47 protein-coding genes and 1 riboswitch (2 of these 48 only partly in view) are annotated in these 57,671 nt (G+C 40.6%); of the genes, 23 read left to right on the top strand and 24 right to left on the bottom strand.

Annotation, left to right across the window (positions count from 1 at the left end; translation table 11 throughout):
• A protein-coding gene (gene mazG / locus ACDG22_RS08055) for a nucleoside triphosphate pyrophosphohydrolase (RefSeq protein ID WP_270668779.1) crosses the window boundary here: on the top strand, window positions 1–619 show its 3' portion. 167 nt of this gene lie to the left of the window's left edge; only the last 619 of its 786 coding nucleotides appear in the window; the start codon falls outside the window, past its left edge; its stop codon occupies window positions 617–619.
• 152 nt (window positions 620–771) lie between these two features.
• On the opposite strand, the gene ACDG22_RS08050 is transcribed toward mazG, so the two are convergent.
• The 4 genes from ACDG22_RS08050 to ACDG22_RS08035 form a co-directional block, all read right to left on the bottom strand.
• The gene (locus ACDG22_RS08050; RefSeq protein WP_007569031.1) at window positions 772–975 is read right to left on the bottom strand and encodes a winged helix-turn-helix domain-containing protein; all 204 of its coding nucleotides are present in this window, start codon (window positions 973–975) and stop codon (window positions 772–774) included.
• Between the two features lie 356 nt (window positions 976–1,331).
• Window positions 1,332–1,799, bottom strand: a complete 468-nt coding sequence (locus ACDG22_RS08045) for a C-GCAxxG-C-C family protein (RefSeq protein WP_022124746.1) — start codon at window positions 1,797–1,799, stop codon at window positions 1,332–1,334.
• Window positions 1,796–2,755, bottom strand: a complete 960-nt coding sequence (locus tag ACDG22_RS08040) for a D-2-hydroxyacid dehydrogenase (protein WP_007569035.1) — start codon at window positions 2,753–2,755, stop codon at window positions 1,796–1,798. Before ACDG22_RS08040 ends, ACDG22_RS08045 begins: the two co-directional genes overlap by 4 nt.
• A gap of 15 nt (window positions 2,756–2,770) precedes the next feature.
• Window positions 2,771–4,045, bottom strand: a complete 1,275-nt coding sequence (locus ACDG22_RS08035) for a replication-associated recombination protein A (RefSeq protein ID WP_007569037.1) — start codon at window positions 4,043–4,045, stop codon at window positions 2,771–2,773.
• 520 nt (window positions 4,046–4,565) lie between these two features.
• Between ACDG22_RS08035 and ACDG22_RS08030 the strand changes: the two genes are divergently transcribed.
• From ACDG22_RS08030 to ACDG22_RS08000, 7 genes are all read left to right on the top strand, one after another.
• Window positions 4,566–6,305, top strand: a complete 1,740-nt coding sequence (locus tag ACDG22_RS08030; protein ID WP_007569038.1) for a glutamine--tRNA ligase/YqeY domain fusion protein — start codon at window positions 4,566–4,568, stop codon at window positions 6,303–6,305.
• A 150-nt stretch (window positions 6,306–6,455) separates the two neighbouring features.
• Window positions 6,456–7,913 carry a tetratricopeptide repeat protein gene (locus tag ACDG22_RS08025; RefSeq protein ID WP_270668780.1) on the top strand — a complete coding sequence of 486 codons (1,458 nt, stop codon included), beginning with the start codon at window positions 6,456–6,458 and terminating at the stop codon, window positions 7,911–7,913.
• 248 nt (window positions 7,914–8,161) lie between these two features.
• Window positions 8,162–9,013: an ATP phosphoribosyltransferase gene (gene hisG / locus ACDG22_RS08020; protein WP_022124744.1), complete on the top strand. Its 852-nt coding sequence runs from the start codon at window positions 8,162–8,164 to the stop codon at window positions 9,011–9,013.
• A 29-nt stretch (window positions 9,014–9,042) separates the two neighbouring features.
• Window positions 9,043–10,326, top strand: coding sequence for a histidinol dehydrogenase (gene hisD / locus ACDG22_RS08015; RefSeq protein ID WP_022124743.1), 1,284 nt, complete (start codon window positions 9,043–9,045; stop codon window positions 10,324–10,326).
• 11 nt (window positions 10,327–10,337) lie between these two features.
• Entirely contained in the window at window positions 10,338–11,378 is a 1,041-nt protein-coding gene (gene hisC, locus ACDG22_RS08010; protein ID WP_022124742.1) for a histidinol-phosphate transaminase, read from the top strand.
• Window positions 11,379–11,385: 7 nt separating this feature from the next.
• Window positions 11,386–12,510, top strand: coding sequence for a bifunctional histidinol-phosphatase/imidazoleglycerol-phosphate dehydratase HisB (gene hisB, locus ACDG22_RS08005; protein WP_022124741.1), 1,125 nt, complete (start codon window positions 11,386–11,388; stop codon window positions 12,508–12,510).
• Window positions 12,511–12,549: 39 nt separating this feature from the next.
• Window positions 12,550–13,077, top strand: coding sequence for a hypothetical protein (locus ACDG22_RS08000; protein WP_022124740.1), 528 nt, complete (start codon window positions 12,550–12,552; stop codon window positions 13,075–13,077).
• A gap of 100 nt (window positions 13,078–13,177) precedes the next feature.
• Here ACDG22_RS08000 and ACDG22_RS07995 read toward each other — a convergent pair whose 3' ends face one another.
• The gene (locus ACDG22_RS07995; RefSeq protein WP_007569053.1) at window positions 13,178–14,698 is read right to left on the bottom strand and encodes a DUF4301 family protein; all 1,521 of its coding nucleotides are present in this window, start codon (window positions 14,696–14,698) and stop codon (window positions 13,178–13,180) included.
• Window positions 14,699–14,905: 207 nt separating this feature from the next.
• Here ACDG22_RS07995 and ACDG22_RS07990 point away from each other — a divergent pair, with 207 nt between their 5' ends.
• The 3 genes from ACDG22_RS07990 (at window position 14,906) to pelA (ending at window position 19,029) form a co-directional block, all read left to right on the top strand.
• Window positions 14,906–17,122 (top strand): RelA/SpoT family protein, encoded by a 2,217-nt coding sequence (locus ACDG22_RS07990; RefSeq protein ID WP_022124739.1) that lies wholly within the window; start codon window positions 14,906–14,908, stop codon window positions 17,120–17,122.
• A gap of 278 nt (window positions 17,123–17,400) precedes the next feature.
• Window positions 17,401–17,808 carry a DUF1573 domain-containing protein gene (locus ACDG22_RS07985; RefSeq protein ID WP_022124738.1) on the top strand — a complete coding sequence of 136 codons (408 nt, stop codon included), beginning with the start codon at window positions 17,401–17,403 and terminating at the stop codon, window positions 17,806–17,808.
• A 153-nt stretch (window positions 17,809–17,961) separates the two neighbouring features.
• Window positions 17,962–19,029 carry a pectate lyase gene (pelA, locus tag ACDG22_RS07980; RefSeq protein WP_270230484.1) on the top strand — a complete coding sequence of 356 codons (1,068 nt, stop codon included), beginning with the start codon at window positions 17,962–17,964 and terminating at the stop codon, window positions 19,027–19,029.
• A gap of 150 nt (window positions 19,030–19,179) precedes the next feature.
• Here the strand turns inward: pelA and ACDG22_RS07975 are convergent, their stop codons facing one another.
• The 4 genes from ACDG22_RS07975 to ACDG22_RS07960 all read right to left on the bottom strand — a co-directional run bounded on the left by ACDG22_RS07975 (window position 19,180) and on the right by ACDG22_RS07960 (window position 22,155).
• A complete protein-coding gene (locus ACDG22_RS07975; RefSeq protein WP_270212551.1) occupies window positions 19,180–19,566 on the bottom strand; it encodes a hypothetical protein in 387 nt (128 codons plus the stop codon).
• A gap of 700 nt (window positions 19,567–20,266) precedes the next feature.
• On the bottom strand, window positions 20,267–20,908 hold the full coding sequence (locus tag ACDG22_RS07970) for an outer membrane beta-barrel protein (RefSeq protein ID WP_270230485.1): 642 nt from the start codon (window positions 20,906–20,908) through the stop codon (window positions 20,267–20,269).
• Between the two features lie 6 nt (window positions 20,909–20,914).
• Window positions 20,915–21,568 carry a DUF4136 domain-containing protein gene (locus ACDG22_RS07965; protein WP_178601350.1) on the bottom strand — a complete coding sequence of 218 codons (654 nt, stop codon included), beginning with the start codon at window positions 21,566–21,568 and terminating at the stop codon, window positions 20,915–20,917.
• 29 nt (window positions 21,569–21,597) lie between these two features.
• Complete coding sequence (locus ACDG22_RS07960; protein ID WP_270230486.1) at window positions 21,598–22,155, bottom strand: DUF4251 domain-containing protein; 558 nt, start codon at window positions 22,153–22,155, stop codon at window positions 21,598–21,600.
• Between the two features lie 183 nt (window positions 22,156–22,338).
• Between ACDG22_RS07960 and ACDG22_RS07955 the strand changes: the two genes are divergently transcribed.
• Genes ACDG22_RS07955 through ACDG22_RS07945 form a run of 3 tightly spaced genes read left to right on the top strand, consistent with a single transcriptional unit; the run spans window position 22,339 to window position 25,372 of the window.
• Entirely contained in the window at window positions 22,339–22,983 is a 645-nt protein-coding gene (locus ACDG22_RS07955) for a YbjN domain-containing protein (RefSeq protein ID WP_270230489.1), read from the top strand.
• 28 nt (window positions 22,984–23,011) lie between these two features.
• Window positions 23,012–24,187 carry an MFS transporter gene (locus ACDG22_RS07950; RefSeq protein ID WP_007569076.1) on the top strand — a complete coding sequence of 392 codons (1,176 nt, stop codon included), beginning with the start codon at window positions 23,012–23,014 and terminating at the stop codon, window positions 24,185–24,187.
• A gap of 15 nt (window positions 24,188–24,202) precedes the next feature.
• A complete protein-coding gene (locus tag ACDG22_RS07945; protein WP_118485015.1) occupies window positions 24,203–25,372 on the top strand; it encodes a DUF3843 family protein in 1,170 nt (389 codons plus the stop codon).
• A 90-nt stretch (window positions 25,373–25,462) separates the two neighbouring features.
• Here ACDG22_RS07945 and ACDG22_RS07940 read toward each other — a convergent pair whose 3' ends face one another.
• From ACDG22_RS07940 to ACDG22_RS07915, 6 genes are all read right to left on the bottom strand, one after another.
• A complete protein-coding gene (locus tag ACDG22_RS07940) occupies window positions 25,463–25,714 on the bottom strand; it encodes a cyclomaltodextrinase C-terminal domain-containing protein (RefSeq protein ID WP_270230487.1) in 252 nt (83 codons plus the stop codon).
• Window positions 25,715–25,800: 86 nt separating this feature from the next.
• Window positions 25,801–27,018, bottom strand: coding sequence for a transposase (locus ACDG22_RS07935; RefSeq protein WP_370858837.1), 1,218 nt, complete (start codon window positions 27,016–27,018; stop codon window positions 25,801–25,803).
• 522 nt (window positions 27,019–27,540) lie between these two features.
• A complete protein-coding gene (locus ACDG22_RS07930) occupies window positions 27,541–29,115 on the bottom strand; it encodes a peptide chain release factor 3 (protein ID WP_178270199.1) in 1,575 nt (524 codons plus the stop codon).
• 20 nt (window positions 29,116–29,135) lie between these two features.
• Window positions 29,136–29,996, bottom strand: coding sequence for a dTDP-4-dehydrorhamnose reductase (gene rfbD / locus ACDG22_RS07925; RefSeq protein ID WP_178270160.1), 861 nt, complete (start codon window positions 29,994–29,996; stop codon window positions 29,136–29,138).
• A gap of 13 nt (window positions 29,997–30,009) precedes the next feature.
• The gene (locus ACDG22_RS07920; RefSeq protein ID WP_007569090.1) at window positions 30,010–30,558 is read right to left on the bottom strand and encodes a DUF4924 family protein; all 549 of its coding nucleotides are present in this window, start codon (window positions 30,556–30,558) and stop codon (window positions 30,010–30,012) included.
• Between the two features lies 1 nt (window position 30,559).
• Complete coding sequence (locus ACDG22_RS07915; RefSeq protein ID WP_022125559.1) at window positions 30,560–31,219, bottom strand: LysE family translocator; 660 nt, start codon at window positions 31,217–31,219, stop codon at window positions 30,560–30,562.
• A gap of 138 nt (window positions 31,220–31,357) precedes the next feature.
• Between ACDG22_RS07915 and purL the strand changes: the two genes are divergently transcribed.
• The 4 genes from purL (at window position 31,358) to ACDG22_RS07895 (ending at window position 40,351) form a co-directional block, all read left to right on the top strand.
• Window positions 31,358–35,062: a phosphoribosylformylglycinamidine synthase gene (purL, locus tag ACDG22_RS07910; protein ID WP_178270161.1), complete on the top strand. Its 3,705-nt coding sequence runs from the start codon at window positions 31,358–31,360 to the stop codon at window positions 35,060–35,062.
• Between the two features lie 140 nt (window positions 35,063–35,202).
• Entirely contained in the window at window positions 35,203–39,186 is a 3,984-nt protein-coding gene (locus ACDG22_RS07905; protein ID WP_178270162.1) for a hybrid sensor histidine kinase/response regulator transcription factor, read from the top strand.
• Between the two features lie 17 nt (window positions 39,187–39,203).
• Complete coding sequence (locus tag ACDG22_RS07900) at window positions 39,204–39,755, top strand: chromate transporter (RefSeq protein ID WP_007569096.1); 552 nt, start codon at window positions 39,204–39,206, stop codon at window positions 39,753–39,755.
• A gap of 11 nt (window positions 39,756–39,766) precedes the next feature.
• The gene (locus tag ACDG22_RS07895) at window positions 39,767–40,351 is read left to right on the top strand and encodes a chromate transporter (RefSeq protein ID WP_007569097.1); all 585 of its coding nucleotides are present in this window, start codon (window positions 39,767–39,769) and stop codon (window positions 40,349–40,351) included.
• 145 nt (window positions 40,352–40,496) lie between these two features.
• Here ACDG22_RS07895 and ACDG22_RS07890 read toward each other — a convergent pair whose 3' ends face one another.
• Genes ACDG22_RS07890 through ACDG22_RS07880 form a run of 3 tightly spaced genes read right to left on the bottom strand, consistent with a single transcriptional unit; the run spans window position 40,497 to window position 43,721 of the window.
• Window positions 40,497–41,528: an ABC transporter ATP-binding protein gene (locus ACDG22_RS07890; protein WP_022125556.1), complete on the bottom strand. Its 1,032-nt coding sequence runs from the start codon at window positions 41,526–41,528 to the stop codon at window positions 40,497–40,499.
• 2 nt (window positions 41,529–41,530) lie between these two features.
• Complete coding sequence (locus ACDG22_RS07885; RefSeq protein ID WP_022125555.1) at window positions 41,531–42,565, bottom strand: iron ABC transporter permease; 1,035 nt, start codon at window positions 42,563–42,565, stop codon at window positions 41,531–41,533.
• A gap of 19 nt (window positions 42,566–42,584) precedes the next feature.
• Window positions 42,585–43,721 (bottom strand): ABC transporter substrate-binding protein, encoded by a 1,137-nt coding sequence (locus ACDG22_RS07880; RefSeq protein WP_040312040.1) that lies wholly within the window; start codon window positions 43,719–43,721, stop codon window positions 42,585–42,587.
• A gap of 134 nt (window positions 43,722–43,855) precedes the next feature.
• Window positions 43,856–44,076: riboswitch (cobalamin riboswitch) on the bottom strand.
• 90 nt (window positions 44,077–44,166) lie between these two features.
• Between ACDG22_RS07880 and ACDG22_RS07875 the strand changes: the two genes are divergently transcribed.
• From ACDG22_RS07875 to ACDG22_RS07860, 4 genes are all read left to right on the top strand, one after another.
• A complete protein-coding gene (locus ACDG22_RS07875) occupies window positions 44,167–45,609 on the top strand; it encodes a potassium/proton antiporter (RefSeq protein ID WP_022125554.1) in 1,443 nt (480 codons plus the stop codon).
• Between the two features lie 71 nt (window positions 45,610–45,680).
• Entirely contained in the window at window positions 45,681–47,885 is a 2,205-nt protein-coding gene (locus ACDG22_RS07870) for a sodium-translocating pyrophosphatase (RefSeq protein WP_370858836.1), read from the top strand.
• A gap of 257 nt (window positions 47,886–48,142) precedes the next feature.
• Window positions 48,143–49,483 (top strand): OmpP1/FadL family transporter, encoded by a 1,341-nt coding sequence (locus ACDG22_RS07865; protein WP_178270163.1) that lies wholly within the window; start codon window positions 48,143–48,145, stop codon window positions 49,481–49,483.
• A 302-nt stretch (window positions 49,484–49,785) separates the two neighbouring features.
• Window positions 49,786–51,042 carry a phosphoglycerate kinase gene (locus ACDG22_RS07860; protein WP_007569105.1) on the top strand — a complete coding sequence of 419 codons (1,257 nt, stop codon included), beginning with the start codon at window positions 49,786–49,788 and terminating at the stop codon, window positions 51,040–51,042.
• A 450-nt stretch (window positions 51,043–51,492) separates the two neighbouring features.
• On the opposite strand, the gene ACDG22_RS07855 is transcribed toward ACDG22_RS07860, so the two are convergent.
• The 5 genes from ACDG22_RS07855 to ACDG22_RS07835 form a co-directional block, all read right to left on the bottom strand.
• Window positions 51,493–52,728, bottom strand: a complete 1,236-nt coding sequence (locus ACDG22_RS07855; protein ID WP_007569107.1) for a sodium ion-translocating decarboxylase subunit beta — start codon at window positions 52,726–52,728, stop codon at window positions 51,493–51,495.
• Window positions 52,728–54,587 (bottom strand): biotin/lipoyl-containing protein, encoded by a 1,860-nt coding sequence (locus ACDG22_RS07850; protein ID WP_118484330.1) that lies wholly within the window; start codon window positions 54,585–54,587, stop codon window positions 52,728–52,730. Before ACDG22_RS07850 ends, ACDG22_RS07855 begins: the two co-directional genes overlap by 1 nt.
• A 31-nt stretch (window positions 54,588–54,618) precedes the next feature.
• The gene (locus ACDG22_RS07845; protein WP_007569111.1) at window positions 54,619–54,876 is read right to left on the bottom strand and encodes an OadG family protein; all 258 of its coding nucleotides are present in this window, start codon (window positions 54,874–54,876) and stop codon (window positions 54,619–54,621) included.
• Between the two features lie 125 nt (window positions 54,877–55,001).
• Window positions 55,002–55,505 (bottom strand): nitroreductase family protein, encoded by a 504-nt coding sequence (locus ACDG22_RS07840; RefSeq protein ID WP_007569113.1) that lies wholly within the window; start codon window positions 55,503–55,505, stop codon window positions 55,002–55,004.
• A gap of 117 nt (window positions 55,506–55,622) precedes the next feature.
• Window positions 55,623–56,282, bottom strand: a complete 660-nt coding sequence (locus tag ACDG22_RS07835) for a DUF2490 domain-containing protein (RefSeq protein WP_270230518.1) — start codon at window positions 56,280–56,282, stop codon at window positions 55,623–55,625.
• A 250-nt stretch (window positions 56,283–56,532) separates the two neighbouring features.
• On the opposite strand from ACDG22_RS07835, the gene ACDG22_RS07830 reads away from it, so the two are divergent.
• Window positions 56,533–57,186, top strand: coding sequence for an HAD family hydrolase (locus tag ACDG22_RS07830; RefSeq protein WP_007569119.1), 654 nt, complete (start codon window positions 56,533–56,535; stop codon window positions 57,184–57,186).
• 55 nt (window positions 57,187–57,241) lie between these two features.
• Here the strand turns inward: ACDG22_RS07830 and pfkA are convergent, their stop codons facing one another.
• On the bottom strand, window positions 57,242–57,671 hold the 3' portion of the coding sequence (gene pfkA / locus ACDG22_RS07825) for a 6-phosphofructokinase (protein ID WP_040312041.1). Its footprint extends 551 nt past the window's final position; 430 of the gene's 981 nt are visible here — the last part of the coding sequence; the start codon falls outside the window, past its right edge; its stop codon occupies window positions 57,242–57,244.

The raw sequence follows: 57,671 nt of genomic DNA, 5'->3' as shown, positions 1-57,671 counted from the left end.
GAAGAATATCTGTAAGGAATTAGGAGATGTACTGTTGCATGTTGTTTTTTATGCGAAGATAGGAAGCGAAACTGGCGCTTTTGATATAAAAGATGTATGTGATAAATTGTGTGAGAAGCTTATTTTCCGTCACCCTCATGTTTTTGGTGAAGTGAAAGCTGATACGGCTGAGCAGGTTTCTGAGAATTGGGAACAGATAAAGATGAAGGAGAAAGATGGTAATAAATCTGTTTTAAGCGGTGTTCCGGATGCTCTACCTTCTCTTATAAAGGCATATCGCATACAGGATAAAGCTCGTAATGTGGGATTCGACTGGGAAGATCGCGAACAGGTATGGGAGAAAGTGAAAGAGGAAATCGATGAATTTGAATCGGAAGTGGCAACCATGGATAAGGAAAAAGCTGAGGCTGAGTTTGGAGATGTCATGTTTAGCTTGATTAATGCTGCACGCCTATATAAGATTAACCCCGATAATGCACTGGAACATACCAATCAGAAATTTATCCGGCGTTTCAACTATTTGGAGGAGCATACCATCAAACAAGGGCGGAATCTCACTGACATGACGTTGGAGGAAATGGATGCAGTGTGGAACGAAGCAAAGAAAAAAGGTTTGTAATATTCTGTACATTGTATAATAAAAAGACCGGATATGTATTCGTTGGGTACATCATCCGGTCTTTTATTGTGTAAGTGTACGATATCAATAAAAATTCTGATGGAGTCTTCCATAGGATATTGTAACGCATTTTTCAATACTCAAGATTCTACTTATTTCAACTTAATAAATAATTCACCTTCAACCTCGCTTGTTTCAATCTTGTCTTCTCTCAATAACCAACCCAATCCTAAGAACAAATCTTTATCTGCTTTCAATTTTGCAGCTTTTTTAAGTCCTTTCTGAGTCAAACCTTCATTTCCATTTAGTGCTTCCCAGATTTGTCCGGCAATAGCACCTGCTTTTTCTTGTAACATAGTTCTCTACTTTAAAACTGTAATATTAACTTCCTTCACAAAAGAAGTTTTGTCTGTATTGCGGTGCAAATGTAACGAAAAAAAACAGGAAGACACTTTTTTATGGAAAAATATTTTGATTCTGCCCCAATTTTAAACTTGAAAATATCCGAAAAGACAATATTTGTGTCAAAAGCTCTACAAATGTAGACATTATATAGACCCAATATACAAAAAACAACACTAAAGGTACGTTGATTCTTGCTTGAAACCGATATTTCTTTGTACAAAAAATAGAAAAATATCATGAAGAATAGTCAGAAATATCAGCATAAATTTCTTCTTTCTTCATGAATTTTTCTCCTTTGGGGTATTTCTTAAATCTTACCTTCGTTTTCCAGAAACTCACCAAATATGCGAGCTGCTGTTTCTACCATCCGGACGCAAGGACGTTTCGCATAATACTGAGGAGTGCGTGCTTCTGGAGTAGAGACAATGGGTTCCTTTTTAGATAAGCCAAGTAAATCAGCACAACGTAATGCTCCGGTTTCTTTTCTAAACTTATCTGCCAATTCTTGAACTAGGGCATAATTGGCAGCTTTCGCACCTCTGTCAGCACCTTCTAGCGCACAACGTTCCAAACCTGCAAGCAGAAACATTCCACATGCGGCTCCACACGTTTCTCGCATTCGTCCGATTCCTCCACCAAACGAAGCTGCCATATGCAAAGCCTGCTCATGCGTAAAACCATATAAATCTGCATAAGCGGCTACAACCGATTGTGAGCAGTTATATCCTTCCTTAAAAAAGTTTACAGCTTTCTGTATACGTTCTTCTTTTGTCATATTTCAAGTACATTATTAATTGTTCTTCCTTCCATCCACGCTTTCAGGTTTTCCACAGCCTGGTTCATCAAACGCATGCGCGACTCACGGGTAGCCCAAGCTATATGAGGAGTAATGAAGCAATTCTTCAATTTAAGAAGCGGATTACCATTAGGCACAGGTTCCGAAGAAAGCACATCCAGTCCGGCTCCCAACAACTTACCGCTCAGCAAAGCCTGTTCCAAAGCTTTTTCATCTATTAACCCTCCACGACTTGTATTGATTAATATCGCACCTTGCTTCATTAGTGAAAGGCGAAATGAATTTACCATTTCTTTGTTTTCTGCCGTCAAAGGACAATGCAAACTAACGACATCACATGCAGAAAACAATTCATTAAGTGTCACTTTTTGGTATTTCTTAGGCAAACTTTTCTTTGGCTTGCTGGTATACACCCAAACTTCCATCCCCAAAGCTTCAGCTATTTGCGCAGTAGCCTGACCTGTATTTCCAAAACCAACAATCCCGATTTTCTTTCCGGCCAGTTCTATCAATGGTGTATTCCAGTAACAAAAATCGGGCTGTGCACTCCATACTCCATTATGCACTTCATGTGCATAATGAGCTACTCGTTGTGTAATATTCAACAAATGCGCAATAGCCATCTGGGCAACCGATTGTGTACTATATGCAGGAATATTGGTAACAACGATTCCACGCTGGCGAGCCACATCCAGATCAACAACATTATATCCTGTTGCCAAAACTCCTATATACTTCAGCTTTGGCAATAAATTCAAAATAAATCCATCAAGTATCGTTTTATTAGTCAACACAACTTCCGCATCTTTTGCACGCCGAACCACATCCAATTGAGCCGTCCTATCGTGCACTACGACTTCTCCCAGTTCTTCCAATTCCTCCCACCTTCTTTCTCCCGGATTCAGTGTATAAGCATCTAAAACAACTATTTTCATAACTATATCTTAAATTTATTCTTTAAAGCGATCGCCCCACAACTGTACCATACGATCTTTTAATTTAGCTTCTGAAGGATTTTCCTGTGCATGCCAAAGACGATTATGACATACTTCATCGGGTAAAAACTGTTGTTTCACAAAATTGCCCTTATAAGCATGAGCATACTTATATTCCTTTCCATATCCTAACTGCTTCATCAGCTTAGTCGGAGCATTACGCAAATGAAGCGGAACCGGAAGATTCCCTGTCTGACGAACCAGCTCAAGAGCAGAATTAATCCCTTCGTAGGCAGAGTTGCTTTTGGGACTTGTTGCCAGATAAACTGTAGCCTCAGCCAACGGAATTCTTCCTTCCGGCCAACCGATTTTCATCACGGCATCGAAAGCTGCGTTTGCAAGCAGCAATGCATTCGGATTAGCAAGACCGATATCTTCGGAAGCAGAAATGACAAGACGGCGCGCAATAAAAGCAGGATCTTCCCCACCCTCTACCATACGTGCAAGCCAGTACAATGCCCCATCCGGATCGCTTCCTCGAATAGACTTAATAAAAGCAGAAATAATGTCGTAGTGCATTTCTCCATCTTTGTCATAAGCCAGCGGATTCTGCTGCAAACGCTCCACAACCTTATCATCTGTTATCACAACAGGTACGTTATCGTCTGCTTCTACTACCAGCTCCAGTATATTCAACAGTTTTCGGGCATCTCCTCCCGAATAACGTAGCATAGCATCTGTTTCACGCAATTCCACTTGTTTCTCTTTCAGAATAACATCCGTAGTTATCGCATGATGCAACAGTTCAAGCAAGTCATCTTTTTCAAGAGATTTCAATACATAAAGCTGGCAACGGGAAAGCAAGGGACGGATTACCTCAAATGAAGGATTTTCAGTTGTTGCCCCTATCAAGGTAACTACTCCTGTTTCTACTGCTCCCAGTAACGAATCTTGTTGCGATTTACTGAAACGATGTATTTCATCGATAAAAAGAATGGGACTCTGCTGCGAAAAAAAACGATTGCTCCGTGCCTTATCAATAACATCACGTACATCTTTCACTCCCGACGTAACTGCACTCAATGTATAAAAAGGAGTTTCCAGGCGGTTTGCAATAATCTGTGCCAACGTTGTCTTTCCCACGCCCGGAGGCCCCCATAAAATAAAAGAAGAGATGCGTCCGGAATCAATCATCCTTCTCAGCACCGCCCCTTCTCCTACCAAATGTTTTTGTCCTATATAGTCGTCCAATGTCTTCGGACGCATGCGTTCAGCCAATGGTTGAGCCATAATATTCTATTTTTTGGAATTTCCTGTATCTTGTATTATATTGAGAAAAGTTTTTCAAAAATAAGAAATTATTCTTTTAGAAAGTTCACAAAAAGGCAATAAAAAAAGCCTCTTTTCACAAAGAAGCTTTTTTAAGTTTTCAATAGGTATTAGTTTTTTTTAAGGTAAAAAGATTGTTTTCAGGATAACGCTACAAAGATGAGGGCTTTTTTTGAACTAAACAAATAAAAAACTATGTCTTAAAACATGTTTATCGTTTTTCTTTGTTTACATTCTGTCAAACTCCCCCTCCTCAATAGTATGACAAAGATATAAAATCTTTCTTAAAATAAAGAGTTTGCAGCCTTTTTTCTCTCTTTTGTAAAAATAATACATATTTGCTACCTTATAAAAAAGAATTTATTTTATAGTTTAATAAACAGTATCACCTCTCTTTTATAGGTAGTTCAGGAAAGAATCATTATTTTTGCACACAAAAGCGCGAAAACGCAAAAAAGTAAAAGTGTAAAACGAAAACGCTATGACAGAAATGAACGTAACGGAAAGTTCTGAAAAGAAAAGCCTGAACTTTATTGAGCAGATTGTTGAAAAAGATTTAAAGGAGGGAAAAAACGGAGGAAGAATACAGACCCGATTCCCGCCTGAGCCAAACGGATATTTACACATTGGCCATGCTAAGGCTATTTGCATGGACTTCGGTATTGCCCAACGATATGGTGGAGTATGCAACTTGCGTTTTGACGATACAAATCCTACAAAAGAAGATGTAGAATATGTAGAAGCGATAAAAGAAGATATTCAGTGGTTGGGATACCAGTGGGGAAATGAATATTATGCTTCCGACTATTTCCAGCAATTATGGGACTTTGCCATCCGTCTTATCAAGGAAGGTAAAGCATATATAGACGAACAAACTTCAGAAGAAATTGCAGCCCAAAAAGGAACTCCTACACAACCGGGAGTAGAAAGTCCATACCGTAACCGACCGATAGAGGAAAGCCTTGAATTGTTCCAGAAAATGAACAATGGCGAAATAGAGGAAGGTAAAATGGTGCTCCGTGCCAAGATAGATATGGCCAACCCTAATATGCACTTCCGCGATCCTATTATCTACCGTGTAGTAAAAACTCCTCACCACCGTACGGGTGATAAATGGAAAGCATATCCTATGTACGATTTCGCACACGGACAGAGCGATTTCTTCGAAGGAGTAACTCACTCATTGTGTACGTTGGAGTTTGTCGTACACCGTCCGTTGTATGACTTGTTCGTCGATTGGGTAAAAGACGGAAAAGATCTTGACGATAACCGTCCTCACCAGTATGAGTTCAACAAGCTGAATTTGAGCTACACGCTGATGAGTAAGCGTAACTTGCTGATTCTAGTAAAAGAAGGACTGGTAAACGGCTGGGACGATCCTCGTATGCCGACTATTTGCGCATTCCGCCGCAGAGGATATTCTCCGGAATCTATCCGCAAGTTTATCGATAAGATCGGTTATACTACCTACGATGCCTTGAACGATTTCGCATTGCTGGAAAGTGCTGTTCGTGAAGACTTGAATGCACGTTCTACACGAGTATCAGCTGTTTTGAATCCGGTAAAACTGATCTTGACTAACTATCCGGAAGGAAAAGTAGAAGAAATGGAAGCCATCAATAATCCGGAAGATCCGAACTCTCCTACTCATACTATTGAGTTCAGCCGTGAATTATGGATGGAACGTGAAGACTTTATGGAAGATGCTCCAAAAAAATTCTTCCGTATGACTCCGGGACAGGAAGTTCGTCTGAAAAATGCATATATCGTAAAATGTACCGGATGCAAGAAAGACGAAAACGGAAACATCGTAGAAGTATACGCCGAATACGATCCGAATACCAAGAGCGGAATGCCAGAAGCTAACCGTAAAGTGAAAGGTACACTGCACTGGGTAAGCTGCAATCATTGCTTGAAAGCAGAAGTACGCTTGTACGACCGCTTGTGGAAAGTAGAAAATCCTCGTGATGAAATGGCTGCTATCCGCGAAGCCAAGAACTGTTCAGCGTTGGAAGCTATGCAGGAAATGATAAATCCAGACTCGCTGAAAGTTTTGAAGGAATGTTATGTAGAAAAGTTCCTTGCAGATGCAAAACCGCTTGACTACTTGCAGTTCCAGCGTATCGGATACTTTAATGTCGACAAAGATTCTACTCCTGAACACTTGGTATTTAACCGTACCGTATCACTTAAAGATACCTGGAGTAAGATCAACAAATAAAATATAGACATATTCATAAAACCAGAAACACAGATTATGCAAAGCACTACGTAGAAGGGCGTATTTTTCTGACAAAATACATTCCTCCTGACTACGGAACAATTTGCATAATCTGCGTTTTTTATTTTACCTTTTAAATAAATAACAACCATGAAAGATGACTTGTCTTCTATTTTCCACAAACCAGAATTTAAAGAACTTCTGGCTAAATATGCAGATATGCTGGACAATCATACCAGTGTTTATTTTGAAGCCGACGAAATCACCCTATTGGCAGAATTCTATGCAAGCATGGGAAATATAAAGGCTTCGGAAGAAGTAGTGGACTATGGGCTGTCACTTCATCCCGATAATTTAGATATACTGATATTTAAATGTCATAATCTTATAGCAAAAGGTAATACCAACGATGCTCAATGCATATTAAATACTATAACCGACCAAAACGACTACGAAGTCAGGTTGCTGCAGGCTGAACTTTATCTGGCACAAAAGCGTACTCAAGAAGCTGATGCACTGCTAGATCAGCTTTACCAAGACGAAAAAGACATAGACACAATGCTCGACATTGCACATGTGTATATGGATGACCACCAGAAGAAAAAAGCCCATTACTGGCTGGAAAAGGCATACAGCGAAGCTCCGGAAAACATTGGAGTATTGGAAGAAATGGCTTCATACCACTTCAGTTTCGGCAATCCGGAAGAAGCCGTGAAACTATATAACCAGCTACTTGACGAAGCTCCCTATACACTCGATTTCTGGCACAATCTGATACGTTGCTATATCCGTATGTACCAATCAGAAAAAGCGATGGAAGCAATAGATTTTGCTATGGCCATAGATGACACCAATCTGATAACTTGGGAACTGAAAAGCAATTGTCTTTTGTTGGAAAACGAAATAGACCAGGCACTTGAATGTCTGTTTTATATAGAAAAACATACTACCGAAAAGCCATATATTCAAAATATCATCATGTCAATATACTTCATCGTACAAGATTACCAGAAAGTATTGGAGTATTCTGACAAGATAATAGCCAGCGGCAAACTGCCTTATTTTGAAATGGCATCCTTGTATCATAAAAGAGGTATTTCTCATTTACGACTCGAGAATCAATCTGCCTGCAAAGAAGATGTAGAACAAGGTCTGGCTTACGACAATCACAGCAGTGAATTATATCTACTGAAAGGTGAATTGCATCTGGATGAAAAAAAGCTGGAAGATGCACAAACAGCCTTTCACTATGGTGAGTTATTTGCCGAGGACGAAGCAGAAGCGGCAGCTTATATAGGTACAGCCTATTTCCATAATGAATATTGGGAACAGGCATTGGAATATCTGAGAAAAGAAGAAGAATTAAATCCAGATATCATGCACAGTAACTATTATCTGATGGCATACTGTTATTATCGTATGAAAGAAGAAAAACTGACTTTTACCTATCTTGTACGAGGGGCCGTCTTTTCTTCCAGTTCATTGAAGAAAGAAGAACCGGTATTATCTCCTTTCGAAACCGACGAACATTTCTACGAGCTGGCAAAAGACATTTTTCTGAAAATAAAAAGTGGAGAAATCAATCCAATGGAATACCTCAACGAATAAAGCAATAATAAAATTGAAAGTAAAAGTAAAGTTTTTCTGATAAATATTTGGATTTTACATTTAAACAGTTTACATTTGCCATATACAAATAAAAGAAATATTTATGAACAATAATCTAACTATTCGCCATCATCATTCTCCTGACGTTAACATACGGTAGGCTGAGGTGTCGTATAGCTACAAAAATATCAAAGGCTTGCCGTTTCGGTAAGCCTTTTTTTGTTTGATAACTTAAAACTTTACAGAATATGCTTAGAATTGCCGTACAATCAAAAGGCCGTTTATTTGAAGACACAATGGCCTTATTTGCAGAAGCAGACATCAAACTTTCTACGTCCAAACGCACGTTGCTCACACAATCGTCCAACTTTCCGATAGAGGTCTTGTTCCTGCGTGACGATGATATTCCACAAAGTGTAGCAAGCGGAGTGGCCGATTTAGGTATTGTAGGAGAAAATGAATTTGTAGAACGTAAGGAAAAAGCTGATATCATTTACCGACTGGGATTCAGTAAATGCAGATTGTCACTGGCAGTCCATAAAGAAGAAGAATATAACGGACCATCATGGTTCAACGGGAAGAAAATTGCCACATCATATCCCGGCATTCTACAAACTTATCTCGACAAACAAGGGATAAATGCAGATATTCATGTAATTACCGGATCTGTAGAAATAGCTCCCGGAATAGGTCTTTCTGATGCCATATTTGATATTGTAAGTTCCGGATCCACTTTGATAAGTAACAACCTGAAAGAAGTGGAAATTGTTATGAAAAGTGAAGCCTTGCTTATCGGCAATCCCAATCTGACACCAGAAAAGAAAGAAATTCTGGAAGAGCTCTTGTTCCGTATTGAGGCAGTAAAAGCAGCAGAAGACAAGAAATATGTGCTGATGAATGCACCAACCGATAAAGTAAAAGATATAATCGAAGTCCTTCCTGGAGTAAAAAGTCCTACCATCATGCCACTTGCAACCGAAGGATGGAGCAGTGTACATACGGTAATAGATCAGAAATGTTTTTGGGAAATTATCGGAAAACTGAAAGCGCTGGGAGCACAAGGCATTTTGGTTCTTCCCATTGAGAAAATGATTTTATAATTGAAGTATCACAGAAAACCAACAACACCATGAATATCATACGCTATCCAGAACGCCTGGAATGGAATTTCCTGCTGAAACGCTCTGCACTACAGACAGAATCTCTTCGTGAAACAGTTTGTGACATACTGGAAAAAGTACGGACACAAGGCGACCGTGCTGTAATCGGTTATGAAGAGCAGTTCGATAAAGTAAAATTAAACTCACTGGAAGTGACAGAAAAAGAATTCGAAGAAGCTGAAAAAGAAGTAGATATTAAACTTAAAGCAGCCATCATGCTGGCATTAAATAATATACAGACATTTCACTCTTCACAAAAGTTTGCAAGCAAAAAAATAGAAACACTTCCAGGAGTAACCTGTTGGCAGAAAGCCGTTGCCATAGAAAAAGTAGGACTCTACGTACCAGGAGGCACGGCTCCCCTATTTTCAACAGTACTGATGCTTGCCGCTCCGGCACAAATAGCCGGCTGCAAGGAAATCATTTTGTGTACCCCTCCCAACCGTGAAGGAAAAATCCATCCTGCAATTCTATATGCAGCACGGGTAGCAGGAGTAAAAAGAGTATTCAAGGCCGGTGGTGTACAAGCTATCGGAGCAATGGCATACGGAACCAGCAGTATTCCGAAAGTATATAAAATATTCGGCCCCGGAAACCAATATGTTACAGTAGCCAAACAGCAAGTTGCTTTACGTGATGTTGCGATAGATATGCCTGCAGGTCCTTCGGAAGTAGCCGTTCTTGCTGATGAAACAGCCAACCCGACATTTGTTGCTTCCGACCTTCTTTCTCAAGCAGAACACGGTGCAGACAGTCAGGCTATACTTATTACAACATCCGAAACTCTGATTGACAAAGTAGCAGCAGAAGTCGATCGTCAGTTATCTGAATTACCTCGTAAATCTCTCGCGGAGAAATCCCTCCAGTCGAGCAAACTTATCCTCGTACGAAATATGCAGGAGGCTATTGACATGATAAACGAATATGCCCCTGAACACTTGATTATCGAAACGAAAGATTACACAGATATAGCCGAAAAAATCATCAATGCAGGTTCTGTATTCTTAGGATCATACGCTCCTGAAAGTGCAGGCGATTATGCTTCGGGAACCAACCATACACTTCCTACCAACGGATATGCCAAAGCATATAGTGGAGTTAGCCTGGATAGCTTTATCCGCAAAATTACTTTCCAGGAAATTACCCGGGAAGGAATCGCTACCATCGGACCTGCTATTCAGGTAATGGCAGCCAACGAGCATCTCGATGCCCATAAGAATGCTATCACAGTACGACTTAATGAAAAACTTTAACCGAAACGCTTATGAAATCGCTGAAAGAGCTGACACGACCGAATATATGGGCTCTAAAACCTTATTCATCGGCACGTGACGAATATAGCGGAAAAGAGGCTTCAGTATTTCTGGATGCCAATGAGAATCCGTATAACACTCCCAATAACCGATATCCTGACCCACTTCAACGCGAGCTGAAAGATATGATTGCTCTCGTAAAAAAGGTCACCCCTGAACAAATATTTCTAGGCAACGGAAGTGATGAAGCTATAGATCTGGTATTTCGTGCTTTTTGCCGTCCGGGCATCGATAATGTTGTTGCCATAGATCCGACATACGGTATGTATCAGGTATGTGCTGATGTGAACGATGTAGAATACCGCAAGGTTCTGCTTGACGATACTTTTCAGTTCAAAGCAGATGAACTGCTTGCGGCTTCAGACGAAAATACGAAACTCATCTTCCTCTGCTCTCCCAATAACCCCACAGGCAACAATCTGTGCCGCAAAGAAATACTTACTTTACTTGAAAAGTTTCAGGGACTTGTCATAGTAGATGAAGCTTATATCGATTTTTCTGACGAACCTTCCCTTATAGGAGATTTAAAACAATATCCAAACCTGATCGTCTTTCAGACTTTCTCGAAAGCCTGGGGATGTGCAGCAATCCGTCTGGGCATGGCATTCGCTTCACCTGACATTATCGGTATACTGAGTAAAATCAAATATCCGTATAATGTCAACCGACTGACACAACAGGAAGCTATTCAGATGATGCACAAACATTACGAAGTGCAAAGATGGGTACAGTCATTACTTAATGAACGTGAACGCATGATAAAAGAATTTGCCAAACTTTCATGTTGTACGCATATCTACCCGACTGATGCCAACTTTTTCCTGACAAAAGTATGTAATGCTAAGGCAATTTACGATTACTTGGTAGAAAAAGGCATTATCGTACGTAACCGTTCTAGCATAACTCTCTGTCAGGATTGCCTGCGAATAACTATTGGTACTCGTCCTGAAAACGATGCTCTGCTTGAGGCTCTGAGAAAATATAAACCCTGATTACCCTATGAAAAAGAAAGTTTTATTTATAGACCGTGACGGAACATTGGTTATCGAACCTCCAATAGATTACCAGCTGGATTCTTTCGAAAAACTGGAATTCTATCCGAAGGTATTCCGCAACCTGTTTTTTATCCGACAGAAGCTTGATTTCGACTTTGTAATGGTAACCAATCAGGACGGGCTGGGTACCTCATCTTTTCCTGAAGAAACATTCTGGCCTGTACATAATCTGGTAATGAAGACGTTCGAAAACGAAGGAATTATTTTCGATGATGTACAGATAGACCGAAGCTTTCCGGAAGATAATGCTCCCACCCGTAAACCCCGGACAGGTATGCTTACCCAGTACATCGATAATGATGCATACGATTTGGAAAACAGTTTCGTGATAGGCGACCGAGCTACGGATGTGGAACTGGCATATAACCTGGGCTGTAAGGCCATTCTCTTACAAAAAGACGACTCTATACTAAAAGATAAAAAACTGCAAGACACCTGCGTACTTGCAACAGCCGATTGGGATAAAGTAGCAGAGTTTCTGTTTGCCGGAGAACGTATAGCCGAAGTACGCCGCACGACTAAAGAAACTGATATTTATATCCGTCTGAATCTGGACGGCAGCGGAACATGTAAAATAAATACCGGATTAGGCTTTTTCGACCATATGCTGGAACAAATAGGCAAGCATGGAGGTCTGGATCTTACAATTCAAGTAAAAGGAGATCTTGAAGTAGACGAACATCATACCATCGAAGATACTGCTATTGCTTTGGGAGAATGTCTATATCAGGCACTTGGCAACAAACGAGGTATCGAACGCTATGGATATTGCCTTCCTATGGACGATTGCCTGTGTCAGGTAACTCTTGACTTTGGAGGACGCGCCTGGCTAGTATGGGATGCAGAATTCAAACGTGAGAAGATAGGCGAAATGCCGACAGAGATGTTCCTCCATTTCTTCAAGTCACTGAGTGATGCCGCACGCATGAATCTGAACATCAAGGCAGAAGGTCAGAACGAACATCACAAGATAGAAGGGATATTCAAGGCGCTGGCACGAAGCATCAAAATGGCTGTCAAAAGGGATATCTACCACTACGAAGTTCCCTCCAGTAAAGGATGTATCTAACTTTCATCATTGTTTGAATATTCAGTAAAAAACAGAACCATGAGAAAATTGCTTGTTGTAATCATCATACTCATTGGCTTCACGATAGGAATAAACCTGTCGAGGGATCAAAAAGGATTCCGCACCTATCAGGAAGTATTGACCGAGTTAATCAACGATGCTCCAATGAAAACCTACCGCGACAGTTTCTACGGATACAGCATCCGTTATCCGGAGTTTTTCTCTCAGGAAATAACCGACAAAGGTTTTGTACGTTTAGGATATTGGGACAATGAGCGATTCGTTATTGAATGCTCTGTACTGAAAGCTCCGGACTCAAGTCCGGTAAAGATAAAAATGAAAGAATTGGCAACACAACTATATGCCGAAAAGCAAGAGTTATTACGTGACTCGTTTATTCTCAGCGGTCCACATTATGAAAATGGAAAGCGGATAGAAGGATACCGTTATTACGCCAAATACGTACGCAACCGAAAATTATGGTTTTCGTATACACTTTTTTATCCGGAATCATGCCACTCCTCTCTTACACGCATTTTCCGCCAAATAGACCAATGGGAAGTATAATAAAAAACATCCGGCATAAAGCTTTAAACGCGTATATTGCTTTTATGCCGGATGTAATATTTTTAGGAAAAGAGATGTCTTTCTCTAGCTTTCCATTAGCTTATTGATGTTGTTCGCGTAACAAATCGTTTACAGTCTTTACCGGATTGAATGTACTCAATGGAACTTCTACAAAGATTGTGCTCCAGTCGCTCATAGAGCCATTCCACAATCCCGGCAATTCCAAAGCTTTCAAATCTTTACCATTCTTAGATTTATAAGAGATAAATCCTGTAGCCTTATCTACATACTGTAACAAATTGAATTTATTTCCCTTATAGTCGCGTACAGCACAAACCAAATCTACCGGATTGAAGTGTGTACCCTTTTCGAACATAGCCTTCTTTTCCGGATCATTCATATCAATCTGAGAACTTTCCAAAATCTGAAGCGAAACAGTTCCGTCAGGATTATAAGCAAGGAACGGACCACCGCCCGGCTCACCTACATTCTTCACCATACCGCAAACACGCATCGGACGGTTCAGTTTCTTACGCAGGTAAATAACCAAATCGGCATCTTCCAAATCCTTGATATCGCTCTTGCGACAACGTAACTGCTGCTGAACGAAACGGATAATTGTTTCCAGCTGATCATGGCTGTAATGACCACTATCCAGCAATTCCAAATAATCGAAAGCCTGTTTCTGCAAAGTAACCAGCACACCGGCAAGCAGTTTTTTATAAGTTACAGTATCGTCTTTCAAACGGTCGGGTACGACATTATCAATATTCTTGATAAATACGATATCAGCATCCAGATCGTTCAGATTTTCAATCAAAGCACCATGACCTCCCGGACGGAAAAGCAATTTGCCATTATCACGGAACGGCTTGTTTTCCATATCAGCGGCAATGGTATCAGTACTTGCCTTTTGTTCGGAGAAGCTGATATTATATTCCACACCATATTTCTGGGTATATTCGGCAGCTTTAGCATCTACCAGTTTCTGGAATAAAGCACGATGTTCACCCGATACAGTAAAGTGCACATTCACTTTTCCGGTCTTTCCGGCAGCATACAATGCTCCTTCTACCAGATGCTCTTCCAATGGAGTACGTACGCCATCAGCATAACGGTGGAATTTCAGCAAACCTTTCGGCAGAGAACCATAATTCAATCCTGCAGATTCCAGCAAGTTAGCTACTACAGCCTTATAATTATGTTCCGACAAAAGAGCCTCAATATCCTTACCTGTATTATCCAGGCAAGCAGCATTCAAATCATTATAAAAAGCAAAACTATGAATATGATCGAAAAATTTCTTTTCAAAACTTGTAGTAGGCACGTCATAATCAGCACCCAAGAATTCGAACAAGTTTTTAAACATACGGCTTGCCGCTCCAGAAGCAGGCACAAACTTCACGATTTTCTTATCAGAGTCTTTATAAGCATCCCATGCTGCCAGATATTTTTTCTGGGCATCAGCATCGGCAATCATAATACCATTATTGTCTACAGATGCAGCCGCAGCCAGTTGCAAATAAGGGAATCCCTTTTCAAAGCAAGCCAGTTGCTCTTCAATCTGCTTCTCAGTAATACCTTTCTTTGCCAGTAATTCTTTGTCTTCGTGTGTTAACATATTGTGATAAATTTAAGTGATAAATATTCGTTTACAAATTGAATCCACCTCAAAAGTATAAAAAAACCATCAAGTTTGTAACAATAAAGGAAGAAAAAAACTATCTTTACCCACAGAAGCTGGCTGGAATACTTCTTTTTTACCCATTTAAATTAAAAAAGGATTTCAATTTGCAACAAACAGGTTCTCAACAAAACTAGAAAGACTATGGATGAACAAGTTTTTTTTACACCGGACGAACATAAACAGCTAATAGCGCTATACAAAAGACTACTGCAACTATCAGGAGACACTCTGCAAAAAAACGACTGCTGCAATCTGAAAAAACATTTGGTTAAAGTCATGTCGGCGGGAAGCATACCTCGTAATGCCTTTGGTATGAATCCGATTATAAAAGACATGCAGACAGCTGTTATTGTGGCAGAAGAGATCGGTATGAGACGTGCCTCTATCCTAGGCATCATGTTGCATGAATCCGTAAAATATAATCTGTGTACATTAGAGTCAGTCAAACAAATGTATGGCGAGGATGTAGCTGGAATCATACACGGGCTGGTAAAGATAAATGAACTTTATGCCAAAAGTCCGACCATAGAATCAGAGAACTTCCGCAATCTGCTGCTCTCGTTTGCCGAAGACATGCGAGTTATCCTTATTATGATAGCCGACCGTGTAAACTTGATGCGCCAAATCAAAGACTGTTCGAATGAAGAGGCCAGATTACAAGTTTCGAACGAAGCTGCCTACCTGTATGCCCCACTGGCTCATAAACTGGGACTATACAAACTGAAATCGGAACTGGAAGACTTGTCACTGAAATATACTCAACATGATGTATATTACCACATTAAGGATAAGCTGAATGCCACAAAGGCTGCCCGCGACCGATATATTGATGCTTTTATCGAACCGGTAAAAAAGAAACTGGAAGAGACAGGACTGAAATTCCATATCAAAGGGCGTACCAAATCCATACATTCCATTTATCAGAAAATGAAAAAGCAGGGATGCCCGTTCGAAGGTGTGTATGATTTGTTTGCTATCCGAATCATACTTGACTCTCCGATTGATAAGGAAAAGCAAGAATGCTGGCAGGCCTATTCTATCGTAACAGATATGTATCTGCCCAATCCGAAACGTTTGCGCGACTGGCTGTCTGTGCCTAAAAGTAATGGCTACGAATCATTACATATAACTGTCATGGGGCCTGAAGGTAAATGGGTAGAAGTACAGATTCGTACCGAACGTATGGATGAGATAGCCGAAAAAGGACTTGCTGCTCACTGGAGATATAAGGGTATCAAAGGGGAAAGTGGTCTGGACGAATGGCTGAACTCTATTCGCGAAACACTGGAAAATGCAGACAGTGACCTGGAGGCTATGGATCAGTTCAAACTGGATTTATATAAAGATGAAGTTTTTGTTTTCACTCCTAAAGGGGATTTATATAAACTGCCGCAAGGGGCTACTGTGCTCGACTTTGCTTTTGCTATCCATACCAATTTGGGATGCCGATGCATCGGTGCCAGAGTGAATGGAAGAAATGTGCAGCTGAAACAAACGCTCAACAGTGGCGACCAGGTAGAAATAACTACTTCAAGCACACAAACTCCGAAGCGTGACTGGCTGAACTTTGTAACTACGTCGAAAGCAAAGACTAAAATCCGGCAGGCACTGAAAGAACTAGTAGCACGGCAGACTGAATTTGCTAAGGAAACACTGGAACGTAAATTCAAGAACCGCAAACTGGAATATGATGAAGCTATCCTGATGCGCCTTATCAAGAAACTGGGATTTAAGACTGTGACAGACTTTTACCAGAGTATTGCCAACGAAACGATGGAAATAAACGGCATTATCGACCGATATGTCGAAATGCAACGTAAGGAAACCGAACAACGGGAAGAAATAAGCTACCGAAGTGCTGAAGGTTTCAACATACAACAGACAACTGAAGGAAAAGATTACTACAAAGATGATGTATTGGTTATAGACCAGAATCTGAAAGGACTTGACTTCAACTTAGCTAAATGTTGTAATCCGATTTACGGAGATGATGTATTTGGTTTCGTGACAATATCAGGAGGAATCAAGATACACCGTTGTGACTGCCCGAATGCAAAAGAGATGAAAGCTCGTTTCCCCTATCGCATAGTCCGTGCACGATGGGCAGGAAAAAGCCAGGGCAAGCAATATCCCATCACACTCCGTATTGTGGGACACGATGATATAGGTATCGTAACAAACATTACTTCCATCATCAATAAAGAGGATAATATTCTGTTACGTTCTATCAGCATCGACTCACACGACGGACTCTTTTCGGGAATGCTTACAGTCATGGTAGATGATACCTCAAAACTGGAATCACTCATCAAAAAAATAAAGACTGTAAAAGGGGTGAAACAAGTAAACCGTGGATAATCATTTCTGCCTCCTTTTCAGCCTTTAAAAAACATGCCCAAGTTATGCACAAAACTTGGGCATGTTTTCATAAATTTATCGAGAATTTTTTTTATTTTCTGTACAAACTTTCTGAACATGTATACAACTATTTTTAGTTCATCAGCATACAAGTCCAGAATTCCACTCTTCTTTTCTTCATTACCCAGGCGTAACAAATGTTAATAAACCTAATTATGGCATATGAAATACAAAGAAAATCAATATCTTTAGGGCGTTTTTTTAAAATCTGAAGAAAAATGAAAAAAACTATCTTAACCACATTACTTTTAGTTGTGGCAGTACTGATGGTCATCGCTCAGGGTACAGCCGAAATCAAGTTCGAAAAGACAACACATAACTTTGGAGCTTTTTCCGAAAATAACCCTAAAGTCACTTGCAAATTCAAATTCACCAATACAGGAAATGGTCCGCTGGTAATTCATCAAGCTATCGCATCATGCGGATGTACAGTACCACAATATCCCAAAGAACCAATCAAGGCTGGTGAAAGCGGAGAAATAACAGTTACTTACAACGGAGCCGGAAAATTTCCCGGTCATTTCCGCAAGTCGATTACATTACGTACCAATGCCAAACAAGAGGTGGTACGTCTTTACATCGAAGGTGATATGACACCTAAAGGTTCAGAACCTCAACAGAACTAAAAGACAATAAACGCACAATAAAAAACATCCGGCTAGATCTTGTACACATAGATTTAGCCGGATGTTTTTTATTTACACTTGCACAATCCGATGGATTTAGTACTTTTGTATACACATTTAAAACAAACGACAATTCTAAAAACACACAAATCTATGAAAAATCTAATTCTCACAGCCATTGCTGTATGCAGTCTCAATACCATACAGGCACAAGAAATAAGTTACAAAAAGTGGGTAAAAGAAGCTCCTCGGCTGGAAGACTCTTTTTTCACTACTCCCAAAGCAAAAGAAGTGGCAGAAACTGTTCTTTTATACCAGCAACCTACAGGCGGATGGCCCAAAAACATTAATTTTTTTCAGACACCCGACAACAAAGAAAAAGCTTTGGAAATCAAAAATGACGTCAATGCCAGTACGATTGACAATGGAGCCACCACAACAGAAATAATCTATCTTTCCAGATTATACAACTCCACTCACGACGAAACATATAAAGAAGCGGCTATACGCGGACTGGACTATCTGTTCGAAGCTCAATACGAAAACGGTGGGTGGCCTCAGTTTTATCCGCGTCCTAAAGGATACTATGTCCAAATAACTTACAACGATAACGCCATGATAAATGTAATGAATCTGCTTCGCGATGTAAGTAACGGAAAATCCCCTTTCACCTACCTGCCAGAATCAACCCGCCAAAAAGCTCAGAAAGCAATAGATAAAGGAGTAGAATGTATACTCAAAACACAGGTTAAACAGCATGGTAAACTTACCGTTTGGTGCGCACAGCACGACCGTGAAACATTTGCTCCGGCAAAAGCGCGAGCTTATGAGCTTCCGTCACTGAGCGGAGCAGAATCGGCTAATATCGTAATTTATTTAATGCAGCTTACTAATCCTTCAGCAGAGGTTATTCAAAGTATAGAATCAGCAGTACAATGGTTCAAAGATTCAGAGATAAAAGGCATTAAAATAGAATCCTTCATCAATAAGGATGGAAAGAAAGACCGCCGTGTAGCACCATGTGAAGACTGTAAGCCAATGTGGGCAAGATTTTATGAACTAGAAACTAACCGTCCTTTTTTCTGCGACCGGGATGGTATAAAGTGCTATCATCTGTCCGAAATCGGCTATGAGCGTCGTAATGGATACAGCTGGCTGAACCGATCTGGAGAAAATGTTTATAAAGAATATGCTCAATGGCAAAAAAGAATAAGAAAATAAGACAGTCTGAAATATAACACACACAGAAATAAACTGAGTATTTTCTGAAAGGCAGTTATATACTATTCTACACAAACGGGTAGCATATAACTGCACTTTTTTTATGATACAAATTTACTAAAATTATGTAATTTACCAAAAACTTTAAACTTATCTTTTTACAGCCTTAAACTTGTATTTAGTTCCAATGCTATTTGAATAATCTATACTTGCATTGTTACCTTCCAAGCTTGTAAATTTATAATATTCTGTGATAGGGTCTTTTGTCGTACCTACAACCGTATTCCCTTCAAGTCTGTAAGTTCCAATGTAATAATCATCAAACATCGTGGTTCTATAACTACCGTCTTGATTAAGCTTCATATAAATATAGCCTTTAGGTATATCTATACTTTCTCCGTCTTGTTCTGCCCAAATTACATCCCATGTGCCGATTATTTGCTCTGATGTTACAAATACTTCATCATCATCCGAGCAAGAAGATAGAGATAAAACCATAGTTGCACATAGCAACATTAATCCAAATAACTTTTTCATTTTACAAATCTTTTAGTTAAACATATACTTATTGCAATAAATTCAATCTAAAGCAATGCCATACGTTTAACCCAAAAGAAAAGCGCAGACAATCGCCATACGCTGTCTTGGCTCACCACAAGCCACAATTCTTTATGGGAAAGTCTACGCCTTATAGGTGTAACTCCCAACAAGAATTGTATATAGCTCTCATGCGATTTGAGGTGGTGATTCAGACAGCGGTTGAGCTAAAATATGTCAAAATAAAGCAAACTGGATATTTCCAATTCGCCGCAAAGTTATGTAAAATGTTTTAAGTTTCAAAGTTTAAAGTTATATTTGCATTGCAATTCTTTTCTGACGCTACTTAATGAGATTTGAAGGAGGCTCATGTGAGTAGGGTCAAGGTTGCTCACTTAAAAAAGAAAGGAGTAATTATGTTAAGAATTACTACTAAGGTTAGAACTCAAGTTAGGGTTACTATCAAGAGAACTATCCGTGTAACTCGCAGAGGCTAATCTTTAACGAAAGAAGAAGAGTGATAGTTAAGTAAACTTCCAATTTTACTAGTTTCTCTAATAATTCTTTTTCCATATTCATATCATTTAGTGTTGTTTCGTATATAACTGCCTTCTGAAATTACAGAAAGCCAAAAGGCTCTATCAGTTCCCCACTTGTTGGAATGATAGAGCCTTTTATAAAAACGTGTAAATCTCAGGAATTAAAAGATTACACCCAAACGAAAACCGACATTACTTTGTCCTGTCACATCTCCAGTAAGCGTTGACATTTCATTAGTCATATAATTATAATATCCTGCTATGTGGAAACCAAAGCGGCGATAAGGAGAAGGATATATTTTTAAGCCAAGTTCTGGAGAGGCATAAAATCCCCATCCGTCATCGTATACTCCTTCTGTACCGTAGTATGTAGTATAACGAGTAAAAGCAGCTCCCAGTTTTACACCAACATACGGTTTCACATATCTGCCGTTATACAAATTATAGGAAACACTTGCACCAAAAGGTAACTGATAGGCTGAGCGCTGCTGATCTGTTGTCAACGCCTCAGTTGGAGATAGCTGAAGTGTCTGTCTGCCTATATATTTATGATTGGTATGAAAATTAATAAAGGCTCCTACCGACCAACGAGGTGTCAACTCATACAGCCCTTCAAAATTCATTCCCCATCCGCTTATCTTATCGGCAAAATCTGTAGAAACCGGTGCATTCATCTGCCAATCAACAATAAGATGTGCCTTTTGAGAATCCCACTGAGCGTAGCTTTGCGTTGCAAACATAGCCAAAGCACAGAATGCCAAGGCCAGTTTTTTGAATATACTATTTGTTTTCATTATTACCATCCTCCATTATTTTTCAGTATTGATATAAGTAGACTGATTGAAAGCCTGATCAACTCCATTCAGTAATAGCTGCATGTTTATTTTACTATTGTTATACTGGAAGCCGGATGCACTGGCATACCATACAACCGGAAGCTTTTTCTGAGTGCCATCTTCACTTTTATCAGTCAAGTCGACTATTTCCATAACCAGCGTATTAGTATCATAGCTATAAGTTACAGGATATGAATAATACCATCCACTCCACCAGGGTCCCCAAAAGCCACTGCTCCACCAGCCGCCAAACGGATCGCCCCAATAGCCACCACCAGTTATCACCTGATTGGTTTGTGAAACATATGAGAGCTGCAAACCTATATTTGCCTGTTCTTTTAATTCCGGGTCAGTAATACGTTCATATCCCCGACGATTCATCTGACTTTCTACCGCGCTGATAATCATTTTAGCATTCTCATCCTTCCAGTATGAAGCATGTACTCCACTTGCTTCCAAAATACTATCCGGCAAGAAATAAGTCTGAAAACTACTGAAGTCTGTATTACTGTCATGGTCTGTATATACCACCAGATCTGCATCCAGTTCTCCCATATCTGGATCTTTTTCGCACGACGCCATAAATACTCCCGTCATGCAAGCCATAATAAATAAAATCTTTTTCATAAGTCTTAAATTCATTATATTTACAAATATCACAATGAACGTCCCTTAAAGACACTGCTTTTCTGTATAGGCAAAACCACTCCGTTCAACGTCATTCGGTTGGAATTGAAATTAGGATTGATTTCCACCGTAGCTTTGTTTGTTCCCTTCGGCATACTGATATTTACCCGGGCAGAAATACCTGTTCCCATTACATTCATCGAAAGTGAAAGATTTCCTTTTTTATCAGTCTTTACTTCATAATCGGAAACACTGCCATCAACAGTTACGCCACCTATTCCGTTCGGACCACCGACAGGTATATTGAATGCCACCTGCACTACAGCTTTATCGCCTTTTACGGAAACAAAATTGGTATTCGAATTAACGTAAGCCATATTGCCGTATTTAAATACAACCTGGTCGGCTTCCAATGTAAAAGCCTTTTCATTAATAGCCTGTATAGCTTCGACAGCAAACAAGCTATCCAACTGTTCTTGCAAAGCTTTTTTCTCTTCACGAGACAACTTCTTCTCTGTGTCTTGTGCCTGAATATGCCCCGCCAATAAGGTCAAGGTCATTATCATAAATAATACAATCTTTTTCATAAGCTTCTTCTTTTTAAAAGTTTCAATTATAAAACAAATATATTGCTCTTTTGCTGTATACATATCATTTAAAAAAGTATAAAAGCCTGATAAAAAATTCTTTTCACATTTATAATTAGTATCTTTAGAGAAACACAAAGCAATCTTTTATATGTAACCTAAAAATCTCTAATTATGAATAACATAACAGACATCACCATCCTGATAGCCGTCATCGCACTGACCATGTGGCCCGTAGTCCTGCTCGTATTGAAAACAATGAACATCCGGAAGAAACGTCTGGAACATTTAGAACGTATGACAAAGACAGAGCTAGAGAGCATAAGTACACAAGAACTTGTTATCAGCGTGCTGAAAAAAATCGGCTGTCAGCCTGAAATAAACAATGAAGGACATGTTACATTTAAATATCAGGGAGATGATTTTTATATCGCCGCCGAAGAGGAAAACCGTTTCATCATGATATGGAATCCTTGGTGGAGATCAATCAATACTGACAACGAGGCTTTTCCTTACCTGAAAGAAATCATCAATCTGGTCAATGTCAATTCATTGGTTACAACAGTTTTTATGGTAGATGAAGATGAAAAGACCGTAGGAATCCATTCACACTGCCACACTTTTTTCTCACCCAACGAAGGTGAACTGGAAGACCACTTAAAAATGTTGCTCGACTATTTCTTCGACACCCACAATGCTATAAAAGAATACATGAACCAACTGGGCAATACTGCCGTAGCAGAAGAAGAAAAGAAAGAACGGGTAAAGGTAAAAGGATTTGCCGCATACAAAGAAAATACAGTTCCTATCGAGACAAAAACAGAATAAGCTCGCAAAAAATACGTAAATTTGCGGCATGAAACGAGTTTTAGAAGAAAATAAAGGAATCCCAGCATCACTATTGTGGATGCTGGCTATTATTGCAGGAATATCCGTTGCCAATCTGTATTATAACCAACCATTGCTAAATAAAATAAGTGAGGACTTACGGGTTTCTGAGTTTACAGCGAACCTGATTCCAATGACTACCCAAATCGGTTATGCGCTTGGATTGTTATTCATTATTCCCCTTGGAGATTTATATAAACGCCGTAACATCATTGTTATCAACTTCCTGTTACTTTCCGTAAGCATGTCGGGATTTGCTGTAGCCCAAAACATTTATTTTGTTTTACTGGCTTCGCTGATTACGGGCATCTGCTCTGTCATGCCACAGATTTTCATTCCGATAGCAGCACAGTTTTCACAGCCGGAAAAGAAAGCACAAAATGTAGGAGTTCTGGTAAGCGGACTGCTGACAGGAATCCTTGGCTCGCGGGTTGTAAGTGGTATTGTGGGAGAATACTGGGGATGGAGAACCATTTTTTACATTGCTTCTGTATTAATGCTTATCTGCATATTCGTTATTGTCCGCATATTGCCTGACATGCCTTCTAACTATAAAGGTACTTACACCGGACTAATGAAATCTGTATTTACTTTGGTAAAGGAAAATGCTACACTGCGACTGGTTTCTCTACGTGCCGGAATCTGTTTTGGATGTTTTCTTACTTTATGGGCATGCCTGGCCTTTAAAATGAGCGGAGCTCCTTTCTACGCCGGAAACAATGTCATCGGTATGCTTGGTTTATGTGGTATTGCCGGAGCTATGACTGCTTCCTTTGTCGGTAAGTTTGTACGTATACTGGGAATTAGAATGTTCAATTACATAGGTTGCAGCATCATGATTCTCTCATGGCTTATCCTCTATTTTTTTCAGGACAGCTATATCGGAATCATAGCCGGTATTATTCTGATTGATATCGGTATGCAGTGTGTACAGATAAGCAATCAGACTTGTGCATTGTCGCTCGTTCCACAAGCCTCGAACAGAGTCAATACTATTTTCATGACAACATATTTTCTGGGAGGATCACTTGGAACATTCCTTGCCGGTACATTCTGGCACCAGTTCGGATGGGCTGGAGTTACAGGTGTAGGTATCTGTCTGGCAAGTTGTTCATTACTGATTACTGCCTTTTCTAAACATTAATTCATTTCCACTGCCATGAATAAACTTCAGATTTATACCAACGACTGGCTGAAAATACATCCATATACAGCCGTACAACCTTCAGACAGTTATTTTGTAAACCTGTCGAACAAACTATATGGTGCTTGTACATTAACCACACTACCGGATATTTTCCGTAAAAAATTAAGTATGTACATTGCTGCCTATCTGGAAGATCAGATATCAGAATTAGGATTATGGCAAAGTTTTACAGCCGAACACAAACGTTTGTACGGCAAGTATCTTCCCTTTTACCCTACAAACTCCAATTACGTAGCTGATGAAATAAACGAGGAAGATATCCGTTTTATCATTTGGAATACATGGCAGAAAGCAGCTTCTCTGCACGAAAAGACATATATAAATCCCAATGAACACGCTATTGAAGAACAGGCAGGAATCTTTTACGGAATCTTGGAGGAAGCTTATGAAAATGCTCCCGAAAATGAATCCTTAAATCATTATTTCGACCATCCGGGCACCGCTGTAGAAGCAGACCGTAAACTGACATGGCTATTCGGAGATAATTATCTGACAGAGCCTTCGATGCTGCCTTATATCGAACAAATTGCTCCAAATGACCGTTTTATTGTACCTGTCGGCCCACTGGCATTGTTCCTGCATGAATGGATTTCCCTGCTTACAACGTCAGATGCCTGGAAACAAATAAACGGACTCTTTACCGGCAACCCTGAAATTCCACAAGAAATTCAGGACAAGAATCGGGAAATATACCGTAATTTTATTGAAGGTACAAATGGCAAGAGAATTGTTTATCTGAACGGTTACACCGAACTACGCCGCTTTCTGGTAAATGTTCTCAAATGGCAGGATGATGACAACCATACTCTCCCTCAAATGAAAGAATATAAAAATTTCATTTTAATGACAGAACCAGAAAAAGGAGTATTGCTTGCGAAAGATATCTGTGAATATATTGCTGATCGGGAAAACCCACTTTATGACAGCGAAAAAGCACAAGCAAATGCTTTCCGGATGCTTACAGAAGAAATGCTTTGTCCACCCGACCTATTGATACACTGCATAAACAACAAACTTATTCCCGACGCACAACTACCCGACGGAACAGAAAAAGAACTGGTACAGCAGAACGCAGACTTCATAGCCAGACATTCTTTATTATATTATTATCGGGGAGATTAATCTCAATTGTATAATAAAAACAGAGAGGTGAAAATATCTTTTTCAAGACTCCTTTCACCTCTCTGTTTTATATAAATCTAATCAGTCTTATTAAAATTCGATTACCAATGACTGACGAGCAGACAAAGTAAGATTCTCTGTAAAATCAATTTTCTTACCTGTTGAAACAATCTTTCCTTCCTTAGATTCTTTTGTCAAAGCTTGATAATGACTACTTGGCAGAACTTGCTCTCTATCCGTACTGTTCAAGACAATCATTTCTGTTTTACCTTCACTTGTACGAGCATACAAATATATTCCTTGTTCCGGAATATGATACTTTACAGTTTTGCTTTCTGACATCTTGTTAAGTTTTTAGTTTTGCGCCGCAAAGATAAAATTTAATGAAGCATTTATAAAAACAATAGTTCGTTAAAAATTCGCCAAGCCTAAGCGGCTCTGGCAGTAAATAAAATGAGTTCTTTGAAAAGTTTGTCAATAACTTGCGGGTCTGGGCTAATCCCAAACACGCAAATAAATCGTTCAAGCATATAAGCATTGTGTATGAAAGACTTGCAGGAGGATATGGAATAGGTTATTCCGAGCCTCTTACATGCCGCTTTGGCCAAGTTGACAGCAGCAAGCGATGCATTGAAGTGAAAATCCAATTTCCTGAAGTCGGTAGACTGGCAGTTGGTGATTCCTGCATGCTGCTTGCCATCTCTAAAGCAAAATTCCAGTTGGAACCTGGTTCTGTAATAATCCAGCACCTCGCGTCCATCCATGGAATCGTCTGTAGAGAAGTAAAGCTGCCACTTGTCTGTCCTCCCGTCCATCGGATACCAGACGGCTAAGGAAACATACCTTTTGAGAGCTTTTGCATATACCCTCAATCCGTATAGCTTTCCTTTGTTCACCTCGTATTCCTTGCACCGGGTCAGATCCAGATTGGCAAAGTCAATCCTGCCGTCAAACCACTTGGGATGACCCCGTTTTCCTGTTTTCTTTTCCAATGTCGGACAGTACATGACCACGTCATTCCGAAAGCGGCTGATGACATGGAAATCGTTCTCACACATAGGCGTTATGAATGTTTCCTTGGAAAAGAATGCGTCTGCAACCACCGTTCCGGAAATACTCTGTATCTTGTCTTTTCTACTGATAAGATAGCTGCTGTACCAGTCAACGAGGTTCTTGTCCATATTATCCAAGGTTTTACAATCCGGCGTCTGGATGGAACCTAAAGTCATGCATTCATGGTTGTCGATGTCAATGACACCGATGCCCATGATTTCCAATCCTCGCTTGTATTCTCCTGCACAACCGGACCAGAAGCAACCTATCCAAGGTGTCTTCTTGCCTGATTTGGGAATATAGGAAGGGTCGATGGCAATGGCTTTTCTTTTGCCTGTGAGATGCTTGCTGATGATAGAGCCGTTGAATGCAAACCAGTCGAAAGTTTCATGCTCAAAAAGGTTACGATAAGTCTGTTCTGAGAAACAGCCATATCTGCCCAATTGGAGGAAGTTTATACGATCCGGGATGGCCATGAATAATTTCATGGTGTCCATGAACGTTTTTTCAAAAGGTTTTTGTATATTCGCTACTGATTTGAGAGCCGACAGGCACTCGGATTGGTATTGCATAAGGAGTGTTTCTTTAGTCATAATCAGAAGAGTTCAGAGATTTCTAATTTACTAAAAACCAGCGAATTATGCAATACTTTTTTACCTTTATTATCAGCAGGTTAGCTCTCTTTTTTTCAGCACATTTCTTCATGCTTAACCATTCGTTTTTGACAACATTTCAATGACCTCTTTAGTGTTTCCGAACCGACTTTTGCCGGTTTTATTGTTTAACTTTTAATTTTTCGGTAAAAATTTACCGAAGTATTGTAAAAATAGAAATAGTTAAAAATCAAGTATTAGCATATTTTACTTGATTTATATCAAGAATATATTCTGTAAAAATACTCTATTTAAAGTCTTTTGATCTTCTACATATAGAGAATGCGAAAACAACAATGTATAAAAATATTTATGCATAAAAAGAAACCGGATACATATTTCAATGAAACATGCATCCGGTTTTCATATCATTTCAGAATCAAATCAGAACATAGTATTTTAATATTTTATTTTGAAAAGTCTTTCTTCCTGAAGTGATTCTTCTAACTATAACAGATTCCTTTAAAACTCACTCGTAAAATGGAATTTAATATGCTTGAAGTCCATCTGGGCCATCTGAAGAACATAACCGCTATCGGCCAGGAATACATCACGTCCCTCACGGTCTTTCGCCATATACTGGTATTTACGTTTCTTGAAGGCTTCCAGTTCAGCCGGATCATCACTTTCTATCCAGCATGCTTTATACAGACTGATAGGTTCCCAACGGCACTTAGCATTGTATTCATTCTCCAGACGATACTGAATAACTTCAAACTGCAACTGACCTACTGTTCCGATAATCTTTCGACCATTAAACTGATTGACAAACAACTGAGCAACACCTTCGTCCATCAGCTGATCAATACCCTTATTCAACTGCTTGGTTTTCATCGGGTCAGCATTTTCTATATACTTGAACATTTCAGGAGAGAAGCTGGGCAAGCCTTTAAAATGAAGCACTTCTCCTTCGGTCAATGTATCTCCGATCTTAAATGTTCCGTTATCAGGTAATCCAATAATATCACCAGCCCAAGCCTCATCGACCGTAGTCTTACGCTGTGCCATAAACTGAGTAGGCGAAGAAAAACGCATCGTCTTGTTATGGCGTACATGTAAATAAGGCGTATTACGAGTAAACTTACCCGAACAAACCTTACAGAAAGCAACACATGAACGATGGTTCGGGTCAATATTTGCCGTAATCTTAAAGACAAAACCTGTAAACTTTGGCTCATCTGGCATTACAGCACGCTCTTCTGCTTGTACTGGACGAGGACTAGGTGCAATTTCGACGAAACAATCCAACAATTCCTGCACACCGAAGTTATTTAATGCAGAACCGAAAAATACAGGTGCCAATTCGCCTTTCAGGTATTCGTCTACATTGAAAGCCGGATATACTCCGTCAATCAGTTCCAGCTCACCACGCAATTTATCAGCAAGTGGTGTACCAATATGATTATCCAGGTCTTCTGTATGGATATCAACTTCTACTTTTTCAGTCACTACCTGCTTGGAAGGCTGAAACAAATTCAACTTCTGTTCGTAGATGTTATATACCCCCTTAAAACGAGGACCGCTTTCAATAGGCCATGTCAGAGGACGAACATTGATAACCAGTTCTTCTTCCAGTTCATCCAACAAGTCGAACGGATCTTTTGCTTCACGGTCCATCTTGTTGACGAAAATAATAACAGGAGTGTTACGCATACGACATACTTCCATCAGCTTACGTGTCTGCGTTTCCACACCCTTTGCACCATCCACAACAATAATAACACTATCTACAGCAGTAAGTGTACGGTAAGTATCTTCCGCAAAGTCCTGGTGTCCCGGAGTATCTAGAATGTTGATTTTATAGTCGTGATAATCAAACTCCATCACAGAAGTTGTTACAGATATACCACGTTGCTTTTCGATGTCCATCCAGTCGGATGTCGCAGTTTTCTTAATCTTATTCGACTTAACAGCTCCAGCCACCTGAATCTGTCCACCGAAAAGCAATAACTTTTCAGTCAACGAAGTCTTACCGGCATCCGGATGCGCAATAATCGCAAATGTACGTCTTCTTTCTATTTCAGCGTTCATTCTTATTTATCTATTTACCTTTTTATTTATCTTGATAACAGTTTATCGATACATTCTTTCAGGCTGTCTACCCAATAAGGAATTTCTATACCATACGTTTCCTTAATTTTCGTTTTATCGAGTACGGAATAATGAGGACGGTTCGCCTTTGTAGGATATTCTTCCGTATGAAGAGGTCTAAGTTTACAAGTTCCAATACCAGCCAGATGATGAATCATCTGAGTAAAATCGTACCACGAACAAACTCCTTCATTACTATAATGATATATACCTGGAACAATACCTTTATTGATAGCTGCAAAAATAGCAACAGCCAGATCACACGCATAAGTAGGAGTTCCAATCTGATCGAATATTACTCCTAATGCTTCTTTTTCCTTACCCAAACGAATCATAGTCTTCACGAAGTTATTTCCGAAAGTAGAATATAACCACGCAGTACGGATAATCATCGTATTGGAACAATATTTCATAGCCTCCTGTTCACCGGCAAGTTTAGTCGTTCCATAAACAGAGTCAGGACAAGTAGCCTGTTCTTCCTTATAAGGAATATGCGCAGTCCCATCGAAAACATAATCGGTAGAAACCTGTACCAGATATCCTCCACGGCTTTGAATAGCCTTTGCCAAATATCCCGGAGCAAAATGATTCAGCTTGTCACAAAGTTCTCTATCATCTTCCGCTTTATCAACAGCAGTATATGCTGCGCAATTCACAATAATATCTATTTGATGATCAGTTACGAAATTCATCACAGCCTGCTCATCACATATATCCAGTTCAGCAACATCTGTAAAAAAGTATGTATACTCTTTATTAACCTCTGCAAGCAAACGCATTTCATTACCCAATTGTCCGTTTGCTCCTGTAATCAAAATATTCTTCATCTCACTATTTGATTTATTCCAGATCCAGTTCTCCCTGTTTATCCTTTATATAATATCCGGCAAGCATAGCCAGTAAATCTCCTATTACTTTCAATGCTTTCTGTGTGCCTTCGGTAATTTCCTTTTTCTGAAGCTTCAACATCAGGACACCATACATGGCATCAAAACAAGTTTCAAGTTCAGGCACATCTTTATCGGCTCCTTTTGAGCGTAATTCCACAATAAAAGGCAAGGCTTTATAATAAGCTGCGCTATAATACGGAAATTTAGGAGAAGCCAGCAAACGCAAATGCAAATCAGTCAACCAGACGATTATATTTTTATTAATCTGGATATGCCCTTTTTCCATCACACCCTCATCATGCATCATATTAATAAGATCGGCATACCATTGTATCAATGCTTTTTTCTGCTCTTCAGACAATGAAGGATAAGGCTCTACAATATTTTTTTTAATCCGCTCTATATCAAAACCGTTAGCACGAATCAAATCTTCCACCTGCCACATATACAGCAGGTATTCGGCAATATTCTGTTGTTTTAATTGTTGAGAAATATACATATCAAGATAAAGATTTTCCTGCAATAGCCAATACGATACCAATAATCGAAGCAATTATCACTACCACGCCGATAATACGATTCAAGATCCAAATACCTCGTACATTAAAGCGTGTACGTACCTTATTTACAAAATAGGTAATGCCAAACCACCATGTCAAGGCTCCTATGATAATAGCGAGATATCCCACCAATTGAAATCCCAACGGACTACCCGGCATTACAAACGAAAAGCGGGCAAACAAACCAATAAAAAGAAAGATTATCAATGGGTTGGAGAATGTAACAAAAAAAGCAGTAATAAAATTATGAAGATAAGTACCACGATTGGCAGAAGTGGGGCGAAGAGATTTTACCGGATTACTGCGAAAAGTATATATACCGAAAGCCAGCAACATTATACTACCAACAATCTGAAGAAAAATCTGGTGTTTAAGAATCAGTTCATCCATAAAGCTCATGCCGTACCCTGTTATCAAGGCGTAACATATATCGCTTAAGGCAGCTCCCAAACCTGTTACAAAACCAAACCAGCGTCCCTTGTTCAGTGTCCGCTGAATACAAAGTACGCCCACAGGTCCAAGAGGAGCTGAAACCACTACCCCAACAATAAACCCTTTCACCAATAAATCCAGTATAGTAACCTGTTCTATCCAATTCATAGTGCAAAGATGCTACTTTTTTTATAAAGTACCTATATTTCGTTTCGTTTTTCTTTCGTACAAAAAGGAGTTTATGTAACTTTGCACTGCATTATTCCGATAATAAGATTATCATTTTAACAAACATAAACAAGTGCTATGATTCTATTTTTCAGAACACCCACTAACAGTGTAATTGCTACCGAATGTAGTAAAGAACTGAACTCTGAAGACATCAAGAAATTATGTTGGCTGTACAGCGACGCTACTGTAGAAGTGGAAGAAAACCTTAAAGGCTGGTTCATCGGTCCACGACGTGAAATGATTACTCCGTGGAGTACAAATGCCGTCGAAATTACTCAAAACATGGGTCTGGAAGGCATCCGCCGTATCGAGGAATATTTTCCGGTAAAAGATGAAAACGCAGATCATGACCCGATGCTGCAACGTATGTATCACGGGCTGGATCAAAAAATATTCGATGTAAACATTAAGCCTCAGCCAATCGTTTACATTGAGAACCTAGAAGAATATAACGAACAGGAAGGTCTTGCACTTTCACGTGAAGAAATGGACTATCTGCTGAAAGTAGAAAAAGACCTGGGTAGAAAACTGACAGACTCTGAAGTTTTCGGATTTGCACAAATCAACTCAGAACACTGCCGCCACAAAATATTTGGTGGAACATTTATCATCGACGGACAGGAAATGGAATCATCACTTTTCCAGATGATCAAAAAAACCACTCAAGAAAATCCTAACAAAATCATTTCTGCCTACAAAGATAATGTGGCATTTGCTGAAGGTCCGGTAGTAGAACAATTTGCTCCAAAGGATCACTCAACTTCCGATTATTTCATCATCAAAGATATAAAAACAGTTATCTCTCTGAAAGCAGAGACACACAACTTCCCGACAACCGTAGAACCATTTAATGGTGCTTCTACAGGTACAGGAGGAGAAATCCGTGACCGTATGGGCGGTGGTAAAGGTTCATGGCCTATTGCGGGAACTGCTGTTTATATGACTTCATACCCACGTACAGACGAAGGCCGTGAATGGGAAAATATCCTTCCTGTACGCAAATGGCTGTATCAGACTCCTGAACAAATCCTGATTAAAGCGTCGAATGGTGCTTCTGACTTCGGTAACAAATTTGGTCAGCCACTTATTTGTGGTTCTGTACTTACTTTCGAACACCAGGAAAACAATGAAAAATATGCTTACGATAAAGTAATCATGCTTGCCGGAGGTGTTGGATACGGTACACAACGCGACTGCTTGAAGGGTTCTCCCGAAGCTGGTAATAAAGTAGTTGTGATGGGTGGTGATAACTACCGCATCGGTTTAGGTGGTGGTTCTGTATCATCTGTAGAAACAGGACGTTATTCTTCAGGTATCGAGTTGAACGCTGTACAGCGTGCCAATGCAGAAATGCAGAAACGTGCTTATAACGTAGTACGCGCATTGTGTGAAGAAGATGAAAATCCGATTGTTTCTATCCACGACCACGGATCGGCCGGACACGTTAACTGTTTGTCTGAGTTAGTAGAAGATTGTGGTGGTCTGATTCACATGGACAAGCTTCCTATCGGCGACGAAACATTGTCTGCAAAAGAAATTATTGCCAACGAATCTCAAGAACGTATGGGATTGCTGATTGATGAAAAAGCAATCGAACATGTACAGAAGATTGCCGACCGCGAACGTTCTCCTATGTACGTTGTTGGAGAAACAACAGGCGATCACCGTTTTGCATTCGAACAAGCTGATGGCGTACGTCCGTTCGACTTGGCAGTAGACCAGATGTTTGGTTCTTCTCCTAAAACATACATGGTAGACAAGACTGTAGAACGTCATTATGAAAATGTATCATACGATACTGCAAAATTAAATGAATATATCCGTCAGGTACTGCAATTGGAAGCAGTAGCTTGTAAAGACTGGTTAACCAACAAGGTAGACCGTTCAGTTACAGGTAAGATTGCACGCCAGCAGTGCCAGGGTGAACTCCAGTTGCCGTTGAGCGACTGTGGTGTTGTAGCTCTTGATTATCGTGGAGAAAAGGGTATTGCAACAGCATTAGGTCATGCACCTCAGGCTGCATTGGCAAATCCTGCTGCAGGTTCTGTACTTGCTGTTTCAGAAGCTCTGACCAATATTGTATGGGCTCCTATGGCAGAAGGACTCGACAGTATTTCTTTATCAGCCAACTGGATGTGGCCTTGCCGCTCACAGGAAGGTGAAGATGCACGTTTGTATACAGCAGTAAAAGCTCTGTCTGATTTCTGCTGCGCATTACAAATCAATGTGCCTACTGGTAAAGACTCTTTGTCAATGACTCAGAAATATCCGAACGGAGAAAAAATCATCAGCCCGGGAACTGTTATAGTTTCTGCAGGAGGAGAAGTTTCGGATGTCAAGAAGGTTGTTTCTCCAGTTATGGTCAACAAAGACAAGTCAACTTTCTACCACATCGACTTCAGTTTTGACGAACTTCGTTTAGGTGGTTCTGCATTCGCTCAGTCACTGAATAAAGTTGGTGACGACGTACCAACCGTACAGAATCCGGAATACTTCCGCGATGCCTTCCTTGCTATTCAAGAACTGGTAGACAAACAACTGATTCTTGCCGGACACGATATTTCAGCCGGAGGTATGATTACTACTTTACTTGAAATGTGTTTCGCTAACACAGAAAGTGGTATGGAAATCAACCTCGACAAAATTAAGTGCGATGATATCGTCAAGATTTTGTTTGCTGAAAACCCAGGTGTTATCATTCAGGTAGCAGACAAACACAAATCTGAAGTAAAGAAGATTCTGGACGAAGCCGGTGTAGGTTATGTCAAGATTGGTGTTCCTACAGAAGAACGTCATATCTTAGTAACTAAACACGATGCAACTTATCAGTTCGGCATTGATTATCTGCGCGATGTATGGTATTCTACTTCATATCTGCTCGACCGCAAACAGAGTATGAACGGATGTGCCAAGAAACGTTTCGAAAACTATAAGCAACAACCTTTGGAAGTTGTATTCGATAAATCATTCACTGGTAAATTATCACAGTTCGGCCTTAATCCCGACCGTCGTACACCAAGTGGAATCAAAGCTGCCATTATCCGTGAAAAAGGAACCAACGGTGAACGCGAAATGGCATACATGCTCTACTTGGCTGGATTCGATGTGAAAGATGTTACCATGACTGACCTGGTAAGCGGACGAGAAACTTTGGAAGACATCAACATGGTAGTTTACTGTGGTGGTTTCTCCAACTCAGACGTATTAGGATCTGCAAAAGGTTGGGCGGGAAGCTTCTTGTTTAATCCGAAAGCTAAAGCAGCCCTCGACAATTTCTACGCTCGTGAAGATACACTGTCACTGGGTGTTTGCAACGGTTGCCAGTTGATGATGGAACTTGGTCTGATTACTCCGGAAGACAAGAAAAAAGGCAAGATGCTGCACAACGACTCTCACAAATTCGAATCAGCATTCTTGGGTGTAACAGTACCGATGAACCGCAGTGTAATGTTCGGATCTTTGAGTGGTTCAAAACTGGGTATCTGGGTAGCTCATGGAGAAGGTAAGTTCTCATTGCCTTATCCGGAAGATCACTACAACGTGGTATTGAAATATTCATATGACGAATATCCAGGTAATCCGAACGGCTCAGACTACAGCGTAGCTGGTATCGCTTCTCAGGATGGACGTCATCTGGCAATGATGCCACACTTGGAACGTGCGTGCTTCCCATGGGAAAACGCTTATTATCCATTAGGCCGTAAAGACAACGACCAGATCACTCCGTGGATGGAAGCCTTTGTCAATGCACGCAAATGGGTAGAAGCTCATAAGAAATAAAAATATCACTTGATTTATAAAAAGGTGCTGTTCTTTTACCAGAAGAAACAGCACCTTTTATTTTTCTTCGTTTTGTTTTGAGAAATCAGCCTTTTTCCCGACATTTGCATAATTTCATTCTCGGAACAAAACAAATAATAATGAAACGAACGACTCTAATTATAACGTGCTTATTACTATCGTTTTTCCTTCCGCTACAAGCCCAGATTTTTGAATATATCGATATGGATAATGGACTCAGCAGCCGAAGAGTTTTATCTATCCAGCAAGATAAACAAAATTATATATGGATTCTTACTCACAAAGGTCTTGACCGGTATAATGGAAAGCAATTCAAGCACTACCAACTCCACCGATGCAACAATCCTCTCAGCTTCTATCCCAATCTGAATTTTCTTTATACAGATAAAGACAGTACTATTTGGGAAGTCGGCAAAGATGGATTCGTTTTTCGTTACGACGAACAAAGAGATTCCTTCCAGCTAGCGTTCGACTTACGGGCAACATTTCCCGCACTGAAAAAAGCTCCTATATCCAGTGTTTACATGGATTCAGAAGCAAATATTTGGTTTTGCACAAACCAAAGCCAATACATATATAATTATCATCAAAGCAAAAATTATCAGTTGTCACCTGTTATTTCAGATAAAATTATCTGCATAACTCAGGCTGAGAAAAACAAATATTATCTCGCATCCGAACATTTGTTATACGAAGTACAACTGAAAGGAGAACAACTCACTGAAATAAAGAAGATACAACTTCCCAATGTTCATCTGATAGACCACATATATTACCATAGCCCGACCAAGCAATTGATAATAAATACGTTGCTAGACAAATTGTTTATATACGATATCAAGGAAAAACAACTGGAAAGCATAGGCAACTCCATGAAAGACATCGGAGTAAACAAGATTATTCCAAGCAAGAAAGAGAAAGATGTCCTCCTCATTGCAACAGACGGTGACGGAGTATATAAACTGAACTTGAAACAATTAACGTTAAATCACTTTCTGAAAGAAGATACCCGTAAGCCTAATAAGATGAACGGAAGTATCATCAAAGATATTTATATGGATAGTGCCAACCGAATCTGGAATGTTATCTATCCAACAGGTATCACCATATACACCGAAAAATATCCTGCTTACGAATGGTTCATGCACTCAGCCAATTACACTAATTCGCTGGCAAACAACTGTATAAACGGAGTTATGGAAGATTCGGAAGGTGATTCCTGGTATGCAACGAGCAACGGTATATGTTATTTTGATGTAAGTGAAAACAAATGGATAAACTTCTCACCATCACATTCACCAAATGGAGAACGAAGTGAGAATCACATATTTACGTCACTATGCGAAAGCAGTCCTGGTATCATCCTGGCAGGAGGATACATGTCCAGCATTTATAAAATAGACAAAAGAACAAAAGAAGTAACCTTTTTCCAGCAACAAAACATCCGGCAAGGAGAAGGGCCAGATAAGTATATCCGCAGCATTTACCGCGACAATGAAAGACTTATCTGGATTGGAGGATTTTACCGACTAAAATCATATAGCCTGACGACAAAGGAGGTTTGTGAATACAACATTGGTTATCCTATTACATGTATTACTCAAAAAGATGAGCATTCTTTATGGATAGGAACAATCAATGGAGTCTTTGTATTCGATAAATTAAAAAAACAAGCCATACCTCTGGATACGGAATTTGATATTCAATGTATCAACATGATATACAATGATCCGTCAGGAAACTATACATATTTCGGTACGTACGGTGACGGATTATTTATTTTCGAAAAGAAGACAAGAAAAGTAACCCGATATTACGACGAAAACTGTGGACTAATCAGTAACAACATATACAGTATCGTACCAGACAGAAACGGAGATCTTTATCTTGGAACAGAAAATGGACTGTCCTTTTTCGACATAAAGGCCAACAAGTTTATCAACTGGACCAAAGAACAAGGATTGCTGGCTGCCAGCTTTAATCCTAACGCGGCCATACATTCGCGCGACGGTTACATGATATTCGGAAGCAATGAAGGAGTCATCGTATTACCCGATAGTATTCAGCTTCCGGAAACATTTTCCAGCCACATGATATTCTCTGATCTGAGTATCATGTATCGTACCGTACATCCGGGAGAAAAAAATTCCCCCCTTACTCAGGCGTTGGACAAAACTTCATGCATTGAGCTGGACTACGATCAGAATACATTTTCGATGAACGTATCGTCTATCAACTTCGACAATCCTTCCAACATCATGTACAGCTGGAAGCTGGAAGGATTTTATGATCGCTGGTCACCACCTTCAAGCGATAACCTGATAAGATATACCAACCTGTCACCGGGAAATTATACATTACGCGTGCGTGCTATACTGATGGACAACCATCAGATTCTGGAGGAACGTGAAATACAAATTTTAATCGGACGCCCTATCTGGATGACATTCTGGGCATTCCTATTGTACGCCCTGATTATTATCGGAATTAGCTATGCTATTATCCGTTACCAGATGATACGCCGCGACAAGCAGATTTCACAAGCCAAAATCAACTTTTTCATGCAAACGGCACACGACATACGTACGCCGCTGACGTTGATAAAAGCACCGTTAGGAGAAATCCTGAAGAATGAACAACTTACAGAACAAGGTACAACCAACCTGAACCTTGCCATACAAAGCACGGATAATCTTTCGGAGCTGGCAAACAACCTGATGGACTTTCAGAAGGAAGAATTATATAGCTCCAAGATATCAGTAGTACGCTATGAACTGAATCAATATATACAAAATTATATGCAACAGTTCAAAGCATATGCAGAACAAAAAGGAATAGACTTCCAGTATAAAAGTAGCTTTACCAGTCTGGAAGTCTGGATAGACCAGAACAAGATAGATTCCATTTTGCAAAATCTGCTGAGCAACGCATTAAGATATACACCAAAAGGAGGAAGTGTCACCATAGAAACAGACCATAATAAGAACCGGTGGATATTGACTATAAAAGATACCGGAATAGGAATTCCTAAAGAAGACCAGAAAAAATTATTCAAATTCTTATTCAGGGGAAAAAATGCAACCAATCAGCTTATCACCGGATCTGGAGTTGGCATGCTACTTACTTACAGACTTATCAAAAACCATGAAGGAAAAATAAGTTTCAGCAGTACAGAAAATGTAGGAACAACATTCCAGTTAAGCTTCCCGATTCAGAGCGAACATTATCAATACAGAAATGAAGGTGTTGATCAGAATCTCAGAACCGTTTTGTTGCAAGATGGTATAGTTGCCCCTATGCCCGAAGCAGAACAGACACAAATTACGGCTCATCCTGACAGTCCTCGAATCATGATAGTAGAAGATAATGCCAGCCTTCGTTTATTCCTGATGAAAAGCTTGTCGGATATCTATCAGGTAGATGGAGCCGAGAACGGTCAAGAGGCAATAGACAAGATAAAAGTTCAGCAACCCGACTTGATTATATCGGATGTTATGATGTCGGTTATGGACGGGGAAACGATGTGCCGTACACTGAAGTCGGATATCGAAACCAGCCACATACCTATCATCCTGCTGACAGCTTTAGGCGACAAGAAAGATATTCTCCGCGGACTGGAAACAAAGGCTGATATGTACATTACCAAGCCTTTCGACCTGATGGTGCTGAGAGCCAATATCAGCAACATATTGGAGAACAGGGAAATCATACGCAAGAAACTTCAGCAAGCGTCGGTCAATATCGAGTCTAAAACAGAAGATATACCGATGCCGACCAACCTGGACAACGAATTCATGCAAAAGGTTACCGTACTGGTAAAAGAAAATTTAGGCAAAGACCTTACGGTAGATACCCTTTGTGCTGGAATGAATATGAGTCGTACCAGTTTCTATAACAAGATAAAAGCACTTACAGGAATGGCTCCAAATGATTTTATAAGAAATATACGTATGCAAGAGGCAGCTGCTCTTCTCAAAAGCCAGCGGTATACTGTAGCCGAAGTAGCCGACATGATGGGATTTGCAGATCCTAAATATTTTACCGATACGTTCAAGAAATTTTACGGCGTGCCACCTAGCATATACAAGAAAAATGAAGAATAAACAATAAGTATAAGACAATGATTTTTTACATCAAATCGTTTCTGATTTTTACCCGTATCGGAGCATTTACCATAGGAGGCGGATATGCTATGGTTCCTTTGATAGAGAACGAACTGGTAGACAAACGAAAATGGATATCAAGAGAAGATTTTCTCGACCTGATGGCATTGGCACAGACCGTACCGGGTATTTTTGCTGTCAATATAGCTATTTTCATCGGATACAAACTGAAAAAGTTCTGGGGCGCTTTCTGGATGGCACTGGGAACGATCCTTCCTTCTTTTATCATCATGCTTGCCATTGCACTGTTTTTCCAGCAGTTCAAGCATATTCCGGCAGTAGAAAATATCTTTAAAGGCATCCGTCCCGCAGTTGTAGCACTCATTGCTGCTCCAACATTTAAAATGGCCAAATCGGCAAAGATCAGCCGGTATAATATCTGGATTCCCTGTGTTTCTGCCCTGCTGATCTGGCTGCTCGATTTCTCTCCTATCTACGTTATCATACTAAGTGGACTAGGAGGATATCTGTACGGACGATACAAGAATAAACAAAACCAACAGAAGTAAAATAAACAGCTATGATATTTTTACAATTATTCTATACATTTTTCAAGATAGGGCTCTTCGGATTCGGAGGCGGATATGCCATGATTTCGATGATCCAAGGCGAGGTAGTGACACGCCACGAATGGCTCAGTTCTAATGAATTTACCGACATCATAGCTATCAGCCAGATGACTCCCGGTCCGATCGGAATCAACTCCGCTACCTATGTGGGTTATTCAGCTGTTGTCAATGCTGGATATTCTCATGCAGTAGGCATCTTAGGTTCTACTATCGCCACAGTTTCTGTAGTGCTGCCGTCATTCATTCTGATGGTACTGATAAGCAAGTTTTTTCTGAAATATCAGAAACATCCGATTATTGCTTCCGTATTCGAAGGATTACGCCCGGGTGTTGTCGGATTGCTGGCAGCTGCAGCACTGGTTTTGATGAACAGAGAAAACTTTGGAACATACAACTGGCAGATTCTCACAAGTATCATACTGTTTGCCGGCACATTCATAGCATCGTATCGCTATAAAGTAAATCCGATTCTGCTGATAGTAATTTGCGGTATTATCGGTTATGTAACTTTCGGATATATTCTCACCCCTCAATAACACAATCAGAAATTGCTGAAATTAATAAAAAAACATCAGCATGTTTTCCTAAAAACATGCTGATGTTTTTTATTTTTTCGTACAAACTTTTCGTACGATTTCAGCTTCTTTTAAGACATCTGGATGCAGTAACCCGATACCTCCCTCACAATTCACAGACAAGTTGAGAAGAAGCAAACAAGGCTTCGAATGAACAATAAACCTCGGAATTCCTTTCTGTACTTAATATCAGATGATTAGCAGATTTCACTTCGAGCAAGGGCAAACATTCCTTTCTGTCCGCTCCCGGCAATTCAAGACATAAAAAGCCATTACGGTTCATCGCATTCTGCGCCCAATGGCGGAGAATTTCATCGGAAACCGACAAATAAATAGATTTTCCTCCCTTTACTTCTGGAGAATAAATGCCATGCATCGAATCAAAACGAATGTCTTCGTGAGGAAACAGTGTATCCATTCTGTGAGCCAGTATCAAGTCTTCGGTTACCCCACATTCCAGTCCTTTCCCTTTTTTCAGCAGCCAGAGTTTATCACCAAGCACCAGCGCCTGTTCTATATCGTGAGTAGACATTAAGATAGCACGCTGTTCTTCCGATGCCAGGCGATGGAGCAATGTCATTATCTCAATGCGACTTACCACATCAAGAAAGGCAGTCGGCTCATCAAGCAAGATCAACGGACATTCCTGAACCAGTGCTTTGGCTATCATCACTTTCTGACGCTCTCCATCCGACAGTTCCGCTGTATATTTTGAAGCTTTTTCCGCCATGCCGACTGCTTCCATCGCATGGTCGATGATTTCATGATCTTCTTTTCCCAAACGTCCGAAGAATCCGGTATGAGGCTGACGTCCCAAGGCAACCAGTTCACGTACGGATAATCCTCCAGCCTGTGTCTTATCCGTCAGAACAATACCAATTTTCCAAGAACGCTCTTTAGGAGAATAACTGGCCAACGGCTTACCTAGTAAAGTAATATCCCCCGACAAAGGAGGCTGGACAGCAGCCAACGTACGAAGAAGTGTCGACTTTCCCGCACCGTTTGATCCAAGCAAACAAGTCAGCTCACCACGGCACAAAGCAAAATTTAAATGACTATGAACTACTTCTCCCCGCTTACCATGCCGATAACCGATAGTTAAATCCTTGGCCTCTATGACAACAGACTGTACTTTCATTTTTAATTAAAATACTGAATCTTACGCTGATTGATAATAACATAAATAATGACCGGAGCTCCCAGAAGAGGAGTCACGGCATTGAGTGGAATAATGCCTGCTTCTCCGGGTAAAATACAAATCAGGTTACACAACAGTGCGACAGCACTTCCCGTAAGCAACGTTACCGGCATAAGCATATTATGATTGGATGTGCCCAACATTAGTCGCGCCATATGAGGAACAGCCAGTCCGATAAAGGCAATCGGACCACAAAAGGCTGTAGTTACCGCAGTCAGCAATCCGGTAGCAATCAGCAGCCAGTTGCGTACCCTGCGTATATTTACACCCAGATTTTCTGCATAGCGAATGCCAAGCAACAGAGCATTAAGAGGTTTTATCATCAACACCGCGATAAGCAATCCCAACAGCGTTATGATGGAAAAGCCGGGAAGCTGCTTCATCGACACGCCACCAAAGCTTCCCATTCCCCAAAGTACAAACGAGTGTACCCCTTCGGCTGTAGAAAAGAAGTTTAATAATGAGATGATGGAAGAAACTACATAACCTATCATAATACCGGCAATAAGCAACATCACCGTATTTTTAATTATGGCAGACAGAGATAAAATGATTGCCATCACCAAAGCCGCACCGGCAAATGCCCCAGCCACTACAGAAAGAAAACCTGAAAGTACAAACTCTCCGGCAATGATACTTCCTCCACCTGCCAGCAGAACAAGTGCAACTCCCAGACTTGCTCCCGAACTGATACCTAAAATAGAAGAATCGGCAAGCGGATTACTAAATACGGTTTGCAGCATCAAGCCCGACGCAGAAAGAGCCGTTCCACAAAGCAGAGCTGTGATACACTGAGGAACACGCGACTCCCATACGATAAACTGCCAGCTGTCTTTTTCTACTTCTCCGCCAAAAAGGATGTTTGCTACGGCTTTCACCGGAATATCTACCGAACCGAAAACCAGATTGGCTGCCATAAGCAGCACAATCATTACAGCAAGTACACAACCATATATATATCCTCTATTTGTCTTCATGCACACACTTTCTGAGATATCACTCCGCTAAATTAGTAAAATATCTTGGAGTATAATCTTTCAAGATATCAGGATGAAATACTTTTACCAAATCCTTGAGCAACAATTCTGGATGAAAAGGTACTTCCTCATAAAAAGAAATGCGGCTGGTATTACATCCATATACCCGACGATTGCGGAACGCATCAAAATTGGCATATGGCGCATAGTCACTCTTCAGTTCTCTATAAGTTTTATCCACCTGCTGATTGTATTTTATCAGCCAGAAATCGGCGTGCTGTCCTTTATCGAATACTGTTTCAAAAGCCAAAGAAGCAGAACCGCTTTGAGGAATATCGGCAAATATATACCGTGCCCCCGCATCGGCATACAGTTTTGCCATTGTACTGTTTCCCCCCGGCACATACCATGTACCACCGGTTTTCAGTTCTGTAATGACAGTCGGTTTCGGTGTTATGTCTTTCACTTGATTCCGGAGTGAAAGATAGGCCTCCTCTACCCCAGCAAACAAAGAGTCTGCCTCAGCCTCTTTTCCAAACAGCAACCCATAAAAACGTACCCATTCGGCACGCCCCAATGCTGAAGTTTCCATATAGTCGGCACATTCAAGAATCGGTATATTCAGCTTTTCTATACGTCCGTAACCACCACTGTTTTCGTAAGGTGAAAGCAAGATACCGTCGGGATGCATGTCTATCACTTTCTCTATGTCCGGATTCATACTGCTCCCCGCATCGGTTATTTCTTTTTTCCGACAACTTTCCAATATAGCAGGAACACGGATGTACTGCAAATCACATACTCCTTTTATTTTATCCAGTGCGCCCAACTCCTGTAAAAGTCCGCAGTGCACAGACGAGAATATCAGGGAGTTTGATAAAGGAACCCGAACAATTGTACCCTCCGGCAAGGATGAAGGACACGAATCCTGTTTATTGACCAACAAATATGTATGCAACGTTTTCAGTGTGTCCCAGGGATTACGCAGGGTAACCTGAGTATAATGCTGGTATTTTACAATTTGCAGATTCTCTGCATAGCGTAAATTCAGTGTATCACCTCCTTCTTGCATAAAAGAGGTCTTGCTCTTTCCGTTACAAGCGGAAAACAGCAAGACCATAAGTACTATATGGGCAGATAGTATGTATTTCTTCAGTTCATTTGCCATGATTATAATAATTTATCGGTCTACAATAAACAAAGCAATATGAGAAATAATCATTCTCACATCAGCTTCCTCAATATTAACATAGTAAAAACATAGTTCTTGCTACTCTTTCCTCGAGAGCACAAGCATGATTTCGTTTTGCAGGTCTTCTGACTTACTCCGGTTTGTTATGCCTTCCCACTTTCTCAAACAGAAGAAAGCAGTGACCTGAAGTAGTAAACAAACCTTTACAAAGGAGCTTACAGCAGCGGGACTGTCCGGGACTTTCACCCGATTCCCTTTTCATCCGTGGCCTCGCATATACCAATCGGAAGCCCGACGGAACAAAACTGTGACAAATATATGCAATAAGTACTTATAATGCAATAAAAGGTGAACCAAAATCCAATTTTATTTGTTTACTTTGTGTTTATATTAAAAGTTGATATCATCTATGATTACTGCAGAAAATATTTTACTAGTCGGGTCTATTTTAATCTTTACAAGTATTCTAATCAGCAAAACCGGATATCGTTTCGGTATCCCTACCCTGCTGTTATTCCTGCTGGTAGGTATGGCTTTCGGCAGTGACGGTCTCGGCATTCAGTTCAACAGTGCTTCAGACGCTCAGTTTATCGGCATGATGGCACTCAGCATCATCTTGTTCTCGGGAGGAATGGATACCCGATACGCCGATATCAAACCAGTCTTAAAACAAGGTATACTGCTCTCTACTGTGGGAGTATTGGTCACCACACTGCTTACCGGATTGTTTATTTTCTTCCTTTCGCATTACACGCATGCCAACATAGAACTTACTCTGATGGTTTCTTTGCTGCTTGCTGCAACCATGTCGTCTACAGACTCGGCTTCGGTATTCAGCTTGTTGCGCTCACAACGCATGAACCTTAAATACAATCTCCGCCCCATGCTGGAGCTGGAAAGTGGAAGTAACGACCCGATGGCATATATGCTTACCATTGTACTGATTCAGGTTATCGGCAGCGGAAGCAATTTCGACGTAACAGTCATACTGAAAGACTTATTTATACAGTTCCTGTTCGGAGGAGTCATAGGATACGCCTTCGGTAAGTTCGCTGTCTGGCTTGTCAATAAAATAGAACTTTCCAACAGTGCTCTCTACCCGATTCTTCTGCTTAGTCTGGTCTTCATCACATTTACTCTTACCGACCTGGTTAAAGGAAACGGCTATCTGGCAGTATATATCGCCGGAATGATTGTTGGAAATGCCCGACTGGCTTACCGGAAAGAAACCAATACGTTCATGAACGGACTGACATGGCTGTTCCAGATAATCATGTTCCTGACTTTGGGACTTTTGGTCAATCCTCATGAAATGCTCGATATCTCTGTAACAGCTCTGCTTATCGGCGTCTTTATGATTCTGATAGCACGCCCGGTCAGTGTATTTTTGTGCCTGCTTCCATTTAAAGGAATCACTAATAAGGCACGAGTTTTTATTTCCTGGGTAGGACTAAGAGGAGCCGTTCCTATTATTTTTGCAACTTATCCGGTAATAGCACAAATTCCCGGCTCAAACCAGTTGTTCAATATCGTATTCTTCATTACTCTGTTATCGCTTACTATACAGGGAATGACTATTTCGAAAATGGCACGCTGGCTCAAGCTTGACTTGCCTGAAGAAAAAGAAGGTAATGAATTTGGTGTAGAACTTCCGGAGGAAATCGACACCCACCTGGATGATATCACGCTTACAGAAGACATGCTCTCAACCGGAAACCGGCTAGCCGACATGAATATTCCTAAAGGCACACTCGTGATGCTTATCAAACGAGGAAACGAATTTATTATTCCTAACGGACAGATAGAACTTCATGCCGGAGATAAACTGCTGGTAATGTCTGAAAAGAAATAAAAGTAAGGTTTACAGCTGTTTATTTCCATTTTATTTATTACATTTGGGAAACAACTTTAAAATCAAATCTTATGGAAACATATCTTTTTTGGTTGGTTCCCATTGCATCAATTCTGGCATTAGCTTTTGCCGGATATTTCTACAAGCAAATGATGCGGGAAAGCGAAGGCAGTCCTGAAATGCAGAAAATAGCTGCCCATGTTCGCAAAGGAGCCATGTCGTACTTAAAACAACAATACAAAGTTGTTACGCTTGTTTTTATCGGACTCGTTATTTTGTTTGCCATCATGGCATACGGATTCAATCTGCAAAATCACTGGGTTCCGATTGCTTTCCTTACAGGAGGATTCTTCTCGGGACTGTCGGGCTATCTGGGAATGAAAACTGCGACCTATGCTTCGGCACGTACTGCCAATGCTGCACGCAATTCATTGAACGACGGGCTACGAATTGCTTTCCGAAGCGGAGCAGTAATGGGACTCGTAGTAGTCGGACTAGGGTTGTTCGACATTTCCTTCTGGTATATTCTTCTAGACAAATGTATTCCGGCAGATGCCATGAATCCGACTGCTAAATTATGTGTCATCACCACTACAATGCTTACATTCGGAATGGGAGCTTCTACACAAGCCCTATTCGCCAGAGTTGGAGGAGGTATTTATACGAAAGCTGCCGATGTAGGAGCTGATTTGGTTGGTAAAGTGGAAGCCGGAATTCCCGAAGACGACCCACGCAATCCGGCAACAATAGCCGACAATGTAGGTGACAATGTCGGTGATGTAGCTGGCATGGGAGCCGACTTGTATGAATCGTATTGCGGATCAATACTTGCAACAGCCGCACTAGGAGCAGCAGCCTTCATCGGAACAGGCAATACAGAAATGCAATTTAAGGCTGTTATTGCTCCGATGTTGATAGCAGCAGTAGGAATTATCCTTTCCATTATTGGCATATTCGCTGTACGTACAAAGGAAAACGCTGGCATGAAAGAATTGCTCAAAGCGCTCTCTACCGGAACAAACCTCAGTTCTGTTCTCATCGTAATAGGTACATTCCTTATTCTTTGGATGCTAAACATAACCAATTGGGTTAATATTGCCTTTGCTGTAGTAGTAGGACTATTGGTAGGAATCATTATCGGACAGTCTACCGAATATTATACATCCCAATCGTACAGACCGACTCAAAAGCTTTCGGAAAGTGGAAAAACGGGGCCTGCTACTGTTATTATCTCCGGAATCGGGCTGGGAATGATCTCTACAACAATACCTGTCATTGCAGTTGTAGCTGGAATCATCCTTTCTTACTGGCTGGCATCGGGCTTCGATTTCACCAATATCGGTATGGGACTATACGGTATAGGTATAGCCGCTGTAGGAATGCTCTCGACATTAGGCATCACCTTAGCAACCGACGCTTATGGTCCGATAGCTGACAATGCAGGAGGAAATGCCGAAATGAGCGGATTGGGCGAAGAAGTACGTCACCGTACCGATGCACTCGACTCTTTGGGAAATACAACAGCTGCTACTGGAAAAGGATTCGCCATCGGTTCGGCTGCACTGACAGGGCTTGCTTTGCTGGCTTCCTATATTGAAGAAATACGTATCGGTTTGGAACGTATCGGAACAACACTTCTCGAACTACCAGGTGGTATCAGCATAACGATCCGCGAGGCTAGTTTCACAGATTTCATGATGTATTACGACGTAACACTGATGAACCCAAAGGTTCTATCGGGTATGTTCATCGGAAGCATGGTGGCCTTTCTGTTTTGTGGTCTGACTATGAATGCCGTAGGACGTGCTGCTGCCAGCATGGTAGAAGAAGTTCGCCGGCAATTCCGTGAAATCAAGGGTATACTGGAAGGCAAGGCAGAGCCGGATTACGCACGCTGTGTACAAATCTCTACCCAAGGAGCCCAGCGCGAAATGGTCTTTCCATCACTTCTGGCTATAATAGCTCCTATTGTCACCGGATTATTATTCGGGGTCCCTGGAGTAATCGGACTGCTTATCGGAGGATTGTCTTCTGGATTTGTTCTGGCTATTTTTATGGCAAACGCCGGCGGTGCATGGGATAATGCCAAGAAGTATGTAGAAGAAGGTAACTTCGGAGGTAAAGGCAGCGAAGTACATCGTGCAGCAGTAGTAGGAGATACAGTAGGCGATCCATTCAAAGACACGTCAGGCCCCAGCTTGAATATTCTTATTAAATTGATGAGCATGGTAGCTATTGTCATGGCAGGACTGACTGTATCCTGGAGCTTATTCTAAAAAGAATAATACTCACATTGATAATTTTTATCCCCAATATCCTTCACTATCTTTATTTTCTTTACTGTCAGTAATAAAAGGTAGTGAAGGATTATTTTTATAGAATCGATGTGCTTTTCTTTCATTACTTCTCAACGCACCACACATATTAGTTTCTTTTAAAACTATTTCTTTTACAAATAAAAATCACCAAAAGTTTGTGAAGCAGATAAAATAAAGCTACCTTTGCGGCTTTAATTTATCAAAAATATATTTTAATGAAGAAATTTTTACTTATCGGCGCAGCGACACTAATTGTTTCAAACTCAACTTTCGCAGGAGATTATTTAACTAATACAAATCAACATGCCGCCTTTTTACGTATGGCAGCGCGTGGTGCCTCTATTGATGTAGACGGTGTATATAGCAACCCAGCCGGACTAGCCTTTTTACAAAAAGATGGTTTTCACCTCTCACTAACCGGACAAAGTGCATATCAAACTCGTGAAATTGCTGCCACTACAGGATTATGGACATTAGATGGCAAAGAAACAACACAAAATTATAAAGGTACAGCATCAGCACCGTTCATCCCTTCTTTCCATGGTGTATATAAAGATGGGAACTGGGCTGTTTCTGCAAGTTTTGCTATAACAGGAGGAGGAGGAAAAGCTTCCTTCGACAACGGTCTGCCAATGTTTAACTCTCTGGCAATTGGGGGAATTTATAAAAACGAACAACTGGCTGGTTTAATAGGAAAACCTGTTACTCCTAATATGTATGATATCAATACCGCAATGGATGGTAAACAATATATTTATGGTGTACAGCTAGGATTAAGCTATAGAATCAACGACTGGCTGAGTGTATACGCCGGAGGACGTATGAACTATGTAAAAAGCGGCTATGAAGGATATCTGAAAGCACAGTTAAAACAAGATTTCGGAGGAACGCAATTAATGAATCTGGCACTCGACTGCGAGCAGACAGGTTGGGGAGTTACTCCGATAATCGGTGCCGACGTAAAACTTGGAAAATGGAACTTGGCTGCCAAATATGAAATCAAAACAAACTTAAATATCGAAAACAAGACTAATACTTTAGATGCTCCAGGGGTACCGGAAGAAGTTCTTAAACCTTATGCTGATGGAGAACAGACTCCCAGCGATATTCCTGCATTTCTGAGTGTAGCTGCCGGATACGAAATTTTGCACAACCTGCGTGCTTCAGTAGAATACCACTTCTTTGATGACAAACATGCCGGTATGTTGAATGACCGTCAGAAGACGTTGAAGCACGGAACACACGAATACCTTGCCGGAATAGAATGGGATATCATCAAAAAATTAACTATCAGTGGAGGTTTCCAGAAAACGAACTATGGATTAAGCAATGATTTCCAAACAGATACAAGTTTCTACTGTAGTTCATACTCACTAGGATTCGGAGCAAGAGTCAACTTCAATGAATCATGGAGTATTGATGTTGCATATTTCTGGACTAACTATGATGATTATACAAAGACTACAGAAAGTTATAATAATACCGGAGTAAAAGGTACAGATGTATATAGCCGTACGAATAAAATATTCGGTCTGAGTCTGAATTATCATTTCTAAAAAGTAAGATATATTTTCGGGGAAACTAAATATTCTCTCCTCTTCGCCTGTCATTGATTTTATCATCTGTTTGTCGATAAAATTAATGACAGGCTTTTTGTTTTTTACCATAAAGAAAACGAATACTGCTCCCTAAAAGTTTTACATATAACTTTGAAGGTGCAGTTCATTTTTTTAATAGAAAATAACACCCCCCCAATGAATTTAGCTGAAAGAGATTGAACTTCGTAATTTTTTTTTCTTAACTTTGCGCTGCATCTTAAAGAGATTACAAACAACTTTAAACAAAAAATATTGAGATTATGATGACTATTGACAAATTCAACTTTGCCGGAAAAAAGGCAATCGTTCGCGTTGACTTCAACGTACCTTTGAACGAAGAAGGTAAAATTACTGACGATACTCGTATCCGTGGTGCTCTGCCTACTTTGAAAAAAGTATTGGCTGATGGTGGTGCTCTCATTATCATGTCACACATGGGTAAACCAAAAGGCAAAGTAAACGCTAAATATTCTCTGAGCCAGATTGTAGACGCTGTTGCTGCTGCTTTGGGTACTCCAGTTCAGTTTGCTCCAGATTGCGCTAAAGCTCAGGAAGCTGCTGCTGCTTTGAAACCAGGTGAAGTTCTGTTGCTCGAAAACTTGCGTTTCTATCCTGAAGAAGAAGGAAAACCTGTAGGTATCGAAAAAGAAGATCCTGCTTACGAAGATGCAAAGAAAGCTATGAAAGCTTCTCAGAAAGAATTTGCTAAAACTTTGGCTTCTTACGCAGACTGCTATGTAATGGATGCATTCGGTACAGCTCACCGTAAACACGCTTCTACTGCAGTTATCGCTGACTACTTCGATGCTGATCACAAGATGTTGGGTTACCTGATGGAAAAAGAAGTTCAGGCTGTAGACAACGTTTTGAAAGATATCAAACGTCCGTTTACTGCTATCATGGGTGGTTCTAAAGTTTCTACTAAGATCGGTATCATCGAAAACTTGATGGACAAAGTAGATAACTTGATCCTTTGCGGTGGTATGGCATTTACTTTTGCAAAAGCTCAAGGTGGTAAGATCGGTAACTCTTTGGTTGAAGATGACAAACTTGACTTAGCTCTTGACATCATGGCTAAAGCTAAAGCTAAAGGTGTTAACTTGGTTTTGGGTTGCGACTGTGTAGCTGCTGATGCATTTGCAAACGACGCACACACTCAGGTTTGCGACGACAAGAACATTCCTGACGGATGGATGGGATTGGATGCAGGTCCTAAGACTCGTGAAGAATTCAAAGCAGCTATCAAGGGTGCAAAGACTATTTTGTGGAATGGTCCTGCCGGTGTATTCGAAATGGACAACTTCGCAGGTGGTTCTAAAGTAATTGCAGAAGCTATTGCTGAAGCTACAAAAGAAGGTGCATTCTCATTGATCGGTGGTGGTGACTCTGTAGCTTGTATCAACAAGTTTGGTATGGCTGATCAGGTTTCTTACATCTCTACTGGTGGTGGTGCTTTGTTGGAAGCTATCGAAGGTAAAATCCTTCCGGGTATCGCAGCTATCCGTGGCGACAAATAATTTAGACTAACACTCTATACCTAAGAGTTATATGAGAGGACAATTCTCTTCCGAGGATTGTCCTCTTTCTTTTTTCATACATCGAGCAACACGTTTTTCATTTTGACATTACAGTTATTATTGCTGCCCGATAAGAAATCTTCATGAGCCTTCATAGGTCGTTTGAAAAAGAGCTGGTCATCATACTACTTTGAAAGAGCTGTTTTTCTGTATAAACATCACTCTATAAATTATTATGTATCAGACCAAGATATATTTACACTGGCAGTTCCCGTTTTATTAAAACAATGTTCAAACGACTATATTCAAGCAAATGCCAACAATCGTAAAAGTTCTACCGGACAGCAATAGAACAAAATAAAATAAAAGATATACCCCTAATAAAAAAACTCCTTTTACACCCGCCCAGAGCAGTGTATAAAAGGAGTTTTTTATTAGAATACAAGAGTCTTATCCCAAGAAAGAAATCAGCACACCGGCAGCAACAGCCGAACCGATAACACCTGAAATATTACTTGCCATACAATACTGAAGCACATGATTCTTCGGGTCGTATTTCAAAGCAATTTCATTGGCTACACGGCTTGCCATAGGCACAGCACTCAGTCCAGTAGCTCCAATCAGCGGATTAATCTTCTTCTTAGTGAAGAGATTGAAAACCTTCACAAACAAAATACCACCTGAAATAGACAATGCAAAGGCAAGGAAACCACCAATTACAATGCCGATAGTAGTCCAATTCAGGAAAGCATCTGTTGTCATAGTTGCTCCTACTGAAATACCCAGGAAGATAGTTGCTGCATTCATAATACTATTGGAAGCTGCATCAAACAAGCGTGAAGTATTGCTACCGATTTCCTTTACCAGGTTACCGAACATCAACATACCGATCAAAGGTACTGCACTCGGAACAAACAAAGCTACAATGGTTGTAACTACGATAGGGAACAATATCTTCAGCACACGCAGGTTCTTGATTTCTGTCTTCGAAGGATATTTCTTCTCCTGTTCTTTCATATTGATAGAAAGTTCCTTCTTAGTACACCAGATACGAACAACCAGCGGAATGATAACCGGAACCAAAGCCATGTACGAATAAGCCGCAATAGCAATAGGACCTAACAAATGAGGAGCCAGCTTGATTGTTGTAAAGATAGCTGTCGGACCATCTGCACCACCAATAATACCCAGTGAAGCAGCTTCCTTAGGAGTAAATCCCATCAGGATAGCTACCAGCAGTACAGCAAAGATACCCAACTGAGCAGCCGCTCCAAAAATAGAAAGACGAAGATTACGAAGCATCGGTCCAAAATCGGTCAATGCACCTACTCCCATAAAGATGATAGGAGGAAGGAATCCTGTCTTGATCAACATATAATAAATGAAGTTCATCAAGCCCAGCTCATGAGCAATTTCATGCAGAGGCATTTCCCAGACGTTCTTCATCACACCATTCACCATCACCATGCCATTCTCATCAGCCTGTATAACTCCCATATCGCCACCCGGGAAATTGGCTAGCAATACCCCGAAAGCTATCGGCACAAGCAGCAAAGGTTCATACTGCTTTTTGATACCCAGATAAAGGAGAATAAAAGCAATGGCATACATGATGAGAAACCGCGGATCAGCAACAATATTGCTGAACGCAGTCATATCATATAATCTTGCAAATATATCTTCCATTATAATATCTTCATTAATACATCATCTTCTGATACGGAATCACCCGAATTAGCACAAATGGCAGTTACGGTTCCGCTAAACTCGGCACGTATCGCATTGTAAGTCTTCATGGCTTCCACGTAGCATATTACGTCGCCCTGGTTCACCTTATCTCCTACCTTCAGCGGAGTTTCCTGAGCATTCTTGGTCAGGAAGAACTTACCTTCAAGCGGTGAAAGCACTTCTTTACCTTCGCCAGCAGGAACTGCCGCAGGCTGTTCTGCAGGAGCAGCTGCCTGAGCACCATGCAAAGTTGCAGGATTAACATCACCAAAGGCTACTGTCACACGATATGGCTGACCGTTGACATCAACAGTCAATATCTTAGTCTGATCGTTGGCCATGTGTACTTCTTCCTTCGCTTCACGGCGTTTCTTCACATCTTCCAAGAAATCAGCTTTAGCCTTTCCACTCTTGTAGGCCTCATACTGAGCCGGATGCATAGCATATTCGAAGAGTTCTTCATCGTCCTGACCGGTTTCCCATTTCTTTTCCCACATCATCTGACGATATTTATCCAGCTGGTCAGGATAATTATCCTGAGGATTACCTGTAAAGAATTTACGTCCTTCACGTTCAGCCTTTTCCACAATTTCCGGAGCCAGCTTGCCGGGCAACTGTCCTGCCTTACCCAAAATCATATCCCAGATATCATCGGCAATCATACCCCAGCGTTCCTTACCTTTTTCCATCTGGATAACATTCATCATAGCCAGATTCTTTACATATTGGCTAAACGGAGTAACCAGACAAGGATAACCTACACGTGGCCATACATATGCCACTTCATCAAACAGCTTAATAAGCAGTTCATCCTGAGTCATAAACGGCAAATTACGTTTTGCCTTATATTTATTGATAGACTCCAGATTGGTTTCCAAATCGGCCATCAAGCTACCCATCATACCACCCGGAAGTCCCGGACCGATCAGTAATGAGTTCATCAGACGGTTACGCGGACTGATATACAAGCCCAGGAAATCATCCATAAATTCCTGAATCAGCGAACGTACTTTCATGTAGGCCTGCATATTGATTTCAGGAACCTTAAAGCCGGCATCTTTCAACATTGCCTGCACACTGATTACATCGGCATGTCCTGTACCCCATGAAAGAGGTTCCATACCAACATCTACATAGTCACATCCGGCCTTACATACCTCGAGAATAGAAGCCATGTTAAAACCAGGTCCGGCATGAGAGTGATACTGGATAGTAATATCTTTCTTTATCTGCTTGATGCCAGCAACGATCTTACCTAAGAAAACCGGACGTCCGATACCTGCCATATCCTTGATACAGATTTCATCACATCCGGCTTCAATCAGTTTCTTTGCCATATCCAGATAATATTCTACGGTATGCACCGGTGAATATGTGATACACAGACAGCACTGAGAAATCATTCCAGCATCGTGAGCATAACCGATTGAAGGGATAATATTGCGAACATCATTCAGTCCGCAGAAGGTACGTGTAATATCTGTTCCCTGAGCTTTTTTTACCTTATAAAACAATTTGCGTACGTCGGCAGGAACCGGACTCATGCGCAAGCCATTCAAGGCACGGTCTAACATATGTGTCTGAATACCTGCTTCGTGAAACGGTTTTGTCCATTCACGTACAGCTTTATTCGGGTTTTCTCCAAAAAGCAAATTAACTTGTTCAAAACCTCCCCCATTTGTTTCAACACGAGCAAAACACCCCATTTCGATAATGGCTGGGGCCACCTTAACCAACTGGTCTACGCGAGGCACATATTTTCCTGCGCTCTGCCACATATCACGAAAGACCAGACTAAATTTTACTTCTTTTTCCATTGTAAAAGTAATGTGTTTTTCTTTAACAGATTCATTTCAATTTTTCAATCTTTATCACCTGACCCTTACCGGCAGTCAGAATTTCCACAGCGGCCTTAATAGCATCCATTGCCCCGGCATCTGTAGAAGGCCCACTTGTAACAGGCTTCTTCTTCGGCTCTTCTTCAGGGGCTATCTTATTCACCACAGAAATAAGGAACTGACTTATCCAGATAACAATCAGAAGAATCAAGAAAACGGTGCACATTCCGACCACCATTAACAATAATCCGACTCCGATGTTCTCCATAATATAAATAAGTTATTAATTGTACAAAAAAACACTCTCCAGAAAACCAGTTTCTAAAGAGTGTCCCAAAATTACGGATTCAGATTACATTTCGTAAATATCCGCTATTAAATAATGTAAATTTATCAGAATAAAATATCCTGTAAAGGCTTGCGGTTCTTCTCCGGAACCTCCTGCGAGGCAGGATATCCTACCGGAACAAGGGCTACCGGCTCTATGTTTGCAGGCAATCCCAATATCTCCTTACAGAGAGGTACATCAAAATTGCATACCCAGCATGTTCCCAATCCTTGTTCGGCTGCAGCCAGACACAAATGTTCTACTGCAATAGAAACATCCACATCGGTATGATCTTTGTTGTCCAACTTACGATGCCATGCTACATTATGATCGCCACAGGCCACAATGATACAAGGAGCTGTCTTTATCCATTCACGGGGATAGGCAGATTTCAAGGCTTCCAGCAGTTTTTTCTCGGTTATCACAGCAAATTTCCAAGGCTGGAAATTTACAGCCGACGGTGCAAGACGCACACACTCCATTATATAGTCCAGCTTGTTTTGTTCTATCGGACGTTCCTCATAATTCCTTACTGAATAACGTGCTTTTACAAGTTCCAGAAAATTCATTTTATCAAACAGTTAAAGATTTCATATCACAAAAATAACGAAAGTTATTTCCACAAAAAAGTATCCGTCTGGATTTTTATATATTCGGCATATCCGCACAGAAAAGTCGAATGCATACTAAATGCTGACAGAAAATTCGATTCCTACGATATTGGCAGACCGTTTCGGTTCATACTGACGGCAATAGAAAACATTACATGAGCACTGACTTGACAGTTTTACATTTACTCCTGGACGATAACGCATACGCGCTATACTGAAAAATACGTCCTCTCCTACCGGCTGGTAAAGCTCTACAGAAAAATAGGGTTGTACTTTCCAGGATACAGGTGCGTAATCGATCTTTATCCGCGAGCGGAGCCTGCTTTCTACATCTCCTTCGAAAAAGGTCTGCTGAAAAAATTCCCGTAAAGACAATTTAAAATCATGACATTTCAGATATCCCTGCGCTCCGGCAAGATAACGATGTCTGAACTTCCACCCTTCACTACCTCTATTCCGGTAATGTACTTCATACAGTCCTTCCAATTTTAAGAAAGACAATATATTGTAACCAGTCCCCAAATTCAGACTTACACGATCGGCTTCCTTCAGATGGTTTTTCGAACGAAACTCTGCCGCCCCCGACAGATTCCAGCGGCTCGTCACTTTATAATTTAATTTGACTCCTGTCCATGTGGCAAATTCATCCGACTGTGCACAGGCTGTATGTACGGCCATAAAAGTAAGACACACCATACAGACTAAACGGATAAGAAGCTTTATTATGTTTTTCATGCCACAAACAATTATCAGCGTTAACCAGAAAGAATACAAAGATAACAAATCAGCTTTTAGTATCCGAAGAATAGTCCTCAAAAAAACATCAGCAAGTTTAGCTGAAAAATTGCTCAATTTTAAAAAAAACATCAGCAAGTTTTCGCAAACATTTCATGATGTTTTTTCATTCGCTCCCCAAAAATCTAAATGAACTTTATTCATTCATTTATTGTATCTTTGCAAAGCATAAAAACAAGACATACAGATTATGAAAAAACTAGCAATATTCGATCTTGACGGAACATTGATTGATACAATTGCCGACCTGGCAGGAGCAACCAATTACGCATTGCAGGAATGTGGATTTCCTACACACGAAACAGATGCCTACCGCTATTTTGTAGGAAACGGAATAAACAAACTTTTTGAACGTGCCTTACCTGAAAATGAACGCAGTGAAGCGAATATTCTGAAAATACGTTCTCTGTTTATACCTTATTATAATATACACAATGCAGACCTTAGCCAACCCTATCCGGGTATAACCGATGTACTGGATACACTGCAACGCAAAGGTATGATGCTGGCAGTAGCCTCTAATAAATATCAGGAAGCTACCTCCAAACTGATCAAACAATATTTCCCGCAAATAACATTCGCACAAGTATTCGGACAGAGAGAAGGAGTACCAGCCAAACCCGATCCCAGTGTCATTTTTGAAATTATTGAGAAAACGGGAGTAAAAAAAGAAGAGGTCGTTTATCTCGGAGATTCATGCGTAGACATGCAGACCGGAATAAATGCAGAAGTAACCACCATAGGAGTAAGCTGGGGATTCCGTCCACGCACGGAACTGGAAGCATACCATCCTGATTTTATAGCCGACCGGACTGAAGATATACTACAATATCTGGCAGAATAAAAAATGCCACAGGCTGCAATAATCATACAGCCTGTGGCAAAACAAAAAACTGTTATCAAATAGAAAGTTCGTCTAGCACTTCAATCAGCGACTTATCCAAAGGTTTGTCTTTCTTGATAGCCTCAGTGAAAGGAACATACACAATTTTATCATTGCGGATACCTATCATAACATTACGCTGGTCTTCTTTCAATGCCTCGATAGCTCCTACTCCCAGACGGCTAGCCAAAATACGGTCGTAAGCACTAGGAGAACCACCTCGCTGCAAATGCCCTAAGATTGTTACACGTACATCGTACTGCGGATATTCATTTTTCACACGCTCTGCATAGTACATTGCACCTCCGTTTTTCGGAGCTTCCGACACGATGACTATACTGCTGTTCTTCGACTTACGGAAGCCACGACCGATAAATTTCTCCAGCTGGTCTACGTCAGTCTGGTCTTCAGGAATAATGGCTGCTTCTGCTCCAGAAGCAATCGCA

The sequence above is a fragment of the Phocaeicola coprocola genome, from assembly GCF_041333015.1.
Taxonomy (GTDB): Bacteria; Bacteroidota; Bacteroidia; order Bacteroidales; family Bacteroidaceae; genus Phocaeicola; species Phocaeicola coprocola.
This window is presented reverse-complemented; position numbering and strand designations above follow the sequence as displayed.

Coding starts and splice junctions, on each gene's coding strand:
- hisC (WP_022124742.1), top strand. CDS start 10,338: ATGAAATCGCTGAAAGAGCTGACACGACCGAATATATGGGCTCTAAAA.
- ACDG22_RS07870 (WP_370858836.1), top strand. CDS start 45,681: ATGGAAACATATCTTTTTTGGTTGGTTCCCATTGCATCAATTCTGGCA.
- ACDG22_RS07985 (WP_022124738.1), top strand. CDS start 17,401: ATGAAAAAAACTATCTTAACCACATTACTTTTAGTTGTGGCAGTACTG.
- ACDG22_RS07875 (WP_022125554.1), top strand. CDS start 44,167: ATGATTACTGCAGAAAATATTTTACTAGTCGGGTCTATTTTAATCTTT.
- ACDG22_RS08035 (WP_007569037.1), bottom strand. CDS start 4,045: ATGGCTCAACCATTGGCTGAACGCATGCGTCCGAAGACATTGGACGAC.
- ACDG22_RS07950 (WP_007569076.1), top strand. CDS start 23,012: ATGAAACGAGTTTTAGAAGAAAATAAAGGAATCCCAGCATCACTATTG.
- ACDG22_RS07915 (WP_022125559.1), bottom strand. CDS start 31,219: ATGAATTGGATAGAACAGGTTACTATACTGGATTTATTGGTGAAAGGG.
- ACDG22_RS07845 (WP_007569111.1), bottom strand. CDS start 54,876: ATGGAGAACATCGGAGTCGGATTATTGTTAATGGTGGTCGGAATGTGC.
- ACDG22_RS07850 (WP_118484330.1), bottom strand. CDS start 54,587: ATGGAAAAAGAAGTAAAATTTAGTCTGGTCTTTCGTGATATGTGGCAG.
- ACDG22_RS07835 (WP_270230518.1), bottom strand. CDS start 56,282: ATGAAAAACATAATAAAGCTTCTTATCCGTTTAGTCTGTATGGTGTGT.
- ACDG22_RS08050 (WP_007569031.1), bottom strand. CDS start 975: ATGTTACAAGAAAAAGCAGGTGCTATTGCCGGACAAATCTGGGAAGCA.
- rfbD (WP_178270160.1), bottom strand. CDS start 29,996: ATGAAGAATATTTTGATTACAGGAGCAAACGGACAATTGGGTAATGAA.
- ACDG22_RS07920 (WP_007569090.1), bottom strand. CDS start 30,558: ATGTATATTTCTCAACAATTAAAACAACAGAATATTGCCGAATACCTG.
- ACDG22_RS07935 (WP_370858837.1), bottom strand. CDS start 27,018: ATGACTAAAGAAACACTCCTTATGCAATACCAATCCGAGTGCCTGTCG.
- ACDG22_RS07860 (WP_007569105.1), top strand. CDS start 49,786: ATGATGACTATTGACAAATTCAACTTTGCCGGAAAAAAGGCAATCGTT.
- ACDG22_RS08045 (WP_022124746.1), bottom strand. CDS start 1,799: ATGACAAAAGAAGAACGTATACAGAAAGCTGTAAACTTTTTTAAGGAA.
- ACDG22_RS07975 (WP_270212551.1), bottom strand. CDS start 19,566: ATGAAAAAGTTATTTGGATTAATGTTGCTATGTGCAACTATGGTTTTA.
- ACDG22_RS08040 (WP_007569035.1), bottom strand. CDS start 2,755: ATGAAAATAGTTGTTTTAGATGCTTATACACTGAATCCGGGAGAAAGA.
- ACDG22_RS07960 (WP_270230486.1), bottom strand. CDS start 22,155: ATGAAAAAGATTGTATTATTTATGATAATGACCTTGACCTTATTGGCG.
- ACDG22_RS07965 (WP_178601350.1), bottom strand. CDS start 21,568: ATGAAAAAGATTTTATTTATTATGGCTTGCATGACGGGAGTATTTATG.
- hisB (WP_022124741.1), top strand. CDS start 11,386: ATGAAAAAGAAAGTTTTATTTATAGACCGTGACGGAACATTGGTTATC.
- ACDG22_RS07970 (WP_270230485.1), bottom strand. CDS start 20,908: ATGGTAATAATGAAAACAAATAGTATATTCAAAAAACTGGCCTTGGCA.
- ACDG22_RS08025 (WP_270668780.1), top strand. CDS start 6,456: ATGAAAGATGACTTGTCTTCTATTTTCCACAAACCAGAATTTAAAGAA.
- ACDG22_RS07890 (WP_022125556.1), bottom strand. CDS start 41,528: ATGAAAGTACAGTCTGTTGTCATAGAGGCCAAGGATTTAACTATCGGT.
- ACDG22_RS07840 (WP_007569113.1), bottom strand. CDS start 55,505: ATGAATTTTCTGGAACTTGTAAAAGCACGTTATTCAGTAAGGAATTAT.
- ACDG22_RS07940 (WP_270230487.1), bottom strand. CDS start 25,714: ATGTCAGAAAGCAAAACTGTAAAGTATCATATTCCGGAACAAGGAATA.
- ACDG22_RS07905 (WP_178270162.1), top strand. CDS start 35,203: ATGAAACGAACGACTCTAATTATAACGTGCTTATTACTATCGTTTTTC.
- ACDG22_RS08000 (WP_022124740.1), top strand. CDS start 12,550: ATGAGAAAATTGCTTGTTGTAATCATCATACTCATTGGCTTCACGATA.
- ACDG22_RS07865 (WP_178270163.1), top strand. CDS start 48,143: ATGAAGAAATTTTTACTTATCGGCGCAGCGACACTAATTGTTTCAAAC.
- hisD (WP_022124743.1), top strand. CDS start 9,043: ATGAATATCATACGCTATCCAGAACGCCTGGAATGGAATTTCCTGCTG.
- ACDG22_RS07855 (WP_007569107.1), bottom strand. CDS start 52,728: ATGGAAGATATATTTGCAAGATTATATGATATGACTGCGTTCAGCAAT.
- ACDG22_RS07900 (WP_007569096.1), top strand. CDS start 39,204: ATGATTTTTTACATCAAATCGTTTCTGATTTTTACCCGTATCGGAGCA.
- ACDG22_RS07895 (WP_007569097.1), top strand. CDS start 39,767: ATGATATTTTTACAATTATTCTATACATTTTTCAAGATAGGGCTCTTC.
- ACDG22_RS07990 (WP_022124739.1), top strand. CDS start 14,906: ATGGATGAACAAGTTTTTTTTACACCGGACGAACATAAACAGCTAATA.
- ACDG22_RS07885 (WP_022125555.1), bottom strand. CDS start 42,565: ATGAAGACAAATAGAGGATATATATATGGTTGTGTACTTGCTGTAATG.
- ACDG22_RS07945 (WP_118485015.1), top strand. CDS start 24,203: ATGAATAAACTTCAGATTTATACCAACGACTGGCTGAAAATACATCCA.
- purL (WP_178270161.1), top strand. CDS start 31,358: ATGATTCTATTTTTCAGAACACCCACTAACAGTGTAATTGCTACCGAA.
- ACDG22_RS07830 (WP_007569119.1), top strand. CDS start 56,533: ATGAAAAAACTAGCAATATTCGATCTTGACGGAACATTGATTGATACA.
- pelA (WP_270230484.1), top strand. CDS start 17,962: ATGAAAAATCTAATTCTCACAGCCATTGCTGTATGCAGTCTCAATACC.
- hisG (WP_022124744.1), top strand. CDS start 8,162: ATGCTTAGAATTGCCGTACAATCAAAAGGCCGTTTATTTGAAGACACA.
- ACDG22_RS07995 (WP_007569053.1), bottom strand. CDS start 14,698: ATGTTAACACACGAAGACAAAGAATTACTGGCAAAGAAAGGTATTACT.
- ACDG22_RS08030 (WP_007569038.1), top strand. CDS start 4,566: ATGACAGAAATGAACGTAACGGAAAGTTCTGAAAAGAAAAGCCTGAAC.